The 57,671-nt window shown below is 58.0% G+C and carries 48 protein-coding genes, 1 pseudogene and 2 riboswitches (2 of these 51 cut by a window edge); of the genes and pseudogenes, 20 read left to right on the top strand and 29 right to left on the bottom strand.

Going from position 1 to position 57,671, the window contains the following annotated elements; genetic code table 11:
* Positions 1 to 437: the 3' end of a sugar phosphate isomerase/epimerase family protein gene (locus ACQZ45_RS21425; protein ID WP_142851292.1), read on the top strand. 463 nt of this gene lie to the left of the window's left edge; the window shows 437 of its 900 coding nt (coding positions 464-900); its start codon lies beyond the left edge, outside the window; the stop codon is at positions 435 to 437.
* A 282-nt stretch (positions 438 to 719) separates the two neighbouring features.
* Here ACQZ45_RS21425 and ACQZ45_RS21420 read toward each other — a convergent pair whose 3' ends face one another.
* From ACQZ45_RS21420 to ACQZ45_RS21385, 8 genes are all read right to left on the bottom strand, one after another.
* On the bottom strand, positions 720 to 950 hold the full coding sequence (locus ACQZ45_RS21420) for a BrnA antitoxin family protein (protein ID WP_060643007.1): 231 nt from the start codon (positions 948 to 950) through the stop codon (positions 720 to 722).
* A 295-nt stretch (positions 951 to 1,245) separates the two neighbouring features.
* Positions 1,246 to 3,003 (bottom strand): gamma-glutamyltransferase, encoded by a 1,758-nt coding sequence (gene ggt / locus ACQZ45_RS21415; RefSeq protein WP_142851291.1) that lies wholly within the window; start codon positions 3,001 to 3,003, stop codon positions 1,246 to 1,248.
* Positions 3,004 to 3,527: 524 nt separating this feature from the next.
* Positions 3,528 to 4,253, bottom strand: a complete 726-nt coding sequence (locus tag ACQZ45_RS21410; RefSeq protein ID WP_142851290.1) for an ABC transporter ATP-binding protein — start codon at positions 4,251 to 4,253, stop codon at positions 3,528 to 3,530.
* Positions 4,254 to 4,364: 111 nt separating this feature from the next.
* Positions 4,365 to 6,344 (bottom strand): Fe(3+)-hydroxamate ABC transporter permease FhuB, encoded by a 1,980-nt coding sequence (gene fhuB / locus ACQZ45_RS21405; protein WP_142851289.1) that lies wholly within the window; start codon positions 6,342 to 6,344, stop codon positions 4,365 to 4,367.
* A complete protein-coding gene (locus tag ACQZ45_RS21400; protein ID WP_236735669.1) occupies positions 6,341 to 7,105 on the bottom strand; it encodes an ABC transporter substrate-binding protein in 765 nt (254 codons plus the stop codon). Before ACQZ45_RS21400 ends, fhuB begins: the two co-directional genes overlap by 4 nt.
* 127 nt (positions 7,106 to 7,232) lie before the next feature.
* A complete protein-coding gene (locus tag ACQZ45_RS21395; RefSeq protein ID WP_309582992.1) occupies positions 7,233 to 9,707 on the bottom strand; it encodes a TonB-dependent siderophore receptor in 2,475 nt (824 codons plus the stop codon).
* A 101-nt stretch (positions 9,708 to 9,808) separates the two neighbouring features.
* Entirely contained in the window at positions 9,809 to 10,750 is a 942-nt protein-coding gene (locus ACQZ45_RS21390; protein ID WP_142851288.1) for a FecR family protein, read from the bottom strand.
* 32 nt (positions 10,751 to 10,782) lie between these two features.
* A complete protein-coding gene (locus tag ACQZ45_RS21385; protein ID WP_003517117.1) occupies positions 10,783 to 11,295 on the bottom strand; it encodes an RNA polymerase sigma factor in 513 nt (170 codons plus the stop codon).
* A gap of 614 nt (positions 11,296 to 11,909) precedes the next feature.
* Here ACQZ45_RS21385 and ACQZ45_RS21380 point away from each other — a divergent pair.
* From ACQZ45_RS21380 to ACQZ45_RS21355, 6 genes and pseudogenes are all read left to right on the top strand, one after another.
* The gene (locus ACQZ45_RS21380) at positions 11,910 to 13,364 is read left to right on the top strand and encodes an HlyD family secretion protein (protein ID WP_448742539.1); all 1,455 of its coding nucleotides are present in this window, start codon (positions 11,910 to 11,912) and stop codon (positions 13,362 to 13,364) included.
* Positions 13,365 to 13,502: 138 nt separating this feature from the next.
* A complete protein-coding gene (locus ACQZ45_RS21375; RefSeq protein WP_142851286.1) occupies positions 13,503 to 15,470 on the top strand; it encodes a glycosyltransferase family 2 protein in 1,968 nt (655 codons plus the stop codon).
* 92 nt (positions 15,471 to 15,562) lie between these two features.
* Entirely contained in the window at positions 15,563 to 16,843 is a 1,281-nt protein-coding gene (locus ACQZ45_RS21370; RefSeq protein ID WP_142851285.1) for a hypothetical protein, read from the top strand.
* Between the two features lie 786 nt (positions 16,844 to 17,629).
* Positions 17,630 to 17,842: riboswitch (cobalamin riboswitch) on the top strand.
* A 103-nt stretch (positions 17,843 to 17,945) separates the two neighbouring features.
* Positions 17,946 to 18,923 carry a DUF1852 domain-containing protein gene (locus ACQZ45_RS21365; protein ID WP_113292207.1) on the top strand — a complete coding sequence of 326 codons (978 nt, stop codon included), beginning with the start codon at positions 17,946 to 17,948 and terminating at the stop codon, positions 18,921 to 18,923.
* Positions 18,924 to 18,947: 24 nt separating this feature from the next.
* On the top strand, positions 18,948 to 19,976 hold the full coding sequence (locus tag ACQZ45_RS21360; protein WP_142851284.1) for a methionine synthase: 1,029 nt from the start codon (positions 18,948 to 18,950) through the stop codon (positions 19,974 to 19,976).
* A gap of 663 nt (positions 19,977 to 20,639) precedes the next feature.
* Positions 20,640 to 21,195, top strand: a pseudogene (locus ACQZ45_RS21355) (peroxiredoxin).
* On the opposite strand, the gene ACQZ45_RS21350 reads toward ACQZ45_RS21355, so the two are convergent.
* From ACQZ45_RS21350 to ACQZ45_RS21330, 5 genes are all read right to left on the bottom strand, one after another.
* Complete coding sequence (locus ACQZ45_RS21350) at positions 21,185 to 21,970, bottom strand: SDR family oxidoreductase (protein ID WP_065687618.1); 786 nt, start codon at positions 21,968 to 21,970, stop codon at positions 21,185 to 21,187. The pseudogene ACQZ45_RS21355 and the gene ACQZ45_RS21350 overlap by 11 nt on opposite strands.
* A 29-nt stretch (positions 21,971 to 21,999) precedes the next feature.
* Positions 22,000 to 22,953, bottom strand: coding sequence for a sugar-binding transcriptional regulator (locus ACQZ45_RS21345; protein ID WP_003517093.1), 954 nt, complete (start codon positions 22,951 to 22,953; stop codon positions 22,000 to 22,002).
* A gap of 20 nt (positions 22,954 to 22,973) precedes the next feature.
* Complete coding sequence (locus ACQZ45_RS21340; RefSeq protein WP_127966290.1) at positions 22,974 to 24,443, bottom strand: FGGY family carbohydrate kinase; 1,470 nt, start codon at positions 24,441 to 24,443, stop codon at positions 22,974 to 22,976.
* 115 nt (positions 24,444 to 24,558) lie between these two features.
* Complete coding sequence (locus tag ACQZ45_RS21335) at positions 24,559 to 25,515, bottom strand: transketolase family protein (RefSeq protein WP_127966291.1); 957 nt, start codon at positions 25,513 to 25,515, stop codon at positions 24,559 to 24,561.
* Positions 25,515 to 26,324, bottom strand: a complete 810-nt coding sequence (locus ACQZ45_RS21330; protein ID WP_065704009.1) for a transketolase — start codon at positions 26,322 to 26,324, stop codon at positions 25,515 to 25,517. Before ACQZ45_RS21330 ends, ACQZ45_RS21335 begins: the two co-directional genes overlap by 1 nt.
* Before the next feature lie 438 nt (positions 26,325 to 26,762).
* On the opposite strand from ACQZ45_RS21330, the gene ACQZ45_RS21325 reads away from it, so the two are divergent.
* The 4 genes from ACQZ45_RS21325 to ACQZ45_RS21310 all read left to right on the top strand — a co-directional run bounded on the left by ACQZ45_RS21325 (position 26,763) and on the right by ACQZ45_RS21310 (position 31,207).
* Positions 26,763 to 27,743 carry an ABC transporter permease gene (locus tag ACQZ45_RS21325; protein ID WP_003517084.1) on the top strand — a complete coding sequence of 327 codons (981 nt, stop codon included), beginning with the start codon at positions 26,763 to 26,765 and terminating at the stop codon, positions 27,741 to 27,743.
* A gap of 132 nt (positions 27,744 to 27,875) precedes the next feature.
* Complete coding sequence (locus ACQZ45_RS21320; RefSeq protein WP_003517083.1) at positions 27,876 to 28,805, top strand: sugar ABC transporter substrate-binding protein; 930 nt, start codon at positions 27,876 to 27,878, stop codon at positions 28,803 to 28,805.
* A 120-nt stretch (positions 28,806 to 28,925) separates the two neighbouring features.
* A complete protein-coding gene (locus tag ACQZ45_RS21315; RefSeq protein WP_013637524.1) occupies positions 28,926 to 30,404 on the top strand; it encodes a sugar ABC transporter ATP-binding protein in 1,479 nt (492 codons plus the stop codon).
* 14 nt (positions 30,405 to 30,418) lie between these two features.
* The gene (locus tag ACQZ45_RS21310; protein ID WP_003517081.1) at positions 30,419 to 31,207 is read left to right on the top strand and encodes an SDR family oxidoreductase; all 789 of its coding nucleotides are present in this window, start codon (positions 30,419 to 30,421) and stop codon (positions 31,205 to 31,207) included.
* Between the two features lie 121 nt (positions 31,208 to 31,328).
* Here the strand turns inward: ACQZ45_RS21310 and ribB are convergent, their stop codons facing one another.
* The 5 genes from ribB to ACQZ45_RS21285 form a co-directional block, all read right to left on the bottom strand.
* Positions 31,329 to 31,970, bottom strand: coding sequence for a 3,4-dihydroxy-2-butanone-4-phosphate synthase (gene ribB, locus ACQZ45_RS21305; RefSeq protein WP_013637525.1), 642 nt, complete (start codon positions 31,968 to 31,970; stop codon positions 31,329 to 31,331).
* A gap of 119 nt (positions 31,971 to 32,089) precedes the next feature.
* Positions 32,090 to 32,239: riboswitch (FMN riboswitch) on the bottom strand.
* Positions 32,240 to 32,387: 148 nt separating this feature from the next.
* Positions 32,388 to 34,493 (bottom strand): ATP-binding protein, encoded by a 2,106-nt coding sequence (locus tag ACQZ45_RS21300; protein ID WP_448742538.1) that lies wholly within the window; start codon positions 34,491 to 34,493, stop codon positions 32,388 to 32,390.
* Complete coding sequence (locus tag ACQZ45_RS21295; RefSeq protein ID WP_003517052.1) at positions 34,435 to 35,943, bottom strand: ATPase domain-containing protein; 1,509 nt, start codon at positions 35,941 to 35,943, stop codon at positions 34,435 to 34,437. The genes ACQZ45_RS21300 and ACQZ45_RS21295 overlap by 59 nt, the downstream gene beginning before the upstream one ends.
* A gap of 589 nt (positions 35,944 to 36,532) precedes the next feature.
* Entirely contained in the window at positions 36,533 to 37,282 is a 750-nt protein-coding gene (locus tag ACQZ45_RS21290) for a pirin family protein (protein ID WP_111783808.1), read from the bottom strand.
* A 67-nt stretch (positions 37,283 to 37,349) separates the two neighbouring features.
* Entirely contained in the window at positions 37,350 to 37,925 is a 576-nt protein-coding gene (locus ACQZ45_RS21285; protein ID WP_025591641.1) for an isochorismatase family protein, read from the bottom strand.
* A gap of 138 nt (positions 37,926 to 38,063) precedes the next feature.
* Here ACQZ45_RS21285 and ACQZ45_RS21280 point away from each other — a divergent pair, with 138 nt between their 5' ends.
* A complete protein-coding gene (locus ACQZ45_RS21280) occupies positions 38,064 to 38,945 on the top strand; it encodes a LysR family transcriptional regulator (RefSeq protein WP_111783809.1) in 882 nt (293 codons plus the stop codon).
* Between the two features lie 13 nt (positions 38,946 to 38,958).
* Here ACQZ45_RS21280 and ACQZ45_RS21275 read toward each other — a convergent pair whose 3' ends face one another.
* Positions 38,959 to 39,288 carry a winged helix-turn-helix transcriptional regulator gene (locus tag ACQZ45_RS21275; protein WP_111783810.1) on the bottom strand — a complete coding sequence of 110 codons (330 nt, stop codon included), beginning with the start codon at positions 39,286 to 39,288 and terminating at the stop codon, positions 38,959 to 38,961.
* A gap of 108 nt (positions 39,289 to 39,396) precedes the next feature.
* Between ACQZ45_RS21275 and ACQZ45_RS21270 the strand changes: the two genes are divergently transcribed.
* Complete coding sequence (locus ACQZ45_RS21270) at positions 39,397 to 40,383, top strand: NADPH:quinone reductase (protein ID WP_111783811.1); 987 nt, start codon at positions 39,397 to 39,399, stop codon at positions 40,381 to 40,383.
* 19 nt (positions 40,384 to 40,402) lie between these two features.
* Here the strand turns inward: ACQZ45_RS21270 and ACQZ45_RS21265 are convergent, their stop codons facing one another.
* From ACQZ45_RS21265 to ACQZ45_RS21235, 7 genes are all read right to left on the bottom strand, one after another.
* A complete protein-coding gene (locus ACQZ45_RS21265; RefSeq protein WP_003517041.1) occupies positions 40,403 to 41,293 on the bottom strand; it encodes a LysR family transcriptional regulator in 891 nt (296 codons plus the stop codon).
* A gap of 77 nt (positions 41,294 to 41,370) precedes the next feature.
* Positions 41,371 to 41,646: a hypothetical protein gene (locus tag ACQZ45_RS21260; RefSeq protein WP_111783812.1), complete on the bottom strand. Its 276-nt coding sequence runs from the start codon at positions 41,644 to 41,646 to the stop codon at positions 41,371 to 41,373.
* Between the two features lie 61 nt (positions 41,647 to 41,707).
* A complete protein-coding gene (locus ACQZ45_RS21255; RefSeq protein WP_142851283.1) occupies positions 41,708 to 42,172 on the bottom strand; it encodes a nuclear transport factor 2 family protein in 465 nt (154 codons plus the stop codon).
* Between the two features lie 67 nt (positions 42,173 to 42,239).
* Positions 42,240 to 42,788, bottom strand: coding sequence for a carboxymuconolactone decarboxylase family protein (locus ACQZ45_RS21250; RefSeq protein ID WP_142851282.1), 549 nt, complete (start codon positions 42,786 to 42,788; stop codon positions 42,240 to 42,242).
* Positions 42,789 to 42,911: 123 nt separating this feature from the next.
* Positions 42,912 to 44,972: a 2Fe-2S iron-sulfur cluster-binding protein gene (locus tag ACQZ45_RS21245; protein ID WP_448742537.1), complete on the bottom strand. Its 2,061-nt coding sequence runs from the start codon at positions 44,970 to 44,972 to the stop codon at positions 42,912 to 42,914.
* Positions 44,973 to 45,026: 54 nt separating this feature from the next.
* Complete coding sequence (locus ACQZ45_RS21240) at positions 45,027 to 45,638, bottom strand: glutathione S-transferase family protein (protein ID WP_065687675.1); 612 nt, start codon at positions 45,636 to 45,638, stop codon at positions 45,027 to 45,029.
* Positions 45,639 to 45,833: 195 nt separating this feature from the next.
* Complete coding sequence (locus ACQZ45_RS21235; RefSeq protein WP_121557760.1) at positions 45,834 to 47,249, bottom strand: aldehyde dehydrogenase family protein; 1,416 nt, start codon at positions 47,247 to 47,249, stop codon at positions 45,834 to 45,836.
* 98 nt (positions 47,250 to 47,347) lie between these two features.
* On the opposite strand from ACQZ45_RS21235, the gene ACQZ45_RS21230 reads away from it, so the two are divergent.
* The 3 genes from ACQZ45_RS21230 to ACQZ45_RS21220 all read left to right on the top strand — a co-directional run bounded on the left by ACQZ45_RS21230 (position 47,348) and on the right by ACQZ45_RS21220 (position 50,908).
* Positions 47,348 to 48,247 carry a LysR family transcriptional regulator gene (locus ACQZ45_RS21230; protein ID WP_003517025.1) on the top strand — a complete coding sequence of 300 codons (900 nt, stop codon included), beginning with the start codon at positions 47,348 to 47,350 and terminating at the stop codon, positions 48,245 to 48,247.
* A 351-nt stretch (positions 48,248 to 48,598) separates the two neighbouring features.
* Entirely contained in the window at positions 48,599 to 49,966 is a 1,368-nt protein-coding gene (locus tag ACQZ45_RS21225; RefSeq protein ID WP_448742536.1) for an enoyl ACP reductase FabMG family protein, read from the top strand.
* 318 nt (positions 49,967 to 50,284) lie between these two features.
* Complete coding sequence (locus ACQZ45_RS21220; RefSeq protein WP_025591660.1) at positions 50,285 to 50,908, top strand: pyridoxamine 5'-phosphate oxidase family protein; 624 nt, start codon at positions 50,285 to 50,287, stop codon at positions 50,906 to 50,908.
* A gap of 394 nt (positions 50,909 to 51,302) precedes the next feature.
* Here the strand turns inward: ACQZ45_RS21220 and ACQZ45_RS21215 are convergent, their stop codons facing one another.
* The 3 genes from ACQZ45_RS21215 to ACQZ45_RS21205 form a co-directional block, all read right to left on the bottom strand.
* A complete protein-coding gene (locus tag ACQZ45_RS21215) occupies positions 51,303 to 51,662 on the bottom strand; it encodes a hypothetical protein (RefSeq protein ID WP_013637537.1) in 360 nt (119 codons plus the stop codon).
* Positions 51,663 to 51,756: 94 nt separating this feature from the next.
* Positions 51,757 to 52,380: a hypothetical protein gene (locus tag ACQZ45_RS21210; protein WP_035200805.1), complete on the bottom strand. Its 624-nt coding sequence runs from the start codon at positions 52,378 to 52,380 to the stop codon at positions 51,757 to 51,759.
* A 295-nt stretch (positions 52,381 to 52,675) separates the two neighbouring features.
* Positions 52,676 to 53,404 (bottom strand): DeoR/GlpR family DNA-binding transcription regulator, encoded by a 729-nt coding sequence (locus tag ACQZ45_RS21205; RefSeq protein WP_013637539.1) that lies wholly within the window; start codon positions 53,402 to 53,404, stop codon positions 52,676 to 52,678.
* 338 nt (positions 53,405 to 53,742) lie between these two features.
* Here ACQZ45_RS21205 and ACQZ45_RS21200 point away from each other — a divergent pair, with 338 nt between their 5' ends.
* The 4 genes from ACQZ45_RS21200 to ACQZ45_RS21185 all read left to right on the top strand — a co-directional run.
* Positions 53,743 to 54,789, top strand: a complete 1,047-nt coding sequence (locus ACQZ45_RS21200; RefSeq protein ID WP_003517012.1) for an autoinducer 2 ABC transporter substrate-binding protein — start codon at positions 53,743 to 53,745, stop codon at positions 54,787 to 54,789.
* A 71-nt stretch (positions 54,790 to 54,860) separates the two neighbouring features.
* On the top strand, positions 54,861 to 56,360 hold the full coding sequence (locus ACQZ45_RS21195; protein ID WP_003517010.1) for a sugar ABC transporter ATP-binding protein: 1,500 nt from the start codon (positions 54,861 to 54,863) through the stop codon (positions 56,358 to 56,360).
* A gap of 13 nt (positions 56,361 to 56,373) precedes the next feature.
* The gene (locus ACQZ45_RS21190; protein WP_003517007.1) at positions 56,374 to 57,351 is read left to right on the top strand and encodes an ABC transporter permease; all 978 of its coding nucleotides are present in this window, start codon (positions 56,374 to 56,376) and stop codon (positions 57,349 to 57,351) included.
* Between the two features lie 14 nt (positions 57,352 to 57,365).
* Positions 57,366 to 57,671, top strand: the start of a protein-coding gene (locus ACQZ45_RS21185; protein WP_013637542.1) for an ABC transporter permease. The gene runs 693 nt beyond the window's last position; the window shows 306 of its 999 coding nt (coding positions 1-306); the start codon lies at positions 57,366 to 57,368; its stop codon lies beyond the right edge, outside the window.

Here is a 57,671-nt window from a genome sequence, read left to right as displayed (position 1 = left end):
TCGAAGCGCATCCAGAGGACTGGATTGAGGAAATCGCCCCTGCCATCGATATCATCAAGACGATCAATTCAAAGGCTGTAAAGGCATCGTTCATCGCGCCCCATACCTTCTTCTACGGTCCCGACATGGTTGCTAACCTGCGAGCGACCAAGGGGCTTCTTGCACATGTGCGCCTCGCAGACACCTATGACCATAACAAGTCTTCGCAACTGCGCTACATTGTAAATCCGCCTGGAGCGAAGGTGCGCGTCCATCAACACACCGACTTCGGCCAAGGTGAGATCAACTGGGAATTATTCTTCTCAACTCTTGCCGACATGAAATTCGACGGTGTCCTTTCAAATTGCGTTTTCGCTTGGGAGGACCGAGCCGAAGACAGTGCCCGTTTCATGCTTCGTGAGACACAGATGTATGTGAACAAGTACTGGCCAAAGTAACTCCTCCTCAATCGCGGAGTGGTCGAAAAGGCCCTGCGATATGACCAGGCTTTTGTGGCTCGACCAGATCAACCGGCCTTTCGATGCTATCCCACAGTCGCGGGATCGTTCACTGGGCCACCTCTGGTACGAGCGCCTTCAACGCGGAGAAGGCCTTCTCGATTCGACAGAGGTCCGGGCTGACTGTGAATGGCGCATGATTGCGCCACGCTTGCCCAACGAGCCGCGAGGCCGAGAAGCGGCAGCTATTGGCGGGGCATGGGGTCGGGACTCTTAAAGAGCTTATTTGGACGCATTCATTGCGGCTCGCAAGGTATCGTTGATGCGCTCCTGCCAGCCCGGACCGTCGGCTTGAAAATGCGCGAGCACATCGCTGTCGATTTTCAATGATACAAGCTCTTTGGTGTTAGGAATTGCAGGCCGTTCAACGGCTGGCGCTGCGACCTTCTTTGCCGGTTTGAACAGCGCCTCGGCGGCGTCTTTCGGATTGGACGGTCGTCGGGGTGTTGCCATGGTCATATATCCTCTTGTGTCGTGCGCTCGAACAGCGCAGCCTGTCAGTTTCTGTTTGCAGGCTGTATGTCAAACACAGCGGTGGTCGCAACCCACGTGTAGTGGTTAGCCGGAAGAACGTAATTGCTGCCGATAAACCGTCAGCCTCCCCCGCGCAATCTGGAAGAGATCGTGCACCGTTGTCCACAATTGCATCAGGAGGCCGCAGGTTCTTGTCAAGGTGTTAGCGCTCCTTGGCGAGATACACACCCTTCGTGTTGACCTATTCTCATGCCCTTTCCGCTGGCGCAGCGTTTCACTTCCCTGCCGCCACTCCCTCGCGTCGTGGATCCGCGCTGCCGATCAAACCTTCGGCGGTTATCTCGATGGCATGCAAACCGGAATTCATCTCGCCCGGTTTTACCTCGTAACCCAGCGCCTTCAGTGGCCCTGCCAGACCTTCCGCGCTTGTACCGGCCTCGATGTCGTAGGTGCCGAAGCGGTTGATGAGATGCGGCTGGGAGACGATCGCCTCTACAGGCATGCCCCAATCGATATAGGCGATCAGCGCCTGCGCTACGTAGCCGATGATCTGGCTGCCGCCCGGCGAACCGATGGCGAGCAGCGGTTTGCCATCCTTCATCACGATCGTCGGGGCCATGGAGGAGCGCGGTCGTTTGCCTGGCTCAACGCGGTTGGCGATCGGCAGACCGCCATCATGGGTCTTGAAGGAAAAGTCCGTCAACTCATTATTGAGCAGGAAGCCGTTCGTCATCAGACGCGAGCCGAAGCCGCTTTCGATCGTTGTCGTCATCGAGACCACGTTGCCGTCCTTGTCGACGATGACAAAATGGCTTGTGGAGGGCAACTCGATCGCCGCATCCCGGCCGAAAAGAAGCGCGTGGTCCCATTCCGGCTCGCCGGCCTTGACGGCATCGTTGGTCAACGCCTTATCGCCGTCGAGCAGCTTTGCCCTCTCGCCCAAATAGGTCTTGTCCAACAGGCCCTTGATCGGCAGCGGCAAGAAATCGGTGTCAGCGACGTAACGCTCGCGGTCGGCGAAGGCGAGACGCTGGGCGTCGCCGATAATGCGCCAACTGTCGACATTTTTTGGCCCAAGCGCCTTGAGATCAAAATTCTCCACCAGACCAAGAATCTGGCCGATGGCGATTCCGCCCGACGACGGCGGCCCCATGCCGCAAACGTCAAGAGCACGATAGACAAAGCAGACCGGCTCGCGCTCGACGACCCGATAGTTGGAAAGATCGGCCAGCGACAGCACGCCGGGATTGTCGGCCGCCTCGCGCACAGTCTTGACGATCGCCTCGGCAATTCGCCCTTTGTAAAAGGCATCGGCGCCGCCTTTGGCCAGCGCCGCAAGCGTCTCGGCATAGGCCGGGTTCTTCAAAGGAGCGCCGGCCTGCAGGGCGGCCCCGGAGGTGTCAAAGAAATAGGACCGGGATTCTGTATATTTCTTCAACCGGTCTCCCTCGGATGCGATCAGGGAGGCAAGACGCGGCGACACCTTAAAGCCCTCGGTAGCCAGCGTTTCCGCCGGCTTCAGCAGGCTTGCCCATTCGGCCTTTCCATAGCGTTTGTGGGCTTCCTCCAGAAGTCGCACCGTTCCCGGCGTGCCAACAGAGCGGCCGCCGACCACTCCGTCCATGAATTTTAGCGGTTGACCTTTGTCATCCAGGAATAGCTTCGGTGTGGCTTCCATCGGCGCCGTCTCGCGGCCGTCAAACGTGGTCAACTTGCCGCTTTTTGCGTCGTAATAGACGAGGAAGGCACCCCCACCGAGACCGGAACTCTGCGGTTCAACGAGGCCGAGCATTGCCTGCACCGCCACCATTGCATCGATGGCGTTGCCGCCCCTGGCGATCACATCACGCCCTGCCTCAGTCGCCAGCGGATTGGCCGCCGCTACCATGAAGCTCTTTGACTCGATGCGTTTGGCAGTAGCAATATCGGTCGCTTTTTCGGGCGCCACCGTGTCGGACGCCTGCTGCGCGGAGGCGACTGCAGTGGAAAGCATCAAGGCGAGAAATGCCTCACCGAGAAATTTCATTTTCATCAGCCAAATCCTCCAGCGACGTACAACTCGTTAATGTAGCAGGGCATTCAACTGAGCCAGCAGGCAGGCCGAACCTGTATTAACCACGGCACGGACCATTTTCAGAACTCTCCCTTGACTGCCGCAAAGCTTCGGTCTTCACCGGTATTTCAGCCCCGTCCGTTGGCTCGCTCCGCTGTTAAGCGTCTGTCTGGCGCGCCGCTCTTTTTCGGCACTATGGTGGCTGTCTCGCCGCATGTCCATCATGTCGAAGGGTCGACCTATCGTTGGAAAACGGAAATCTGCTCATTTCCCATCCGACAAGCCTTTCGAGTTGGTATATGGCGGCGGACTTCTCTGCCTTCTTTAGGAAACCGGAAGGCAGGCTCATATTATTTTTTCCGACAGTATAGATGGGCAGTTTGGTGTTCATCCAGGCCACGAGCTGGAGCTAATGACATGGGACGGAACGCAAGGGCAGTAAATGCAGGCGCTGTTGTCTCCACGCATCTGCCTTAATAACGGCGTCGCCGGTTCTGATCCTTTCAACTGCGTGGATATGCTAGCGGTAGACCGCTATCAGGATGGCGCATAACGCCCATTCGCGTCTCGTAGATTGCTTGCAGTTGATCCGGGGCCACGATGTCCTTTGGTCCTCCACGTGCAATGAGTTTTCCACAATGAAGTGCCAGGATTTCGTCACAAAAGCGAGCAGCCATGTTCACGTCGTGGAGCACGACGATGGCCCCAAGTCCACGCTCGTCAACGAGCCGGCGAATAAGCGTGAGAATGTCGATCTGGTGGGCGATATCAAGGGCCGAGGTCGGCTCATCAAGGAGGAGACAATCGGGGTTTTGCGCAACGAGCATCGCGAGCCAGACCCGCTGCCGCTCCCCACCTGAAAGCGTATCGATGAAGCGGGCGCGATAACGCGCAACGTCTGTCAGCCTCATCGCTTCCGCCACCCTCGTCTTGTCCTCGGGGCCAAACCGGCCAAGAGCGCCGTGCCATGGATATCGCCCGAGCGCGACTAGCTCACTGACAAGCATACCTGCAGTATCGGGCGCCTGCTGGGGCAAATAGGCCACCTTACGAGCGAACGGCCTGCTGCCCCATTCATGCAAGTCTTTTCCATCAAAGGAAATCTTGCCAGCACTCAGTGGATTTTGGCGGGCCAGGAGCTTGATCAATGTCGACTTGCCAGAGCCATTGTGCCCGATCAGGCCGATAATTCGCCGTGCTGGCAAACTTATTGTCAGTGGTTCGAGCAAAACCCGAGTTCCGACGGAGAAACTGGCCCGCTCCAACTCAAAAAGGGGTATCCTCGAGATGGTTCTCGTTCTGCTGTGTTCGGATATCTGAACCAAGGCTGTTACCTCATTTTAGAACCTGGGGCTTTGTCTGCCCCGCGAGCGGATCACCCACAGAAAGTATGGCCCCCCGATAAAGGCGGCGATGACGCCTGCCGGAATCTCATAGGGAAAGTCGGCAGCCCGTCCCAACCAGTCGGCTGAGATCATCAGCGTTGCGCCGACCGCGCTCGCCGTGAGAAGCGTCAGGATTTGGCCGCGTGCCCCGGCCGCTCGGGCGATGTGCGGTGCCATCATGCCGACGAAGCTTAACGGGCCAACAATCACGGTCGCAGCTCCCGTCAGGACAGCAATGAACATTAAAAGCACGAGGCGGGATCGCGCCGGATTGAGTCCAAGAGAGCGTGCAGTGCTGTCCCCAAGCGCCAAGACCTCTAGCGGGCGGCGCAAGAGTGGCGAGATGGCCAGCCCGATCAAAACCAAGGCTGCAGCGATGCTCGCGACGAAGCCGGTTGCACGAAAGGTAGGGCCCATGGTCCACGCCAGAATGTAACTTGCGCGCGGATCGCCACTGGCAACAATGAGCGAAATTATCGCAGTCGCGAGCGCACTGATGGCTATGCCAGACAGAAGAACAGGTCCAGGCGCATAGCTTTTCCCTTTTGCCACAAGCAGAATGATCGCAAACGCGGCGACTGCACCGGTTATGCCGCCGGCAAGCGGCAAAATAGGCGACGCCATTCCTCCGACGAAGAAAGCTGCGATAATCCCCAGTCCGGCTCCGGCACTGATGCCGAGCCCTTCCGGGCTCGCTATGGGATTACGCGTGATCGTTTGTGTGAGGGAACCCGCAATGGCCAGCATTGCGCCGGCACTTGCCGAGGTCAGGACCCTTGGCCATCGACCGGCAAACAACACGGATGTTTCCAGCCCGCCAGCTATGAAGCTCTCGGTCAGCGAGAACAATGCGATAACGGCAGCAATGGCAAGACAACCTGGCAGCAAAAAGCTGCCTGCCAGAGGGTTCTCTCTTTGGTTCAGGGCATTGCTGTTAAGCTGGTCAATGGAGTGGGGCACATGTTTGATGAGCACCAACATCACTATGGCGCCGATGATTGCGGTGGCGGTACCCGTTGGCACCTCACCGACGACGGGCGCTCCAGCAAGCACGAGACTGTCAGCGAGCAGCAGGAGGCCGGCACCAAGCAGTCCTCCCCACAGCAGTCGTTGGCGGAGCGTTCGAGCGCCAACTATTCGGGCGAGGTTGGTGGCTGCAAGGCCGACGAACGCGATGACGCCGACGCGGGCTACAACAACAGCCGACAGTACGGTTGCGATAAACAGTACCACCGCGCGCAACCCGCCCGGGGACAGTCCGAGGCTGCGGGCATGGCTTTCATCAAGACCGATAACTGAAAGCGGTCGAAAGAACAGCAACAGCAGCGGTATCAGCACGATCATGCGCAAGGCCAATGCGGTCGCGTTGGAATAGTCATTCTGGATGAGTGAACCACTTCCCCAGATGAACACCCCGCGCAGATATTCGTGGTGAAACAAGGCTAGTATGACGGAGGCCGAGCCGGCGGAAAAGCTGATCACCATCCCGCAGAGAAGGAGTGTCATCGGTGCGAAGTTTGAAGCTTTTCCCAGTCCCGCAACGAGTGTTACGGCGACGAGGCCGCCTACAAGCCCGGCTATCTCGCGCTCGCCTGCCGTAACTGCAACTGTAGAAAGGGAAAGAAGGGTGATCGCCAACTGAGCGCCAGAAAGTATCCCGAGCGTCGAGGGTTCTGCCAGAGGGTTTTTCAGGAGCTGCTGGAATATTACACCCGTGAAAGCAAGCGCACCACCAGCCAGCAGAGCGACGAGGAACCGTGGGACAATCGAGAAATAGACATAGATCTGGCCGAACGAAGCTGGATCCGGCTGCCATAAGGCCGCTGGAATGTCGGAGATCGCCATATAGTGACCAACGGCAAAGGCGTGGAGCGCGATCGCTGCCAGTGTGATGGTAAAGGCGAGGCGCGGTGGGGTGATGAAACGGTTTCTCATGCGATGCCGAGACTCTGCCGCAGGACTTCGGCAAACCGCATTGCTGATGGAAACGCGCCAAATACCCACGTGGGTGGAATCATCGATACACGACCATTCCGTACGGCCGGCAAGGCGTTCCATAGTGCGCTTTGCAAAAAAAGGCCCGGTGGACCCGGCTCGATGATGACCAGTCTTGCTTCAGGATAGCGCGCGATCGCCTCCAATCCCGCCGTTGCAAAGCCCCAGTTATTGGTCTTGCCATCCCATGCGTTGGCAATGCCGATCCGTTTCAGGACATCATCGAACAAGCCACCTGCGCCGTAGATATCGATAAGCCTGTCATCCGTAAACTTGATGATCAAAAGGGCGCGCCCGTCGTAGTCTTTTGCGTTGTGAGCTATCGCGTCCAGTCTCGAATAGGACAGTTCCAAATAGTCTGTCGCACGCTCTTCCCTGCCAATGCGACGTGCAATCTCCTTGAGGGCGTGTTCTGCGGCAAGCAATGGTTGCCGGGCGGGGCCGTAAAGCGGTAGCGCAAGGGTTGGAGCAATCGCGCCGAGACGTTCAGCAGAGATACCATATCCGGCTTGAGACACGATCAGCTCGGGTTTCAGCGCTCGTAGCAGTTCAACGTTCGGCCATGATCTCAGGCCAAGGTCGATCGTGTCTGTCGAAAGTGCAGGTGTTACAACGCGGTCACCGTAAAGAGGGGCTTCGGCAACAGCAAATGGCTTGAAGTCCAGAGCGAGAAGGCTTTCTGCCCAGCCCCAGTCCAACACGGCGAGCCGATGCGTTTCCGTGCTTGCTGTTGCCACTGCTGGCAGGAAAACGGAAGCCAACCCGGCGGTGAATTGCCGCCGCGTCAGCCTGTAATCACGATTTGGGTAACGAGCGTCAGACACAATCCTACCAGCTATACTTGAGAGTAGCGTAGACGGTGCGACCCTCGCCCCAATAGCATCCCGTTGCAGCAATGCAGGTCGAGACATACTTGCGGTCGAATATGTTGCTGACATTCAGCGACGCCTTCAAACCTTCCAGCTTCGGGTCTGCCTTGCCGAAATCGTAGCGAACCGCAGCATCAAATACGGTGTATGAGGGGATGTCGAATTTGTTGGCATTGTCGCCAAAAGTCTGACCGGTGTAACGAGCGCCACCGCCAAAGCTCAGACCATCCCAGATGGTCGATGTCTGCAGAGTGTAGTCCAGCCAAAGCGATGCCTGCTGGCGTGGGACGAAGGCAAAGCGATTGCCCTCGTTGCTGATACCGGCAGCATTTGGATTGGCTTTGGTGATCTCGCTGTCGGTGTATGCATAAGATGCCAAGACAGAGAACGCGTCTGTGATTTCCGCCTTGCCCTCAAGTTCGACACCGCGCATCCTGACTTGGCCCGTCTGCACACTGTAGTTCGTGAATCCGGGGGTCGTATCTGGCGACAGGACATTGTCCTGCGTGAGGTGATAGGCAGAAAGGGTGACGAAGCTGTTGCTACCGTTGGGCTGGTACTTGACCCCAACCTCGAACTGTTCACCGGTAGTAGGCTCGAAGGCGTTACCCAAACGGTCGGTGCCGCTGGCCGGATTGAAGGAGGTTGAGTAGCCGGCGTATGTCGACAAACCGTTGTCAAAATTATAGACGAGGCCGGCCCTCCAGGTAAACTTGCCGTCTCTCTGATCGACCTGATTGTCAGCGACGCTCGTCCGGGTCCTCGTATCTGTATTTGCCCAGTCGTAGCGGCCACCGAGCGAGAACACGAAATTGTTCCACTCCATCTGATCCTGAGCGTAGAGCCCGATCTGGCTGCGGTCCTGATCGATCCGTGTTGCGATCGGCGGGCGCGTGATCGCCGTTGCGCCGTAGACGGGGTCAAGTCCATTGAAGGGAGTGAAAATTGGGGAAAGCGCCGACTCTTCGTAGCGGCTGCTTTCGTAGGAATAGTCGAGGCCGAACAATGCGGTATGAGCGACGTCCCCCGTTTGGAAATTTCCGATCGCTTGATTGTCGACGGTGACGGCGCGGGCACTTTCGGGAAACGCCCAGGCATATCGGTAGAAGGCCGTGGGATTGCAGGCTGCCGGGCAATAGGGCTGAACGCGCTGAGTATCTGTTCCGATATAGGAGTAGCGAAGGTTCTGTCTGATGGTCCAGGTGTCATCGACTTCGTGTTCAAACTCGTAACCGACAGATGCCTGGTCGCTCTTGTAGCGGTCGTAACCAGGTTCGCCTGGGAATGCACTGCGGGGCAATTCCGGATACATGCGGGTATAGAGTGTGCCGTTCGCGGGAAGCGCCGGCGCTCCGCCGCCGCCGGGAGAGTTGATGTGCTGATAGCTACCGTAAACCGTCAGTGATGTTCCCTCATCCGCCTTGAAAGTGAATGAAGGCGCAATATATCCCTTCTTCTCGCGGACATAGTCATACTGGGTATCGGTCAACCGGCCGACGCCGACGATGCGGTAGAGGAAGCTGTCATCGTCACCAGCGCCACCGCTGAGATCGAACGCTGTCTGTGTACGCTTATCGGTGCCGAACTGCATCTCCACTTCATTAAGAGCAGTTGCGCTCGGCCGTTTTGATACCATGTTGATCAGACCGCCGGGATCGCCCTGGCCATAGAGGACCGATGCCGGACCCTTGAGGACTTCGGCGCGCTCGAGGCTGAACGGTTCGACACGTGGCTGGGCGTAGCCGCGCGATCCAAACGGTAGGCGCAGGCCATCCAGATATCGACTTGGTCGAAATCCACGTATCGTAAACCAGTCATAGCGCGAATCGTCGCCATATTGGCTGATGACGCCTGGCGTATAGCGAAGAGCCTGGGTCAGCGTGGTCGAACCTTGAGCAGCAATCTGGTCTTTCGTTACAACATTGACGGCCTGTGGAGTGTCTTTGAGTGAGGTGCCCGTCTTCGTCGCTGTGGCGCTCTGTGTGGCGACAAACCCGTCTACAGGCCCACGAGCGTTCTCTCCCTGCACAACGATGGGCTCAAGGATTGTCGCGCCAACCGCACTGGCGCTTGACGAGGAGTTTTGCGGGTTGATCAAAAGGACCGTATTTGCGGTCGTAAATCGGAAGGTCAGGCCTGTGCCCGCGAGAAGACGTCTGAGCGCGCCCTCAGCCGAGAGATTTCCGGCTGTACCGACGCTGCGCAGGTTTGCCGGCAGAGGACCGTCAAAAGCGACATCGATACCGGTCACCGATGAGAAGCGCACCAGCGCAGCCGACAGAGACTGACCGGAGATCGCAAATTCGTAGCTCTTGGCGGTCTGAGCAACTGCTCCTGTTGACAAGACGACGGTGGTGAAACTGGCGCAGGCGGCCAACAACATTATACGGTACAGTCTCATGCGAAAGCCGCCGGCTTGGTTTTTCTGTGTCACTCGTTTTGCCCCCTGCAAACGGACCAATACCCGAGCATTTTCGGGCTTCTGAACAGGGGACGTTTCAGCTTGGAAAAAACCTCGGTCGATTTTTTGATTTTTTATTGCGGATAGATCAACGTCAGCAAAGGCGAGTAGCTCGCAATACGGATAGGCAGGCCGTGCTCCAGACTTTCCAGTATCCGACCGGCCCTGCGCACGTCCACGATGATGCTGATCGGCCGGCGGGCCAGGGCTCTGTCCATGACAATCATCTTGCCGTAGCGCCATTTTGACAGGGCAGCAACGACATCCTCGAACGGAGCCGAGATGAAAACGAGCCTTCCGCTTCGCCACGAAAGTCTCGTCTCAATATCCGTCTGTGATGGCACCGACAGTTTGTCATTGGCGAAGAGCACGGACTGTCCCTCCTGGACGATCCGCTCTTGGCTCAACGATGAGACCTTTACCGTGTGTTCTGCAACCGCGACGACGATACCTTCCTCATGCATCCCAACGGAAAACTGAGTGCCAAGCGCTAAAGCTCTAAGGTCTCTACAATCAACAGAGAACGGTCGAGAAGCGTCCCGCGCGACCGTGAAAAACGCTTCGCCTTGTTGTAAAATGACGTGTCGCTGGCCCGCCGTGAAATTTAACGATATGGCGCTCGCCGTCGACAGTTCGGCAACCGATCCGTCGGGCAAGGAAAAGCGCGCGGTCTCTCCGACACCCGTCCGGTAATCTGTTTGCTGCCTTAAATATGCGTGCGTCCCAAGCCCGGCGGCGGTCAGGATAGCAAGTGCACCGCCGGATTTGAGGATTTTTCGCCGTCTGACAGATGCAGGGCTTGATACCTCTGGCAGGGCCGAGGCTCCAAGCCACAAACGTTCCAGTTCGGCATAGGCTCTCGCATGGGCCGGGCTTTGTTCGAGCCAAACCCTGAAATTGGCACGGTCGAGTGGTGTCGCGCTGTCATCGAGAAGCAGCGCGAACCATTCGGCTGCACGGCGTGATATCTCTGGATCATTGTCAGGACAGTGCTCCTGAAGGGAAAAATCCTGCATCCGCCGCCTCATTCTTAGCCGCCATGCGACTTTTAGCGCTCGTAGTTGACCTCTGCACGCAACCGCTCAAGCGCCACGACCATGTGACCAAAGACCGTTTTGGGCGATATTCCCAGTCGTTCGCCAATCTCGACATATGTCAGGCCGTCAATACGAGCGAGGATAAAAACCTGCTGGGCGCGTGCAGGCATGTGTTCCAGTGCGGCCTGAACGCGAAGCAGTTCCTGACGGCTGATGGTAGCTGCTTCCGCAGATGGTGCGGGATCACGAATGGATTCAAGGCCTTCGATCCCGTCGACAAAGGGGGCGATCTTGCGGCGGCGTTCGTGATCAAGCGCAAGATTGCGGCCGGTAATCATGAAATAGGCTGCCAGGTCGACAACATCACGTAACAGGCCCGGCCGTTCCCAAAAGCGAAGAAAAGTATCCTGAAGGAGATCGGCAGTTGTCGCCGGGCAATGGACCCGACGGTAGATGACGCGCATCAGACGAGAGCGTACGCCCATAAAGGTCTCGAGGATTTCAGGGTGTTTTGCGCTTTCCATGAAAACGCTGCTACCATTGGCTCGGAATCAAATCAAGATAAGATGAAATTTGCAATCAAGTTTTTACGCCGCCAAGCGCTTGCGTATTGCAGCTGATTTGATCGGCTCGCCATTGATGCTTGTGATGCCCAGCAGCAATCTGCTCTTCGCAGAGCCTTCGCCGTACCCGGCGAAGGCGGAACCGACGCCATGCCGAATGTCACAGTTTGGCGTGTTGCCAGGACCAGATCTTGTTCCGACCCCTTTTGGGCTACCGCGAATACTGACCTGTGGACGCCGGCCTATCGAAAGTTGGATATGGGAAACCAGACTCGTGCCGCTGTCTTGGGCAAGCGGATGCTTCTATAGGTTGCAACCTGGGCGGCCGGGTGAGAGCCCGCATAATAACCAGATGCCATTTAAAAGGCACAGCTGATACGAAACGATTGAAATTTAGCTCTGTAGTTTTTCGTGGACGAGTTTTTGCGATTTCAACGCTGGCAGATGCCTATGATTTAGGCGATATCGAAAAATTTATTAATGCAATCTTAACGATGTTGCGTCGCAAAAAAACTTAGTGAACTATTTTAATACTGCGGGAGGAAAGGCTGTTCAACAAAACAGGAGTTGATATCATGCTGTTCCGCAATAGAGACAAAGAAGTGCGCCAAAGTGCGTCGGTGAAGCTGGCCTCCTATACTGTCCTTGGCGTTGTCGCCACGGTGTTTTCATCTTCTGTGTTTCCGCCAGTCTTCACATCCCAGACGAACCGCGCCCTCATCAATGCACCAGTCATTCCGCTGACGACACCGATCAGCGGTTTGGTAAAGATATCCGACAAGAACGGTAAGGCTGCTATTGAAAATGACAAGGTCGACAATACCACGCTCATCGGCCTGAAGGTGCAATTGGCAGCACTCGATAATGAACTTCGCCAGAAGAACGGAATTATTGGCGACTATGCCAGCCGCATCGACGATTTGAACAGGGATCTTGCCAGTCAGCAGGCGGCGTTACTGCAAAGAACCGAGTCTGACCTTCAGGCAGCCAATGCAGCCTTGCAGATGGTGACCTATTCGACCCGAATTGCAAAAGCGGAAGCCACGCGAAAACAGAAGCTGATGGCGAAGGGGATGTATTCTGGAATCGGAGAGGATATAGCGGACACAATACAACTTGAAGATACAAAGCTGCAAGCTGCCAAAGTCGCCGTTGACAAACTCACCAAGGAAATGAACTTCGCGCGCCAAGGCATCTATATCGGCTCCGATTTGCAATCGCTGCAAAATCTTCAGCAGGAAATTCGCACACGGTCCGCAGATCTGCTGCAGATCCGGATGCAGATGACCACCATGCAGACGCGCAAAAGCGAGCTCGAAACGCTGGCATCGGCGGAGAGCGCACGTATTGAAAGACTGACCCGCGCCGAACTTTCCATTCCACCGGGCACGACGCTCTACAAGCCCGTGGCTGCGACCGGCCGTGAAGTGGTTGCAGGCGACACGCTGGCGGAGGCGCTTGACTGCCGCAACGCTTTCGTCGTGGCGATTTTTTCAGAGCGTCAGGCACAGGCGCTTTCCGTCGGTTCTCGGGTGAAGGTGAGTTCCGATGCCTGGGCGGAAGAATCCGATGGGGTGGTGGAGCGCCTGGTGCCACGTACTACCGAACGTGTCGACCTCGATTATGCCGTGCCCTTTCCACCAACAGAGCGGCGAGAGCTTTACGCCTATATTCGCATGGACGGCAAGGCACAGGAAAAATTGACCGAGAACGGCGCCTGTTCGGTCGGCACGTGGGTGAGTGTGAGCCTGCCGCGCGAGTGGCTCGGCAAAACCCGGAACTATGTGCATGAAGCATCAGCCAGCCTGTTCCAGTTTGCAAAGACCTCCGTCAGCGAATTGCCGGATGTCAGGCAGGCCGCATGGGCACTGATCGAAACGTCGCGTGATACGCTATCCGCACACACTGGTATCGAGTGGCCACAACAGCGGCCGGACGTGCCTGGCCGGGCACATCAGCCCGATATCATCACCCAGCACCCTTTCGGCAATACGGATGCCACCGGAAAGGCACCGCGCACCCAATCCTGACACCCGCATGGATTGGACGGGCCCCTGCGGGAGTGCGATGCAAACCCGCAGGGCGACCCACCACCTGTTTAAGACACTCGAAGCAACCTCATTCACGCGCGGCGTGCCGCGCGCCTGACCAACCATGAGGATAAGTCGATGTATTTCAGCCCTGATGGCGATGTTCAGTCGGTACTCTACGTCAATCTTGTCATCGCCCTTTGCGCGATCCTGTTTACCATACTGGCCGACCCGCGCAGGGTCCTGGACCGGTTGGCCTTCAGTGCGATTATGCTGCTGTCTCTTGGCCTTTACATATTTTGGCGCGCCACCGATACGCTGCCACCCTTCGAGCTTTCTCTGGAGACTGCCTGGAATTACATTTATTTCACCTTCGAGCTGATCTCCGTTCTTTACGCCATCGGCTCGATCCTGATCCTGACGAGGCGGACGGACTGGACTTTCCTGGCTGATAGAGGGGAAGCCGCGATTGCAACTAATCCCGATGCGCCACTCGTTGACGTCTTTATCTGCACCTACAACGAACCTTTGAACGTCCTTGAGAAGTCGGTTATCGCGGCCCAGGCCATGCAATATCCGCAGCTGCGTGTTTTTGTCTGCGACGACACGCGCAGGCCGGAAGTGCGGGACTATTGCGAGGCGGTCGGCGTCAATTATGTTACGCGCCCGGACAATAGACATGCCAAGGCGGGAAATCTGAACAATGCACTTGAACACACCAACGCGCTGCCACAGGTTTCCGATTTCATCATGGTTCTGGATGCGGACTTCGCGCCACAGGCCAACTTCCTTCGTCGCGTAACCGGTCTTTTCGCCGATCCCAAGGTGGCAGTTGTGCAGACACCGCAATTTTACTTTAATTGCGACCCAATCCAACACAACCTCGGCATCCGCAATTCCTTCGTCGATGATCAACGTGTATTCTTTGATGTATTCCAGCCGGCCAAGGACGCGGTCGGTTGCGCTTTCTGCGTCGGGACGAGTTTTGTCGTGCGGCGTGCGGCGGTCAACGAGCTCGGCGGGTTTCCGCATGATGCACTTTCCGAAGATATGCTGCTGACCTACCGCCTGATGGAGCGAGGTTACGTCACACGCTGGCTCAACGAAAAACTCAGTGTCGGTCTATCGGCTGAGGGCCTGCCAGAATATATCACGCAACGCACGCGGTGGTGCCTGGGCACCATTCAGATCGGCCTTCTGCGGACGGGACCATTGTGGCGCGGCAAGTTCACGCTGACACAAAGGCTGCATTATCTGCACGGGCTGTTTTGCTGGCTGTCGAAGCCTTTCATCCTCTGCCTGTTGCTGGCACCATCGATCTACTGGCTCACAGGCGTTTCCGCCCTCCAGGCCGACGAGCTGATGTTCATGAAATTTGGACTGTCGTCACTGGCTTTGTTTTGGGCCTACTCCACCTGGATATCGGGAAAACGCACCCTACCGCTGTTCACCGAAGTGACGCATGCGCTGACCGCTGTTCCCATCACCATCACCTTGTTTCAGGCTATGCGCAAACCCTTCGGACGTCCCTTTAAAGTCACGGAGAAAGGTGGTGACCGGTCACAGGTGCGCATTCACGGGCCCACAGCGCTATTTTTCGCAATCGTCACCGTCACCTCCGCGGTTTCAGTTCTGCTCGCCGTTTACGCATGGGACGCCCCTGTAGAATTTTCGGCGCGAGATTGTCTCAACCTCATCTGGTCGGCCGTCGCCATGGTGATTGCCTTCACCAGCCTCATCTGCTGCATTGAATTACCACGTGTCGACAAGGAGGAGCCGATCGGGGTGGATTTGGAAGGCCGATTGCGGTGCGCAAGCGAGGTGAAGGCGGTACGGATCGTGGCGCTTTCGACCGAAACCGCGACCCTCGAAGACTGCAACCGGTCTTACGCCGAGGCAGAGTGCCTGTATGTGCCCGAGGTGGGCTGGGTGCAGATCGATGCAACGAAAGTCTCGCAAACGCCCGGCAAATTCACTCTCACCCCTAGTGCCGACCAGCATCGTGCAATCTTGAGGCTGCTTTTCCGCAATGCGCCCGAAAATGTCGCGGAACAGGGCGACCTCCTGAAGTCCATGCAGATGTTACTCGCAAGGGCCTTCAGCTAAGACAATTCGCGCCAAACCCGGGACCGTGCTCGACGTAAACCGCAAGCTAGAGGCGGGGTTATTTGGAAAAGCGCCCACCAAACGGAAAACTCATGTCTGTCAAATCGATCATCGCGACAGTTCTCATGACCTGCTTCACAACAGGAGTGGTCGCTGGTGGCGATGGGCGCACCGGTTCCGGATCAGTTCGCGACCGCCTTGCTGTTAGCTTGTGTGCGGGTCTCGTTGGGAAGATGGACGAATCCACCACCCCCTTCGTATTTCGGAGCTTTGAGCCTGCACCCGGCGGCAAAGCGCTTGATTCCGCTCTTTCAAATGCGGGTTTCACCTATGACAATGCCCTGGCGACGATTGCCCTTTTTTCCTGTGGCAACGATACCGAGGCAAAAAGGGTTGCCGATGCGCTGCTGCTCGCCGTCAACAACGATCGCTATTACAGCGATGGCCGCCTGCGCAACGCCTACCGTTCCGGCCCCGTTGCGAACGAAAATGATGCTATGCTTTTGCCCGGTTTCTGGAGTGAGGCCAGCAAGACGTGGGTCGAGGATGACTATCAGGTCGGCAGCGCAACGGGCAACCTGGCCTGGGCGGCACTTGCGCTTCTCACTGCCAGTGAACGATTAAGCAATCCGTCCTATGTGCAGGCAGCGACCAAACTCATGCGCTGGATCGATGCGCATACGGCGGGCGTCCGCGATATCGGCTACACAGGTGGCACATTCGGTCATGAGCCTGCACCGGCCAAACTCGAGTGGAAATCGACGGAACATAATCTCGATGTGTATGCCGTTGCGGGTTGGCTCGCCGAAATTGAGGGAGCGCGCGCCTGGCAGGCGATGCGGGACAAAACACGCAAATTTCTTGATGCGATGTGGAATGAGCAGCAGGGACGGTTTTACGTCGGCAGCCTACCCGGAAGCGACACACCCAACTCGAGCCAGTCCGGAATAGATTCCGAGCTCTGGCCCATTCTCGCGGTGCCGGAGTTTCGGGGCCGCGGTGGGCGTGTTCTGCATTGGGTTGATCGGCATTATGCGGTTGCGGGAGGTTTTGATTTTAACGACGATCGGGATGGTGTGTGGCTGGAAGGTACGGCCCAGGCCGCGCTGGCATTTCAGCAGGCCGGCGATGCCGACCGGGCCGAGGCGCTGCTTGCCACCATTGCCGCACAAATATCTCCCGATAACCTGATCTACGCGACAGTCGGGGACGAACTGACGACCGGGCTGATGATCGGGCCGACCTCGACATTTGCCGACTTCAAATATTTCAGGTTGCCGCATGTCGGGGCTACTGCCTGGGCAATCCTTGCAGCGAAAGGCTGGAACCCTTTTCTTAGAAAAAGCGGTTGTATTCGTCTTTGTGAGGGATAACTGTCCGTCTCGGCGGCAGCAGGAGGATATTGCTCCAGGCCGTTGCGCCGGAGATTGAAAACTGGGACGCATGACGCTGCTGAAAGCGGCGAAAAGCGTAAAACCGCAACGTTGACTGCCGACTAGCAGTTCCAGTGATTCAAGCCTGACGGTACGATTAACGAAGCCGAATACCGCCCACTGCCAGACCTGTCAGATGCCCGGTGCGGATCGGAACTTCCTGTGCACCTTCAACGACATGGGGCGGTTCGAAGGCCCGAGCACAAATTCGGCGGTGCTGTTGCGGATACGCGCCCGTGATGTTATCGGCCCGCAATTTAAGGGTGCTTGCCTTCGCTCATTCGTTATTTAATTCAAGCGCCGATCCCTTTATTAGCGCTGCGCCGGCACAGTAGGGCATGTCCGAACAGCATCCCAACCTCCGGCGAGGCCGCTTCAATTAAACGCCTGTGGCCGGCGAAATCATGCGCGCCTTCTAGCTGCCCCAATTGCCTCCTGAACCGTCGATCGACGTACTGGCTCTTCTGCAGCGACTAAGTCTGGCGGAACGCGCTCTGGGCGCCTGGACGGTATCACCAGGCTGCTCCCGCACTAGGAACTACTCGTGGTGTGGTCTGATCCTTTCAACTGCGTGGAGCGAGATGTTTGCCACGGCCAGGTCCGCGTATGTGAGAATCGCCTGACAACGCCGAATGCAACCTACTCGGCCGGAACCGACAATGGAAACGTAGACTTAAGGACATAAAGATATCGTTATATGATGTTGACCGATGACGTGGCTTACAATATGGTCGACACGCCTAAGGTTCCCCAGTCGTTGCACGCAACGTGCCGGGGCTAAGAGGGAAGTCGGTGCTCCGTGTCATGCGGAAAAGCCGACGCTGCCCCCGCAACTGTAAGCGGCGAGCTGAAGTCCAATATGTCACTGGTTTACCCCGGGAAGACGGACGGAAGTGATGATCCGTGAGCCAGGAGACCTGCCTTTGGTGAAATAACGTCCACGGGCGGGGTGTCCCAGTGTGCCGTAGCAAAGGCTGCATTGTCGCGGCCCGTCTTGCTATGCGTCCGCAGACCCATGCCCCCAACTTTATAGGGGCACAACATGTCTCAGACCTGCATTTTTACAATCACGAGCGTACCCTTCGATGAGGACTATCGTCCTTCAGAACATACGCGCATCACCACCAATTTTGCCAATCTGGCCAGGGGTGAAAAGCGGCAGGAAAACCTGCGCAATGTCATGCGCATGATCGACAGCCGCTTCAACGCCCTCGCTCACTGGGATAATCCCAAATCGGACCGATACTCGGTCGAGTTGGAGATCATTTCGGTCGATATGAGCTTCGATGTCGCAGGTGAAAAATTTCCCCTCATCGAGATACTGAAGACGACGATCATCGATCACAAAACCAGTGAACGTATCGACGGCATTGTGGGGAATAACTTCTCCTCCTATGTGCGAGACTACGACTTCAGCATTGTGCTGCCGGAGCATAACAAGAGCGTTCCTGCCTTCAGCATTCCGGCCGACTTCGGCGACCTGCATGGAAACCTGTTCAAGTCTTTTCTGCGGTCGGATGCCTACCGCTCGTACTTTCGCAAGCCGCCGGTCATTTGCATCAGCGCCTCGACCAGCAAGACCTATTACCGGACCGAAAATCATCACCCCGTCATGGGCGTCGAATACCGGCAGAATGGGTTCTCGTCCACCGACCAGTATTTCGGGAAAATGGGATTGCAGGTTCGCTACTTCATGCCTGCAGGCAGCGTTGCGCCGTTGGCCTTCTACTTTGTTGGGGACTTGCTGGGCGACTACTCCAATATTGAGCTAATCGGCGTCATCAGCACGATGGAAACGTTTCAGAGAATTTATCGCCCCGAAATCTACAATGCGAACGCAGCAGCCGGGACATTTTACCAGCCCAACCTGAAGCACCAGGACTATTCGCTGACCAGGGTCATTTACGATCGCGACGAACGAAATCGCTTGGCGGTGGATCAGGGTAAGTTCACCGAAAAACACTTCATCAAGCCATACCGCGCCGTCCTTGAGCAATTGTTTGCTCACCGCCCCGCTTGAGCATCACTTAGAAGAGGTCCCACCGTGAAGAAACTTCTCCCCACATCGACCGCTGGCAGCCTGCCGAAACCCTCCTGGCTTGCGCAGCCCGAAAAACTGTGGTCGCCCTGGAAGCTGGAGGGCGAGGAATTACTGGAAGGCAAGAGAGATGCCCTGCGCCTTTCACTGGACGATCAGCAACAGGCCGGCATCGACATCGTCAGTGATGGCGAGCAAACACGCCAACATTTCGTCACGACTTTCATCGAGCACCTCGACGGGGTCGATTTTGCAAAACGCGAGACAGTCAGAATTCGCGATCGCTACGATGCGAGTGTCCCGACAGTCGTCGGCGCCGTGTCTCGCCAGAAGTCCGTGTTCGTCGAAGACGCCAAGTTTTTGCGCCAGCAGACCAAACAACCCATCAAATGGGCGTTGCCGGGTCCGATGACGATGATCGATACTCTCTTTGACGGCCATTATAAGAGCCGTGAAAAGCTTGCCTGGGAATTTGCCGTGATACTCAACGAGGAAGCAAAGGAATTGGAGGCTGCCGGCGTCGATATCATCCAGTTCGACGAACCTGCCTTCAACGTTTTCTTTGACGATGTGAATGACTGGGGTGTCGCCACTTTGGACAGGGCAATTGAAGGGCTGAAGTGCGAGACCGCCGTCCATATCTGCTACGGTTACGGCATAAAGGCCAATACGGATTGGAAAAAGACACTCGGGTCAGAATGGCGGCAGTATGAGGAAACTCTCCCCAAGCTGCAGAAATCCGGCATCGGTATGATCTCCCTCGAATGCCACAATTCTCATGTCCCCATGGATCTTCTGGACCTTGTTCGAGGTAAGAAAGTGATGGTTGGGGCCATCGATGTGGCAAGCGATACCATCGAAACCCCGGAGGAAGTCGCTGCAACGCTGCGCAAGGCGCTTAAGTTTGTCGACGCAGATAAACTTTGCCCCTGCACCAATTGCGGCATGGCCCCCGTGTCTCGTCGTGTGGCAAGAGACAAGCTGAATTCCTTGAGCGCAGGAGCTGAGATCGTCCGAAGAGAGCTCACTGTTTAGTTTTTTGATAGTCTGAACCTGCGGATGGCAGCCGTTCGCCGCCACCGCGCCCATCGCGACAAACGCTGGGAGACTTACGAATGGCTATAAGGTCACGGCGCGGATCATCCTGACAGCTTCGACGGATGTCCGCCTCTTGGCGCAAAGCTGCCAAGACCGCCTGTTCTCTAAAAATCGGCCCTGTTTCTGCTGAGTGTCTGCGCCAAACGTCTCGGTTGGAAGACATTTATTCCAACGCCACCGACGTCTTCGTGACTTTCACCAAACAGAACAACTTCCCAGACGCCGAAAATCTCGGGAGCACGACGGCCGCTAAGATCGCCGAAAAAAGTGGGTCTCAGTCAGCAGGACGTATTTGCCGAGAGCAGCAATTGCCTTGTGGAAATGGGGAAAGTGGTGGCCACCCGGTAGCAGCGATCCCAAGACAAAGAAGCCGTTGCCCCAGAACATCGCTTCAGCGAAAATTCCAAAACGATACTATCGGCCAGAGACTTGGCAATCAGTGACTTTGTCAAATCGAATGAAGGTGTGGCGTTCGTATTCCATCAAGGCTGAATGCGCGAATCGCTACGGCAGCTTTGCACCTGCGCACTAGACATTGCGGTAGTATGAAAATCGGCTAACTTCGCAACGTCGACAGACAGGAAGAGCAACGAGGTGGCAATGATTGAACCCGGCGGGGATGAGCAATTAGTTACCCCACGTGACGACGGAGCAGCCAGGCATTTACCCGGGATGGAGTTGCCTAGCATTGGTTTGGTTGCGACGGATGGCACGGTAGTCGATCTGCGTGAGCCGGGGTTAACCGTGGTCTATGCTTACCCCCCGGACAAGCCCGCCCGGAGGCAAGGCTATTGACGGATGGGACGCAATACCCGGCGCGAGGGGATGTACACCACAGTCCTGTGCCTTCCGTGATCATTTCGCTGAACTGAAGGCATTGGGAGCAACGCGTCTGTTTGGCCTTTCTACGCAGACCACGGAGTATCAGCGAGAGGCAGCAGAGCGGCTTCACCTGCCGTTTCCTCTGATTTCCGATCATTCACTCCTTCTGGTGTCAGCCCTTCGCCTTCCAACTTTCCAGGCTGGAGGCCTGACACTGCTCAAGAGGCTCACGATGATTATCGAAACGGGCGTTATCAAGCATGTCTTTTACCCGGTCCATCCGCCAGAGAAGAACGCAGATGCCGTCATCGATTGGTTGAGTGCTACGACATGATCAGCCCGCCATCGACATTAATTGTCTGGCCGGTGATGTAGGCCGCATCCTCGGAGGCGAGAAACGCCACCAAGGCTGCCACTTCGGCTGGTGTTCCTGCGCGGCGCATAGGAATGTTGCGCACCCATTCGGCCATGAGTTCGCCGGGCTTATAGTCACCGAGCATCTGGCCCCAGACTCGATCGTTATAATCCCACATTTCGGTGTGGATGATGCCGGGGCAAATGGCGTTGACGGTGATGCCTTCGGGCGCCAGTTCCTTGGCCAGACTTTGCGTCAGGCCTACGACGCCGAATTTTGAAGCGGCGTAATGGGGGGTATAGATAAAACCCTGACGGGCCTGGCCGGAGGCGGTGTTAACCAGGCGGCCCTTGGTGCCACTTGCGCGGAAGCGGCGGATCGCCTCCTGGCAGCACAGAAACGCGCCCTTGGTGTTGACATCGAGGTTGAAGTCCCACTGTTCCTGCGTCAGCTCCTCGATCTTCGAAATGGTGATGACGCCGGCGTTCTGGACCGAGATGGAAAGCGGACCGATTGCCTCTTCGGCTGTGCCATAGGCCTCGCGCACCGCCGCCGCATCCCGCACATCGAGGATCACGCCATGGGTGACGGAGCCGGTTTCGTCCGCCAGCTTTTTGGCGGCATCATTGGTGTCCTTGTCGACAGAGGCGATGGCGACTTTCGCGCCTTCCTCGGCAAAACGGCGGGCGATGCCGTAACCGATGCCCTTGTTGCCTCCAGTCACGAATACGGATTGACCTTCAAAGCGCCTCATGTCTCCTCCTTATGGGATAACGGCTATGTTTATGTGCCGACCAGTCGTTCGGCGGTGAATTTGTCGGTGACGAGAACATCGATCACGCCGGTTCTGAGCGCGCCGGCGATCGCCTCGGTCTTTTTCGAGCCGCCGGCGAGTGCAATGACTCGGTCGACATTGGCAAGGTTCTCCAGCGGAAGGCCTATGACCCGGTCATCGAGCGGTGTCTTGACGGGCTTGCCGTCCTTGTCGAAAAACCTGAGCGAAATATCGCCCACGGCGCCCGCCTGTGCGAGATCGGCAAGCTCCTTGGCGGAAAAGATATTGCCCGAGCGGGCAAGAAGCTCCGATGGCTCGACGGCACCGACACCGACGATGGCGAGCGTGATCGAACCGAAAAGATCGATGGTTTCGCGCACGAAGGGATCGGCCAGCATCAAAAGCTTGGCCTCGCGAGAGGTGGCGACGCCGGGGACCGGCAGCAATTTCGGTTCGGCCTCCGTTAACCGCGCCAGCCGGGTGGTGATCTGGGTCGCGTGCGTCTGCACGGAAGGATCGCCCATGCCGCCCAGCGTCTGGACGATGTAACGCGCTTTGGCGCCCTTCAGCGGATGGATGTTTTCCACCATCTTGAAGATCGTCTGGCTCCAGCTGGAAACGCCGATGATCTCGTTTTGCGACAGCGTCACCTCGAGAAAATGCGCGGCAGCCTCGCCGATGCGGGCCATGATCGCGCCGTCGCGATCCTCGCTGCAATCGACGACAATGGCTTCCGGCAGATCGAAGCGTTCGCGAAGCTGTGCTTCAAGATCGCTATAGGTACCGGGCGGCGGAATGATGCTGGTGCGCACGATACCTTCCGTTTCGGCACGCTTCAGCATGCGCGAGACGGTGGCCTGCGAAAGATTGAGATGTTCGGCAATCTCCGCCTGCCGCCTGTGCTCGCTGAAATACATCTGCGCCACGCGGGATATCATCCGAAGTTCGTTGATCCTGCCCATAAGCCCTCCAGGGTGAATTTTTATTCACCCTTACCCGACGTCACAGGTAACGTCGAGCGCGCAATCGCGTCGCGCCAGACGGCAAGCCGTTGCCTGCCGTCACCGGACGAAGGCGCGATGGCGTTGCCGTGACTGTTGAGCGCGGCGATGGCGTCGAGATCACTCCATAGACCGAGTGCGAGGCCGGCAAGATAGGCCGCGCCAAGCGCGGAGGCTTCCGGCGCGTCACGCTGGATGACGGGGTGGTCCAGCATGTCGGCGACGCATTGCATGAGGAAACGGTTCTGGCTCGGCCCGCCATCCACGAACAGCTGTCCGAAGCCGGAGGGCGACTGCGCGCGCATGGTCGAGAAGACGTCATAAACCTGAAAGGCGATGGAATCGGTAACGGCGCGGGCCATCTGCGCGCGACTTGTGCTGAAATTGATCTGCGAAAATAGCGCGCGGCAATCTGAATCCCAATAGGGCGCGCCAAGGCCGACAAAGGCCGGGACGAAACCGGGGCCATCTGGTTCAGCGGTTGCGGCAAGCTCCACAAGAGATGCGACATCTGGCAGGCCGAGAATGTCCGTCATCCACGGCAGGGAGGCGGCAGACACAAGAATATTGCCCTCGAAGGCGAAAGTCGGCTTGCCGTTAATCCTCCAGGCAACTGTCGTGGTGATGCCGCGCTCTGGCGCGATGAAATCCGGCAGGGTCGTCATCACCGATGAGCCGGTGCCGAACGTCACCTTGCCGTCACCGGGATTGAAGGCGCCGTGGCCGAAGAGGGCGGCGTGGCTGTCGCCGACGGCAGCCAGAATAGGCGTGCCGTCCTTGATGCCGGGAACACCTGATGTCACGCCGAAGTCGCCGCTGCTGTCGCGCGGGTCGGGCAGGGCGTTGATGTCGATGCCAAAAAGGTCACAAAGCTCTTCGCTCCACACCTGCCGGTTGAGATCGAGCACCTGGCTTCGGGCCGCGTTGGAGGCGTCGCAGGCATGCACCTTGCCGCCGGTCAGGCAGTGGATCAGCCAGCTATCGATGGTGCCGAGGCGAAGGCTGCGGCCCTTCGGCGCACGCTCCAACAGCCAGCGCATCTTGGCGCCGGGAAACATCGGGTCAATAGGCAGGCCGGTCAGCGCCATGACACGTTCGGAATGGCCCTTGCCGATGAGATCGGTGCATTCCTGCGCGGTGCGACGGCATTGCCAGCTCAAGACCGGGCCGAGCGGCTCGCCGGTTTCACCGTCCCAGATCGTCACCGATTCGCGCTGGTTGGAAATGGCGATGGCTTCAATGCTGACGGCAGAGGGTGCCGAAGACAGGCAGGCGGAAATCGCTTCGCGCACCGAGGCCCAGATACGGTTCGGATCCTGCTCCACCCAGCCGGGCTGCGGATAGGTGATGCCGACCGGCGATGAACCGCGCGCCAGCAATTCTCCTGTTTCAGAAACGAGAATGGCCTTGGAATTGGTGGTGCCCTGATCGATGGACAGAATGGCGCGCATCACTTGAGTTCTTTCGTCGGCAGTTTTTTCGTTTCAGCCTTGCGGTGATTAAACGACGATATTGCAAAGGGTGTCGCCGCGCATCCGAAGACACGCGACGACCCTGGGAGGAGACTTACTTTCTCTTGAGCAGCGCTGCTGCAGCCTCCGCGATGGCCGCGGGTGCCATGCCAAACTCATCGAGCAGCCATTCTGCCGAGCCGGTATGGGCAAAGACGCCCGGAACGCCGAGGCGCTTCATCGGCACGGGGGCATGATCGACAACAACTTCGGCGATGGCAGAGCCGAGACCGCCGAAGATCGAATGTTCTTCAGCCGTCAGGATTGCGCCGGTTTCCTTCGCTGCGGCAATGATGGCCGCCTCGTCGATCGGGCGCACGGTCGCCATGTTAAGCACACGCGCCTTGATGCCACGGCCGGCCAGAATATCGGCGGCCTTGACGATGCGGTGTGTCAGCGTGCCATTGGCGATCATCGTTATGTCGGAGCCTTCGCGCAGCAGGTTGGCGCGGCCGAGTTCAAAGACGTGGCCATCAGGCAGAAGGTCGGGCACGCCGACGCGCGACAGGCGAAGGAAGCAGGGGCCGGCATAGTCCGCAGCCCATTTGACGGCGGCGGCCGTTTCGATGCGGTCGCAGGGGGCAATGACCGGCAGGTTCGGCAGAACGCGGGTCCAGGCGAAATCCTCGATCGAGTGATGTGTCGGACCCAGTTCGCCATAGGCCATGCCCGAGGAGATGCCGATGAGCTTCACATTGGCGTTGGAATAGGCGAGGTCTGCCTTGATCTGTTCCAGCGCGCGACCGGTCAGAAAGCAGGATGCGCCGCAGACGAAGGGAAGCTGGCCGCCATTGGCAAGGCCGGCGCCGACGCCCACCATGTTCTGTTCGGCAATGCCGACATTGACGAGGCGCTCGGGGAACTTCGACTTGAAGCCGCCGAGCTTCGAGGAGCCGACCGAATCGTTGCAAACGGCCACGACCCTGTCGTTTGCAGCGGCCAGCGCTTCCAGCGTTTCGGCGAAGGCGTCGCGGCAATCATAGAGTTTGGCGGCGGTTACGGGCGCGTTCATTACAATGCCTCCGAAAGTTCTTTGACGGCAATTTCGTATTGTTCCTTGCTTGGAACCTTGTGGTGCCAGTCGACGCGGTCCTGCATGAACGAAATGCCGTGACCCTTATTGGTGTGCGCGACGATGCAATGCGGGCGCTCGCTGCGATGTTCGAGCGCCGGAACGATCTCTTCCATCGCGTTGCCGTTGATTTCGCTCACCTCCCAGCCGAATGCTTCAAGCTTCGGGCGAAGCGGCGCGACATCGTTGGTTTCCGAGATCGCAGCACCCTGCTGGAAACGGTTATGGTCGATGATAAGCGTCAGATTGTTAAGCTCGAACTGCGCGGCGGACATGATGGCTTCCCAGTTGGAGCCCTCCTGCATCTCGCCATCGCCGGTCATGACATAGGTATGGTAATCCGCTCCCGAAAGCTTGGCCGCCTTGGCCATTCCGACGGCAACTGGAAGCCCGTGGCCAAGCGGGCCGGTATTGGTCTCGACCCCAGGTACCTTGTTACAGTTGGGGTGGCCATTGAGGCGGGAATTGGGTTGCAGGAAGGTCGAGATTTCCTCTTCCGGGATAAAGCCACGTTTGGCGAGCGTCACATAAAGCGCGCAGGCGGTGTGGCCTTTCGACAGCACGAAACGGTCGCGGGCAGGGTTCTTCGGTTCGTCCGGCCAGATGCGCAATACGCGGAAATAAAGGGCGGTCATGATGTCGATCGCCGACATTTCTCCGCCGATATGGCCGGCACCCGCTTCGAAAACAGCCTGGACGTCGCGAAGGCGAATCTGGCGCGCAATGCGCTCTAGCTCTGTGGGCTGCATGGGATCCTCTTCAAAACATGCGTGTGAATATTTATACAGCTGTTTATATAATTGCAGACGTGGCGTTTCTGTCAAGCCGGAATTGTGAATTGTCCTGTTTCAATCCGTGCCGATTATTTCTATCGCTTCATTTTCACCAATGATGAAGCGTACCTCCCCGCCTCATTCCTGGGTCCGTCAAAGGAACCTGCTCAGCCCAAGTCCTTGGGCTGAAAGGGCTCTCCTTGCTACGCAGACGCGCTTGCGCTGGATTCCCGCGATGTGAGCCGGAACGGGATGGGAGGCGCTCGTGCGCAGCCATCCCATCACCCGCAAGGCTCGCCCCGGCCTCCAAGCCTATTGACAAGTTTCTCTCAACTGGCTTATGCATGTTTCACCGAGCATGAATAATTATTCTAATCGGTTTAAAAAAATGCAAGATAGCCACTTGGAGGAGCCATGTCCGTGCTTGAACGCAATGAGGGGGTTACGCACACCAGAAGCCCGCTTGCCTGGCTAAGCGGTGCGACCGGACCTCTTTTGGGCCTGCTGCTGCTGTGTGTCTTCCTGACCTTCACCAGCGAAAATTTTCTGTCGCTTCGAAACGGTCTCAACATCCTCGACCAGATCACCGTGCTCGGCATCATGGCCGTTGGCATGACCTTCGTCATTCTGCTCGGCGGCATCGATCTGTCCGTCGGTTCGGTGCTGGCGCTGTCTATGATGATCATGGGCTGGACAGCCAATGTCGCGGGCATGCCCATGGGCATGGCCATCATGCTGGCGCTCATCGCATCCGCAGCCTGCGGCCTTGTCGTCGGCGTTCTCGTCACCGCCTTCCGAGTTCCGGCCTTCATCGCGACGCTTGCCATGATGTCGGTGGCGCGCGGCCTTGCCAATATGATCACGGACGGTCAGCAGATCGTCGGTTTCCCTGACTGGTTCATGATGCTGGCCATCGACCGCCATTTCGGCGTACTGACGGCGACCGTGCTGCTGATGCTGGTCGTTGTTCTGGTGTCGTTTCTTTTCCTGCGCTTCCGCTCCGAAGGCCGCACCGTCTATGCGGTTGGCGGCAACCCGGAAGTGGCGCGACTTGCCGGCATCAACGTCGCCTTGGTGACGATCTGCGTCTATGTTGCCTGTGCGGTTCTTGCCGGTCTGGCGGGTATCGTTCTTGCAGCCCGTCTCGACTCGGTGCAGCCCTCCAGCGGTTTTGGCTACGAGCTGGATACGATCGCGGCTGTCGTCATCGGCGGGACCTCGCTTTCGGGCGGTGCCGGCGGCATCGGCGGAACGCTGATCGGCGTGCTCATCATCGGTGTGCTGCGCAACGGCCTCAACCTGCTCAATGTTTCTCCCTTTCTGCAACAGGTCATCATCGGTGTGGTTATCGTGCTGGCCGTGGGCGCTGAAACATTGCGCCGGCGCAGAAGCTGAATTTGCCTGCGGAGGGCGATGAGCCGTCCGCGCAATAGACGACCCTCCCGGTATGGGAGGCGTGAAAAGCGGCCAAAGGGGAGGAGGTTTGATCTGCCCGAAGGTCAAAAATCAACAAATGGAGGAATAATCATGAAATTTTCACGCATTCTGCTGACATCCGCCGCCCTTCTGGCCCTGTCGCTCGGTTCAGCCAACGCCGCCGAAGTCAAGAAGATCGGCCTTGCCGTTGCCAATCTTCAGGCGAACTTCTTCAACCAGATCAAGCAGGCCGTCGAAGCCGAAGCCAAGACGCGCGGCATCACCGTTGTCACCGTCGATGCCAAGGGCGACGGTCCGACGCAGGTCAACCAGATCCAGGATCTCCTGACGCAGAACATCGACGCGCTGATCTATATTCCCGCTGGTGCCGCTGCGGCGACCGTTCCGGTCAAGCTTGCCAAGGCGGCCGGTGTGCCTGTCATCAACATCGACCGCAATGCCGACGGCGCACCGGGCGATACCTTCCTCGCCACCGATTCCGTCGCTTCCGCCAAGTCGGTCTGCGACTACATCATCAAGCAGGCAGGCGGCTCGGGCAAGATGGTCATCATTCATGGCCAGAAGGGCACGACACCGGAAGTCGACCGCACCAAGGGCTGCATGGAATCGGTCAAGGCCAATTCCGGCGTGAAGATCGTTGCCGAACAGTGGTCCAACATGTGGAGCCAGGATGAAGGCTTCCAGATCATGCAGAACATGCTGCAGGCCAATCCGGACGTTTCCATCGTCTTTGCCCAGGCAGACGGTCTGGCGCTCGGCGCGGCACAGGCGATCAAGGTCGCCAACCCCTCGCAGAAGATCGTCGTTGGCGGCTTCGATGGCGACACGGCAGCGCTTGAGGCGCTGAAGAACGGCGTCTTTGACGTGACAGCGACGCAGCAGACCCAGAAGATGGGCCGCACGGCTGTCGAGATGGCCGTCAAGATCGTCGGCGGCGAGAAGGTTCCGGCCGTGCAACTCTCCGAGGCGACGCTGACGACGAAGGAAAACGTCGACGGCTTCATTGCCAACCATCCCTGATGCATCCGCCCCCGCGCACTCCAGCCGGATGCGCGGGGGCGTCATCTGTTCGTTTTCAGGCAATTCGGACGCAAAGCCGTGGCGCATCGCTGCCACGCGTGTTTCCCAGGAGGTCCCGTCATGCGCGAGCCGGTTCTTTCGCTCCGTGGCATCAGCAAACGTTACGGCCCGCTCGAGGTTCTGAAAAGCGTCGATCTCGACGTCTATCCGGGTGAAGTCGTGGCGTTGCTGGGTGAAAACGGGGCGGGCAAGTCCACCCTGTCAGGCATCATCGCCGGTTCCCGCGAGCCGTCAGAAGGAAAGATGACCTGGCTTGGCCAGCCCTATACGCCCGCTTCGCCGCGTGAGGCGATAGACAAGGGCATTGTACTCATCCATCAGGAGCTGAAGCTTCTGCCGGAGCTTTCCATCGCCGAAAACGTCTTTATCGGCCGCTGGCCGATGAAGAACGGCATCGTCGACCGCGCCGAAATGGTGCGAAGGGCGCAGCAGCAGCTGGCGCGTCTCAATCTGCATATTCCCGCAACCCGCAAGGTTTCGGGCCTTTCGACCGCGAACCAGCAGCTGATCGAAATCGCCAAGGCGCTGGCGCTCGATGCCAAGCTGCTGATCCTCGACGAGCCGACGGCGGCCCTTGGCGGTGCGGAAACCCAGGCCCTGTTCGAGCAGGTTCGCAAGCTGCGCGCAGAGGGCGTAGGCATCATCTATATTTCCCACCGCATGGAAGAGATCAAGCAGATCACCGACCGCATCGTCGTGCTGCGCGACGGTGAGCGGGTGCATGAATTTGAAGACAGCGCGACACCGGTGCGCACCATCGTCGAAAGCATGGTTGGCCGGTCGTTGGAACGCCTGTTCCCGGCGCTGCCCGAACCGCAGGAAAAAACGGTGCTGGAGGTCAAGGGGCTGACTGGCACGGGCAATTCTTTCCGCGACATCAGTTTCGGCGTCCGTGCAGGCGAAATTCTTGGAATTGCCGGGCTGATCGGCGCGGGGCGTACCGAACTGGTGCGTGCCATTTCCGGTGCCGATCCGACCAGTGCGGGCGAGGTTTTGCTCGATGGACAGGTACTGACGCTGAAAAGCCCGGCGGATGCGATTGCGAAGGGCATCGTCATGGTGCCGGAAGACCGCAAGCTTCAAGGGCTGGTTGTCGAGCATGAGATCGGTGAGAACCTGATCTACGCCAATCTCGACCGTGTCGGCACCGGCTGGATAACGCCTAGCATCAAGCGTGCTTTTACGAAGGAGGCAATTGCCAAATTCGGCGTGAAGGGCCGCAGCGAACAGCCTGCCTCGGATCTCTCCGGCGGCAACCAGCAGAAGGTCGTCATCGCCAAATGGCTTGCACGTAACCCGCGCGTGGTTGTGCTGGACGAGCCGACGCGCGGCATCGATGTCGGCGCGCGGGCTGGCATTTACGATATTATCGTCGGTCTGGCCAAAAGCGGCGTTGCCGTCATCGTCGTCAGTTCCGATCTCGAAGAGGTGCTGGGCGTTTCAAACCGTATCCTCGTTCTTGCACAGGGAAAACAGGCCGGAATCCTCAATCGCGACGAGGCCAACGACGTCTCGGTCATGGAACTGGCAACCATCTGAAGAAGGAAATAGAGATGTCCACCATCACGCTCAACGCGCCGAAACTTTTCGATCTTTCCGGCCAGGTGGCGTTCGTCACCGGTGCCGGTTCCGGCATCGGCCAGCGGATCGCCATGGGGCTTGCCCAGTCCGGTGCCGATGTCGCGCTGCTTGACCGCCGCACCGATGACGGCCTGGCGCAGACGGCCGATTTCATTGCCAGGGCTGGTCGCAAGTCGATCCAGATCGCCGCCGATGTTACCAGCAAGCAGGCGCTGAGCGAAGCGGTAGCACGCACGCAGGCCGAACTCGGTGCTCTCTCGCTTGCCGTCAATGCCGCCGGCATCGCGAACGCCAATCCTGCCGAGGAAATGGAGGAAAGCCAGTTCCAGACGATGATGGACATCAACCTGAAGGGTGTGTTCCTCTCCTGCCAGGCGCAAGCCAATGCCATGCTGAAGAACGGTCGCGGTGCAATCGTCAACATTGCCTCCATGTCCGGCGTCATCGTCAATCGCGGCCTGATGCAGTGCCACTACAATGCATCGAAGGCTGGCGTCATCCACATGTCCAAATCCATGGCGATGGAATGGGTGGGGCGCGGCATCCGCGTCAACACCATCTCGCCGGGTTACACCGCGACGCCGATGAACACGCGGCCGGAAATGGTGCACCAGACGAAACTGTTCGAAGAGCAGACCCCGATGCAGCGCATGGCGGGCGTCGATGAAATGGTCGGCCCGGCGATCTTCCTGCTGTCAGATGCGGCGAGCTTCGTGACGGGCGTGGACCTTTTGGTAGATGGCGGGTTCTGCTGCTGGTAGGGTTTGCGCGGCAGCGCCGCTCGGATCGATGACCACGTGCAAGAGGCAAGGTGGTCTGCCTTTTGATTTTACGCCCGGCTTTCGCCGGGCGTTTTTTATTCACCGCACAGGCGCGTGAAGACTAGGCAACCTGCTTCTGCGCCACTTCCTCGACAACCTCGCCCTTCAGATAGGCAACGAGGTCCTTGATCGTCACGACGAGCAGGCCGTGGCGTTCGGCGAAGATTTCCAGCTGGGGTAGGCGGGCCATGGTGCCGTCGTCATTGGCGACTTCGCAGATGGTGCCGCAGGGGTACTTGCCGGCCAGGCGGCACAGATCGACGGCGGCTTCCGTGTGGCCGGTGCGGCCGAGCACGCCTGCAGGGTTGGCGCGTAGCGGGAAGATATGGCCGGGGCGGGCGAAATCTTCGGGACGCGAGCCTTCCGATACCAGCGCACGCACGGTTTTTGCCCGGTCTGCAGCGGAAATGCCTGTCGTGGTGCCGGGAATATAGTCCACGGAGACGGTGAAGGCTGTCTTGAGGGATTCGGTATTGCGCGACACCATCAGCGGAATGTCGAGCGCGTCGAGGCGCTCTCCCGGCATGGCGACGCAGATCAGCCCGCGCGCATGGTTCATCATGAATGCGATCTGCTGCGGGGTTATGCTGTCGGACGCGGCGATGATATCGCCTTCGTTTTCGCGGTCTTCGTCGTCAACGACAATTACCATCTCGCCACGGGATATGGCTTCGATTGCGTCTTCAATTTTAGCAATGGTCATTTTCTTTCAAGCCTTTCAAGGGTTATGCCGTTTTGCGGCATTTTCGCGCTTCAAGAAGCGCCAAATATCCCTTGGGCGAACAATGCAATGCGAAGCCCGCTGCATGCGGGCGTCTTTTGCCTTGTCCTCTTCCATCCGGACTATACCGTCGGCTCCGGCCTCCCACCGGATCTGCTGACCTTCCGGCTTTGGAGACCGGAAGCGCTCGCGGGCTCCGGGAAAATCCCGATACCGCCGGTGGGGAATTGCACCCCGCCCTGAGAACATTGCCAACATAAGTTATCAAATGGGGAGGACGCAAGCGGCAATATTTTGCCAGGCTCCGCGCGCGCGAAACGGATATCCCGATTATATTCGAGACCGGGTATTTCATTTCGGAATAAGAATTGTCTGGGGTAAGAGACCAGAAGGCGGCGTTTACGTCGGATCGTTAAACAGCTTATGAAGCTCCCGCTCCAGCTGATCCTGCGTATAAGGCTTGCCAAGCCGTGCAACGTCAAGATCAACTCCAGGCGGCAGTTCTGCATAGCCCGAGGCGATGAGTATCGGAAGCTTTGGGACAATATGGCGCACTGCAATCGCCAGATCTCCGCCGGTCATGCCGGGCATTGAATAGTCGGTGATCAGGAGGTCAAAGCCGGTTCCGTCTCCCAGATGTTCCAGTGCCTCTTTCCCCGAATGCGCTTCAACGACATCGTGACCGAGGTCCATCAGCATATCGGCTGAGCTCATCGCTATGAGAGGGTCGTCATCCACCAGCAGTATTCGTTTCGGTCCTGATGCGCTCGCGGTCGGGCCAGCCGAGACCTCAATCGCTGCGGAGTCATTTGTGATTTCGGATGTCGAGATTGGGATCCACAGTTCCGCCCTTGTGCCCTTACCCAGTTCGCTTGTCAGCTTGAGGTCGCCTTTCAACTGGGACGCCAGGCCATGGATCATGGAAAGACCAAGTCCGGTGCCTTTTCCAAGTTCCTTGGTCGAAAAAAACGGCTCGATAGCCTTTTGCAGTGTGTCACGATCCATTCCGTGGCCCTGGTCGACGACCGAGAGGGCGACGTAATTGCCTGCCGCAAGCTCACCGGCCTGGACGTTCTGATGGACATGGTCCAGCCCGATAACGATCTCGCCTCCGTCAGGCATGGCATCACGGGCATTGACAACGAGATTGAGGAGCGCGAGCTCGACCTGGTTGGCGTCGGCCGAGACCAGAGGAAGGTGATCTGGCACGTCAGTTTTGATCACCACAGTCGAGCCGACGGACCTTTTCAGAAGGTCTTCCATTCCGGTAACCAGCGCTCGCATATCGACCGGGTCAATGCGTAGGTCCTGCCTGCGCGAGAAAGCGAGAAGCCGTTGGGTGAGGGAAGCGCCACGTTTTGCGCCCTGTTGGGCACCCTCGATGAGGCGGATTGCCCTTGCGTCATTGCCAACGCACTTTCGCAGCAACTCAAGATTACCGAGGACGGCCATCAGGAGGTTGTTGAAATCGTGCGCCACGCCGCCGGTGAGTTGGCCGATCGCTTCCATCTTCTGGGACTGGCGCAAGTGTTGCTCAGCTCGTTCTCGTTGGCTTACCTCTTCCATGACAGTAGCATATGCTTCTTCCAGTTCACGCGTTCGCTCCGCGACGCGCTCTTCCAGAACCTCATTCAACTGCCGTTGATGCTCTTCCGCTTTCAGACGTGAGGTTATGTCGGCCGATACGCCAACAAGCTTGATGGCCTTGCCAGTGCGGTCCCTGTAGAGCTGGGCACGGATCTCCACCCAGTGGGTAGACCCGTCATTCCAGACCGTTCGGTATTCTATCGCGTAGTCGGCGCCCGTTTCGATCGTTGCACGAACAGCCAACTGCATGCGCTCGAAGTCATCAGGATGGACCGATGCTAAGAGGTCCGCATAGGAAAACTCTTCGTCGGGACCGCGGCCAAAGATTAATCGACATGTTGCCGAAGTGGTCAGTTCATTGGTTGCAAGATCGAGCTCCCACGCGCCAAGTCGGCCGGCGGCAAGGGCCGTCTGGAGGCGACGCTCGCCTTCATCTAGTGCTTCCATTCTGGCCCGGGCATCGAACTGCCGCCGGCGACCGCGCATGGCCGACCGGGCAACGCTTATGAAAGTCGTCGCATGAAAAGGTCGCTCGACAAAGCTCACATTTCCCAGAACCTCAGAGAGCCTCGCCGCAGTCGGGTTGCGTTCAGGTCCTCCGCCGCGGTTTGTCAGGATAATGAATGGCAAATCAGACCAACTGGGCTGCGCTGCGATCCAAGCAAAAATCCCTTTCAGGTCCGCTGAACGAAATGCCTCCTCGGTCACCACAGCGAAGGCGATGTTGTCCCCCAGACCTGCGACAAACGACGCAATGTCAGCCACGGTGGTGGAAGATACACCAGCTTCCTTCAGGAGTGACGCTGCAATTTGCGCATCGCGGCCGATCGGAGCATAGACAAGTGCGCGTGTGTCGCCGTTAGGAATTCTTGCTACCCTCCCCGTTGAGAGGAAGAAGCGGGTGTTGATCGCCGACAAAGTTTGGAACGCCGCGAAGGATGCCCTGGAAGTCGGAAAGTGGTTCTCCGAGGGTCAGTCCGTTGCCGGATATTCTGAACTCACGGATCGTGTCTTCGTGAGGGCCTGTGCGCTTCTTGATCACTGATACGGCGCGACGCACTTTTCCGAGCGCCTCGAAATATCTCAGAAGGATGACGCTATCTGCCAGATAAGTGACATCGACGGGCGATTTCATGTCCCCGACGAGGCCATGCTGGGCGACCGTCAGGAATGTGTTGGCTCCCTGCCTGTTGAGGTACTGTAGCAGTTCGTGCATGTGCAAGATGAGAGCATTCTCTTCCGGCATGGAAGCCTGGTAGCCATTGATGCTGTCGATCACCACTGTCTTGGCATCGAAAGTTGATACCCGGTCGCGCACACGCTGTGCAAATTCCCCCGGTGATAGTTCGGCGGCATCGAGTTGCTCGATGTGGACGTGCCCATCTGCCTGCAGCTTCTCCAAGTCGATACCCATTGATCTGGTGCGTGCGTAAAGGAGACCAAGTTCCTCATCGAAAATGAAGACCGCAGCCTTTTCCCCACGCTCGACTGCGGCGTTGACGAACTGCAGAGCAAACAGGCTCTTTCCGGTTCCAGCAGGGCCGATGAGGAGAGTGCTTGATCCACGCTCCACGCCCCCACCGAGAAGGCCGTCGAATTGGGAAAGACCGCTCGACAGGGTCGTTCGTTCGAATTCGGTTCTGTGCTCAATCGCGCGAAGGCGCGGAAAAACTGCAACGCCACCAGTCTTGATAGTGAAATCATGATAGCCGCCGCGAAACGACTGACCGCGATACTTGATCACTCTCAACCGACGCCGCTCGGAGCCGTAATCGGGAGCAAGCTGTTCGAGATGAATGACACCGTGGACTACGCTATGGACCGTCTTGTCAAAATTTTCCGACGTCATGTCATCAAGCAGCAGCACCGTTGCATCGGAGCGAGCGAAGAAGTGTTTCAATGCGAGGATTTGTCTGCGGTATCGCAACGAACTCTGCGCTAGAAGGCGAATTTCAGAGAGGCTATCAATTACGACGCGCTGGGGTTTGATCCGCTCAAAGGCTTGGAAAATCAGTTTTGTCGTTTCACCCAACTCGAGATCTGAGGAGTAGAGCAGGCTTTGCTGTTGCTCGGCGTCGAGAAGGCTTTCCGGGGGGACGAGTTCAAATATCTCGATCCCGCTACCAATCTCCATGCCATGCGATCTGGCGCAATCGCGCAATTCTTCGTCCGTTTCCGACAGGCTGATGTAAAGGCAGCGCTCGCCGCGTATTTCTCCTTCAATAAGGAACTGCAAAGCAATCGTTGTTTTGCCCGTCCCTGGAGAGCCCTCAAGTAAAAAGACATGCCTGCGCGTAAAGCCACCGGAAAGAACATCATCCAGTCCCTTGACGCCAGTTTCTGCTTTTTGACTTAAAACCTGATGCATGTTTCCTCCGGACTTTCTAAAACATCTAGGGCGCGACCTCAGGAGAATCAAGGGCGTAGCGGCGGGAGTGTCTGAGCCCGGACTGCCAATGGCGCCCGCCTCAGCGCCGCAGCGCGCAGCGTTTGGCGACGGTTGGCACCGTAATTTGTAGAGGCCTGAAGCTGACTTCGCCGGGTACGCGTGGCTCTTTCGGGAGTAATCTGCGGAGGTCAGGTCACAAACAGCATAATCTCGATTGCGTCCCCGGGGAAGAAGGTTCTTCTTCCGAAGACTGGATCAACCTTAAGCACTGAAGCAAACCCTCCTCAGTTGCGTGTTTTCAATGGCACGCGCTTTGTGTCCACTCGGACGCCACGGTCTTCGTGATCCGCACCAGCGATCGCTATGAAGATTGGGATGGTAGCGACGATTAGCCAGAACTGCTCTTCCGTTCATCGAGGGTGGCCACGGAAGGCGCTGGCGATGGTGCCGACCTAGTGGTGCCCTTTGCTATGCATAAAAACACCATCGGTGGGTGACACCGAAACGTTGGAAGAGACTTGGCGCGAGAAAGCCCCTGGTTCACGTTTGCGCCGCTCGAAGAACGACTTCAGCGGCCCCGTTTCTGGTTGCCGCTGAACATGCCGCCACGATATACCTGGACGTCAGTATCGAACGAGAACAAGACGATATCGGTGTCGGTCAATGCCGTTGGATGTTGTTCGAACGAGGTCACGAACACGCTCTCTCCGTCGGAGACCGTCTCGTTTCCAAATCGAATTTTCCCCTTGAAGACAAAGAGCAGGCAAGCCAACCCGGAGTTATCAGGGGTTGGCAATCTCAGCGTCGTGCCTGCGCTGAGGCGCACGTCAAAGACCCAGACATCGGATCTTACCGTCAATGGCGCTTTTCGTGGCCCTGCAATCAGTCTCCAGCTATCGTCACTGAATTCATCGACGAAATCATGAAACTGCACCATTGGCTCAAGATTTTGAGCGTTAGGACGCAGGAAAATCTGTAGGGCCCGGACGGGTGTTTCCCCAAGCATAAGCTCTTCATGCTGGAAGTGATGGCCGGCGTTCATCATCATGAAACGTGTCTTGTCGAGCTTTTTCTCGTTTCCGACGGTGTCTCGGTGGAGCATCTCGCCGCCGCGCATGTAGGTCAGTATTTCGTCGTCCTTGTGCGGATGCATGCCTATGAGATGACCCGGCTGAACCTGGGCGCGGTCAATCCTGCCGATGGGTCCGATCCCGCTGTCGTCGGTTGTCAGTGACAGCCCCGGATACATGATCTCGACGCCGAAGCCCCGGCCGATATTGCCGCGCATACGTCCTGCAGGGATTTTGGTGATGGTCATTGGACTGTTTCCTTCGATCTCGGGCGCGGGCGACAGTCGCCCGCGCCGAACACAGCGACTTGCGTTGTCAGTGGTAGTTCAGGATGCCGACGAGCTTCTGGCCGAGCGGGCTCGTCCAGTCGACGGCGAGTTCCGAGATGATCTGGTCGACAGTGGTGATAATTGCGCCTGCCTTTTCCATGCGCCTCAGGGCGATATCGTCGCCGTATTTGGTGTAAGAGGCGGATGCGTCCGCCGAGACCTGCACCTCGTAACCTTCATCAAGCATCTGAAGGACCGGAAAGGTGACGCAGATTTCCGTGGTCACGCCTGCAACGAACAGCTTCTTGCGGCCGATCGCCTTGACGGCCTGGTTGAAGCCGTTGTGGTGCATGGCGTTGACGATACCCGGGCGCTTGATGCGGGCTTCGAACGCCTCGGGCAGGATTTCCTTGAGTTCCGGAATCAGCGGCCCCTGGATTTGTTCTTCCATGCTGGACGTCAGGATGGTCGGGATGTTGGCGGCTTTGGCGATCCGGGCAAGCTTGAGTGCGTTCTGCTTGACCAGGTTGATGTCGTGGGAGTGGGTCCAGGCCATCGTGCCGATCTGATGGTCGATCAGCAGCATGGCGGAATTCTCGGGAGTAAAAACGTCCTTATGCATTGTCGTATTCCTTTTTGCGTTGTCGGCGGCTGTCGGGTTGGATTTGGGTCCGCTCGATGAGTGGAATTTAGCGTTGCGATAGACGGCACGGTAGCTCTAGGATGAGCCACTCTGTGGAACGGAAAATGGAACGCAATAATGGTCAGCTTCGAAGATATGCAGACTTTCGTTGAGGTTGCCGATGGCGGCGGGATCACGGTTGCGGCGCGACGTCTCGGATTGCCGAAATCCATCGTCAGCCGTCGCCTCGTTCGTCTCGAGAGCGAGCTGGGCGTCCAGCTCCTCGCCCGGACCACACGAGGTGCGTCGCTGACGGAGGCTGGAGCGTCGTTTCGCGAGCATGCCGCGCGCATGTGCCTGGAAATGGAGGTTGCGCGTGAGGAGATGGCGCCGACCGGGGAGCTTCGGGGACGGCTGCGCGTCGCCGTTCCGTCATCCTTCGGTCCGCGGCATTTTGCGCCAGCGCTCGCCGAACTGGCCCGCCAGCATCCGCTCTTGCAGCTCCATGCGCACTACAGCGACCGTTACGTCGATCTGGTGGCGGAAGGCTTTGATTGCGGGATACGTGTCGGTTATCTGCAGGACTCGAACCTGACGGCAAGGAGGATCGGTGCATTCGCGGCTGGATTGTTTGCCAACCCCGAATACCTCCGGAACCATGGCGTCCCGCGAAAGCCTTCCGATCTGCTTGACCATCAGGCGATCCTGCAGGGTACCGAGAGCTGGAAGGTGTCCGATGGCAGCCGAACCATCGTCATCAATGCGCAGGGAAGGTTCAAGGCGGATAGTGCCCTTGGCATTGCCGAAGGAACGGCAGCCGGACTGGGCATCGCTGCACTGCCGGTTGTGATCGCGGAAAGCTATGTTGCCGCAGGGACCCTTGTGCCGATTATGTCGGACTACGGCCTGCCGGAGATCGGCGTTTACATCGTGCGTCCGCCAGGATCGCACGTGTCCCGGAAGGTCAGGGTGCTAATCGACTTCTTGGTGCAGCGCTTCGCGGCAAAGCCCGGTCCCTGACGCGGACGACCGGTCATGCCTTCGTGGATTGACAGCGACCCTGGAAGGAAACTCCCCAGTCGCGCATCGCCATCAGCACGGGGGCCAGCGTTTTTCCGAATTCGGTGAGGGAATATTCGACGCGCGGAGGGACCTCGGCGAAGACCTTGCGGCTCACGATCCCGTCGGCCTCGAGTTCGCGGAGCTGCATCGTGAGCGAGCGCTGGCTCGGATCGCCGACCAGGCGGCGCAGCTCTCCAAACCGGTATGGACCGTCGAGTAGACGATAGATGATCATCGGCTTCCACTTGCCGCCCGTGACATCGACGGTAACTTCTACCGGGCATTTTGGGCCAACAGCCATTCAGTTCTCCATTAGTGTACTTTTTATTCCTATAGGCAAAACTGTTGCCTACTTGCAAGTTTGCCTGTGTCACGCCCAGATGGAAGCCACATTTAGGAGAGGTGTGTTATGCGAGCTGCGTTCTACGAACGGCAAGGAACTGCGAGAGAAGTCTTGACCGTTGGCGAGCTTCCCGATCCCCAGCCCGGGGCGGGGGAAGTCCGGGTCAGGGTCATGGTCTCGGGCATCAATCCTTCGGACATCAAGACGCGTGTCGGCTTCGGCGGTAAGGCCATGCCATTTCCCAGAATCGTTCCGCATCAGGACGGGTCGGGCGTCATCGACAGTGTCGGCCCCGGCGTGTCGCAGGAACGTATAGGCGAGCGGGTGTGGGTTTACATGGCCCAGACGGGGAGGGCGTTCGGGACGGCTGCGGAATTCGTCGTGGTGCCGTCGAGGCAGGCAGTCAGGCTGGCCGACAACGTGCCCTTCGGGGTCGGTGCGTCGTTCGGCGTCCCCGCGATGACGGCGCATCGATGCCTGTTTGCCGATACAGACCTGCGAGGTAAGCGGGTTCTCGTGCAGGGTGGCGCCGGTGCGGTCGGTAACGCCGCCATTCTTCTTGCAAAGTGGGCAGGGGCGTGGGTGGCGGCAACGGTGAGCCGCGACGAACAGGCAGACGTTGCCCGCGCAGCCGGAGCCGATCTCGTCGTCAACAGGCATGCCGGTGATGTTGCTGTGAAAATAAGGTCAGCGACCGATGGTCACGGCGTCGACCGTATTGTCGACGTGGACATTTCCGCCAACATCGACACGGCAATCGCCTGCCTTGCGCGTGACGGGGGCGTGTCGGCTTACTCCACGGGATCGCCGCAAGCCATGCTCTCGATCCCGTTCTTTCCGGCGCTCGTTGGTGGTTTTTCTTTCCGTTTCGTCTACGTCTATACGATGCCGGAAACAGCGATGCGCGATGCCGCCGAGGAAGTCTCGGCCTGCGCGGCTTCGGGAGCCTACGTTCCCAAGATCGCCGTAACGCTTGGGCTTGATCAGATTGCCGAGGCCCATGAACTGCAGGAAAGCGGCAAGGCCATCGGCAAGATTCTGATTGGTTTTTGATCTGCCCGCTGCGCCCGGATCAGTTCAGGAGACGGTTCTCACGCAGGCGGGCAACTGCCATGTCAACGAAAGCCCGCACTTTTGCGGGTGCATTCCGACCCTCTGGATGCATGATGTGGATAGGCAGGGGCGGCTCTTCAAACTCGCTGAGCACGATCTGAAGGTCGCCCGCCATAAGGTCAGGGCCAATCTGGTAGTTCAGCACGCGCGTCAGTCCCCAGCCCTCGCGTGCGGAGGTTATGGCCGCTTCGTTGGTGTTGCATTGAAGAGCAGCGTCTATCGTCACGCGGAAATCATCGGAAAAGCGCCATTCAGGGGAGGCCCAGGCGCTGGTGGACGCCGCGATGCGATGATCCCTGAGGTCGGATGGCGTTGTCGGAATGCCATGTCGGTCAAAGTATGCCGGTGAACCACATACCACACGCCTGACGCTCCCGACCTTTATGGCGGAGAGGCCGGAGTCGGGGAGGTGACCTATGCGGACAGCGACATCGATGCCTTCATCGACAATATTGACAGGCCGGTCGATAAACAGGGTTCGCGCCTTCATGGTCGGAAATGCGTCCAGAAAGCCCGTCACGACGGGCAGCACATACATCTGCCCGAACATGACCGAAGCAGTTACGGACAGGGTGCCTGTCGGTGTAGCGTAGGAGCCTCCCGCTGCCGCCTCTGCTTCAGCAATGTCTGACAAAATCTTGCGGCAGTCCTCGAAATACCGGGCACCCGCCTCGGTCATTTTTACCGAACGGGTCGTTCGCACGAACAGGCGTGCTCCGATGATATCTTCCAGGGCTGCAACAGACCGTGTGACGGCAGGAGCACTCATGTGCATCTGGCGGGCGGTATCTGCGAAACTTTCGGTCTCCGCTACTTTCACGAAAATCCGCATTGCCTGCCAACGATCCATCCGGTCCCCCATGCCCTCGATACGGTGTCCATAGTAGAATCCTGGACGACAAGACCGCAAGCCGTCCGCGGCATGGATTAGCTGCCAGCGACCTGTTGGTTGGCAGCAGCAAGGTGCTCGATTTCGACGCAGCTTCGCTCACAAAGGCCAGCGGCGCTTGCACGTGCACGCGTGTGCTCATTGACCGCGAGTGCAAACGCTATGGCCCTCGCTATTTTCAGATCGAAGCTCAGGCCACGGCGTGCCAGATCGATTTCCGCACCCGTCAGCCCAAGCGCACGGCTATCGTCTTCCTGCTTGCGCTTCCGCGACAGGTCGCCGCTCGATGCGGTAAGAGCGAGTTCAACGGACACTCGAACTCGCTCGTTGAGTTTGAACGACGGCATTGACGAGGCCAACGGACCGACGCCCGGCTCAAAAGCCGAAGTCGCTGAGACCGGGATGGTCGTCAGGCCTTCGGCCGAGCGGCCAGTGAAACCTGCGGTCGGCTTCAGCGATCGGGTGTTCGTTGATGCTGGCGTGACGCGCCCGCATCAGGCCGTCTTCGGCAAACTCCCAATTCTCGTTCCCGTAGGCCCGGAACCACTGGCCGCTCTCATCATGATATTCGTAGGCGTAGCGCACCGCGATCCTGTTGCCCGTGAATGCCCAGAGTTCCTTGATCAGGCGGTAGTCGAGTTCCCTGTTCCACTTGCGGCCCAGAAAGGCCTCGGCTTCATCGCGGCTCGTTACGAATTCGGCACGGTTGCGCCAGCGAGTATCCACCGTGTAGGCGAGCGCTACCCTGGCAGGATCGCGGCTGTTCCAGCCATCTTCCGCAAGGCGGACCTTTTCGATGGCGCTCTGTTCAGTGAAAGGGGGAAGCGGGGGACGGGACATTGTGATGGCTCCAGGTTTCGTAAGGGGAGGGAAGGATGACGGCTCTCGCGTCACCCCGTCCTGAATGTCATGCCGCAAGACGATCGATACGCGGGAAATCGATCTCGGTATCGAGGGCTTCGTTGACGTAGTTTGTAAAGGTATTAAGCGCGACATGCGCAATGATCTCGACGATTTCCGCGTCGCTGTAGCCGGCGTCCCAAACTTTTACGATTTCCCCAGGTGCCACCGAGCCACGCGCGGTCGTCAGGGCGCGGGCGAATTCGACGGCTGCCGCAGCCTTGGCGTCGTTCGATGTTCCGCGGCGGTTCGAAGCGATCTCCGCTTCATCGAGCTTGGCGAACTTCGCTCCGGTGAAGGTGTGCGCCGAAAGGCAGTAGTCACAACCGTTGGCTTCGGCCATAGCCAGGGCGATCCTTTCCCGAGTGGCGGGTGCAAGCTTGCCCTTGCCGAGCGCACCCTGCAACGAGGCGAGGCCGTTGAGGGCCGCTGGGCTGTTGGAGACGAGGCGGAAGATATTCGGCACGGAGCCGATCTGCTTCTGGATGGTCTCCAGGATCGGCCGTGAGGCTTCGGGCGCCTCCTCAATCGTGGCGGGGGTAGGAATGCGTGACATGGTATTCTCCTTTAATGGTTTTGAGAGACGTCGCTCTCTGATCCTCAAGATGATTGGTAACCGGTTGTTGTTGAACGTCGAAAAGCAGGAAGGGACTGTTGCGTCAGGCGTAGTAATGTTGGTTTAGACGGCGATCTGGATGCCGCCTTCCTGGCTCGCTGGAATGGCACAGCAAAGGAGGATCTCGTCATCGTCAACCTTCGCTGTCGGCTCCTTCAGGTACGTCACAGCGCCTTTGACGAGTTTTGTTTTGCACGTACCGCAATTGCCTTCGCGGCAACTGAACTCGGGCTGAAGACCGCGTGCTTCTGCAAGTTCCAGCAGCGTTCCGGAGCCGGGTGCCCAGCGGGCCTCCTTCAGCGAGTTCGTGAATATGACAGGCACCGGCTTGTCGGATGGCAGCGCACGCAAAGGGGTGGCCCTGGCATCTTTGGTGTCTACAGACCGAACCAGCGACGAGGGCCCGAACGCTTCCGCGTGGATACGATCGTCTGCAATGTTGTAGCCGCGTAAACCGTCATAGAGCGCCTGCGTAAACTCCGGCGGACCACACAGATAGAAGTCGTAGTCGTTGAACGGCAGATGCTTGGTGAGCATAGCCATGTCGATACGGCCGGCAGTATCGTAGTCGGAGCCCTCTGTGGCATCGCCGATGTCGCTGAGAACTCGCACTAACCGGACCACGCCCTTGGCCGCAGCCACGAGTTCGGCGATCTCCTTGTCGAAAGGTCGCTCGGCTTTCGTGCGGGCAGCGTGGAACAACGTGATCGGCCGGATGCGCTGTTTGCGAATTCCCTCGTAGACGACATGACGGAGCATGGCGAGCAGCGGCGTGATGCCGACACCACCGGCAAGGAGCACTGCAGGGCGCGTGGCACGGGCGTCAACACCGAACGCCCCTGCGGGGGGCCGCGCCTCAATCACGTCGCCAACGGAGATGCTGTCGTGCAGAAACTGCGACACGAGCCCATCGCGTTTGACACTGATGCGGTAGATGCCATCGGACGGTGCGACAGACAGGGTGTAGGTCCTGACAACAGGCCGCTCGCTTCCCGGCAGCACCAGCCGGATCGGGAGGTGCTGCCCGGCAGCATGCGGCAGCAACCCCGCGCCGTCGCTTGGCTGGAGATGGATCGAGCGGATCGTCGTGCTTTCCTCGACGATCCTGGTGACCGTCATCGGCCGCCACGTGTCTGAAAGTCCGGTGGCACGCATCCGGTCTGCTGCCTGCGCCCAGTTCCCGGTCATCAGAGAATTCGGCGACCATCCATCCTTCTGGAATGCCCAGCGGAGTGCGAGTGCATTCGGTCTCCGGACGATCCGGGTTGGCCTGAACGTCCAGAGCCGTTCCGCGCCCTGGAAGGCCGCAATCTCGGGTGATTCCAGGATGACGTCGGCTTCGCCTGTCATCTGCAGCACATCGCCCGTCGCGAAGTCTACGAAGAGCAGACCTGCTTTCTTGTTCAGCAGAATATTCCCCAGTGTCGAGAAGAAAAGGTTTCCGTCGAAATCGGGAATTGTCAGAACGTCATCATCGCCAACGCGGACGAAGCCGGCATTCCCGCCGCGATGCGAAACGTCAACCTGGCGCCTGTCTTCGCGGTCGACATAGGAGGCAACGAAGAACGCGTCCGCAGTCTTGATCGTGGAGCGAGCAAGGTCGTCAAGCTCGGACAGGTCTTCAGGCTGGTTCTGGCTTGGTTGGCCGGGTGCCCTCTCGAATTGGAAATCCCGCAATTGTATGTAGCGCGGGCAGTTGCCGAAGCTCTGATCCACATCGATCCGATAACCGTTCGCTGCGGTGGAGACAAAGCCGTTCATGCGATTGCGGCGACGCGTGTGCATCTCGATGCCGAGCAGGCCGATCGGTTTGCCGTCCGCCATTCCTTCGCTGGCGGGGTCGCTTGGCTCCAAGGTAGAGCGGATATCGAGCGTGGTCGGCGTAGGAGAGGACATGAAGCCGGGTCGGCCCTCGACAAAAGTGGCCCATGCGTCATCGTGGCCATCCACACTGCCAAGGACGATGAACGGGAGCTGGGCATAGAAGTCCCGATGCTGATCCGGCATGAAATCGCGAACGACCCGCTGGCCGACGACCTCCATACGCTCGGCGACACCGACTTTTTCCTGGATGAACTTCTCGCCTTCGTGCCATGTCGGCAGTTTTGTCAAAGTGTCGGTCATGTCAGCTCTCCTAAGAAGGGATCGGGCACGCTTCGGCGCGCACCCGAATGCGGATCAGGCGGCAAGGCCAACCGGAGTCCCGATAAAGTCCACGAAGCCCGGAAGCGCTTCGATACGACGAAGCAGCCTGTTGACCGCAGGATAAGTGGAGAGATCCACGTTGCCTTCAGGGGCGCGGGCCACGTAGCTGTAGATTGCGACGTCAGCGATCGTCGGGCGTTCGCCAACCAGCCATTCTCGGTCGGAAAGCTGAGTTTCGAGTTTTCCAAGGACCGCATGGGCGCGACTAATGACTTCTTCCGGATTGAACTTGGCACCAAAGACGGTGACCAGGCGGGCCGCCGCCGGACCATAAGCGATCTCACCGGCAGCTACCGACAACCAGCGTTGGACCGCTGCGGCGCTCTTCAGGTCATCGGGCAGCCAGTCCGTCCGTCCGGTTTTCTTGGCAAGGTAGACCAGGATCGCGTTGGAATCCGATACGTATTCGCCGTCGTCGTCGAGAACCGGAACCTGGCCAAACGGGTTCATCTTGAGGAAATCGGGCGTCTTGTGCGCGCCGGACATGAGGTCCACCTCAACCAGCTCATGCGGCAGGTTGATCAGTGAAAGGAACAGACGGGCCCGATGCGAGTGGCCCGACAAAGGATGATGATAGAGTTTCATTGTGCGCTCCTGCGAGTATCGTTCGGGTCAATTCCCGATCCGCACCTGCAGATTGCTATTATTACGTGGTGATGAGAACGATCGTGCTTCACACTTCATCATTACACCAGGTGCAACAATGGCCACCCAACAGGGCTCGCTCGACGGTATGTGGCATCAGGCCACGCAGCCAAGAAGTTGCGTGGCCTTTAGATGTCACGACAGTACGGCACGGGGTTCGAGAAAGGCCTCGAGCCCAAAGACGCCGAATTCCCGCCCGAAGCCGGATTGCTTGAATCCGCCGAATGGTGCCATTGGGTCATGCGGCGCATCGTTGATGAACACGCGGCCTGCCTCGATCTGGTTTGCGACGCGTTTTGCCCGCGCGACGTCGGAAGAAAAGACGTGCGCCTGCAGGCCGTAATCGGTGTCGTTCGCGATCGTGATGGCGTCTTCCTCGTCGCGGTAGGAGATCAGCGATAGCACGGGGCCGAATATCTCCTCGCGCGCGATGCGCATGTCGTTGCGAACGCCGGTAAAGATGGTGGGCTTGACGAACCAGCCGCGCTGCAGCCCTTCCGGACGACCTTCGCCGCCTGCCAGCAGTCTGGCGCCTTCCTCCTGTCCCAGGCGAATATAGCTTTGCACGCGATCCCACTGCTTCTGGCTGACCATCGGACCAACCTGAACCTGGTCGTCGGCCGGTTCTCCCGACCGGAAGTCTTTGATCGTGTGGCTGAGCCGTTCCTCGATTTCACCGAACCTGCTTTCTGGAGCAAGAATGCGGGTTCCGGCAATGCAGGCCTGACCGCTGTTGCGGAACCCTGCCACCAGCACCTGCGGGATGGCGACCTCAAGATCGGCATCGTCCAGAATGATGCTGGGGCTTTTGCCGCCAAGTTCCATTGTGACGCGCTTCATAGTGGCCGCTGCTGCCTGAACAATGCCGCGACCTGTGGCAGTGGAACCGGTGAAGGTGATCTTGGACACGTCGCGGTGAGCAGTCAGTGCCGCACCAACGACGCCTCCATACCCGGTGACGATATTGAAAATGCCATCGGGAAGACCGGCCGCGTGCAGGCATTCAGTGATCACCTGCGTCTGCAGGGCGCTCATCTCCGAAGGTTTGATCACCATCGTTGCTCCGGCTGCAATGGCGGCGGAGAGCTTGCCGCAGATAAAACTGTAATTGCTGTTCCAGGGGGTGATCGCCACAGCAACACCCGAGGGTCGCATCTCGACATCGGCGCTGCCCATGCGGCGTTGGAACTCGTAGTCCTTCAGCGTTCTTGCCATGTCGAGAAAGACGCTACCTGCGCGTGACGCTGAAAAGCCGATGAAGCCCGATGGCGCACCGTATTCTTCACGCATGGCGGACGCCAGATCGTCGGTTCGGGCGGACACCGCGGCATGCAGCCGGTTCAGCATGTCGATCCGCTCTTTTCTGGTCGTATTCGAAAAGGCTGGGAAAGCGCGTTTGGCGGCAGCAACTGCGCGGTCGGCGTCCCGCTCATCTGCGAGCCGCACGCTGCCGATCTGGTCCTCGGTTGCCGGATTGAAAAGCGGCGCCCATTGATCGCCGTGCGGCGTGACAAACGCCCCGTTGATATAGATCCGATCGATGATGTGCATGTTTCTTCTACTGTGATGGCTTCACAGCAAAAATGGCATGCGGTAAGTGTTGCGTGTAGTAGGACAAAATCGGACAGCCTGATGAACTGGATTGCGCAATGAGGGCAAGCCTGATCGAGCTTGAAGCGGTTGCCGGCGTCGCGCGTCACGGTGGATTCCGGGCTGCCGCGCGCGAACTCGGTATGTCGTCATCGGCTTTGAGCCATGCGATCGCCGCACTTGAGGAGCGCCTTGCCGTCAGGCTTTTCAACCGCACCACGCGTAGCGTGTCCTTGTCTGCAGCCGGTGAGCAATTCCTATCTGAAATCGCACCTGCCCTGCAGACGCTCGAGAAGGCGATCGAAAATGTCGGTGAACATTCAGATCGGCCCTCCGGGAGACTCCGGCTGAATATGGCGCCGGGCGCGGCGCGCATTCTGCTGCAGCCGCTCATCCTCGAGTACAGCCGTCGATACCCGGATGTCGACATCGAGATAGTGACCGAAAATGCGCTCGTGGATGTGATCGGCAAAGGTTTCGATGCGGGCATTCGTCTCGCCGAGGCTATCTCGCCCGACATGGTGGCCGTACCGATCATTCCGAAAATGCGGTCTTTCGTCGTCGGCTCGCCGCGCTACTTCGACGGCCGTTCAAAGCTTGTCGTCCCCGCCGATCTCGCCCGGCACGTCTGTATCCAGATGCGCATGACGAGCGGGAGACTCTATCGCTGGGAGTTTGAGAAGCATGGGGAAACACACTTGATCGATGTCAGCGGCCATCTGACATTTGATGGGTCTGACCTTATTCTGGAGGCCGCTCTTGCCGGATTTGGGCTCGCCTATCTGGGTGAACATGCACTTGCGCCCCATATTGCCTCAGGCGATCTCATTCCTGTTTTGGAAGACTGGTCTCCCGAATATCCGGGACTTAGCCTTTATTTCTCGCAACGGCGACACATGCCAGCCAAACTGCGTGCCTTCATCGAGTTGATCCGAGAGCGTTCGACTGGCGACAATTGATAACGAGGATGCCTATCTTTGTCGTAAGCCTGGTCGTTGGTGCATATTTTGTCGATACCGGTCTTCTTGCAAGCTTGCGAGAAGGCAGTCTGAACAGGTCTTCGACGCGACAAGATTCGGCGTGGTGCGCCACCGGAGAGGCGCGATGTTTCCAGCGAGCTCTTTTTTGGTATCGGCGCGCCGATCCCCCGGCCTCGGCATCCCCTGTATTGTAGGGCGAACAGAGACCGACTTCACGTTTTGAAATGAACGGTCACCGAAAATGAGTTCCCATTCCGTGCCAATGCGGTCATGTCTTTGCAAAACTTGCACGAGCCAGTGTTCGATGACAAACTTTAAAGAGTTGACAGCATGGAAAATCCGGTTGCATTGAATCGCCTTTCTGAAAACACGGTGTTCCGTAAAGGCGACGTTTTCGTACTCTTCGGCGAACTGTTCGGCCGCGGATACGCCACCGGCTTGCTCGACGAAGCGAGACGGGCTGGAATGGAGATTGTGGGGATCACCGTCGGGCGGCGTGACGAGAACAACACGCTGCGGCCGCTCGACGCCGATGAACTGTCTTCGGCGGAGGCCCAGCTGGGCGGCAGGATCATCAACACACCTCTTATGGCGGGTTTCGATCGCGATGCGCCCGCAGACGGGCCGACTCCCACCGATCTCCTGGCAAAAATGACGCTTGAGAGCTGGGAGCACGACAAGCTCGACTGGGACTATGTCAGGCAATGCCGCGACATTGCCAATGCGCGTTTTACGGAATCGCTTTCGAAAGTCATGACCGTTCTCGACGGTATGATCGCCGATGGCCGCAATGTTTTCTTCGCCCACACAATGGCAGGCGGCATCCCGAAGGCGAAGGTGTTCCTGGTTATCGCTAATCGGATCTACAAGGGAACCGGAACCCGCCACATGTCCTCGCAGACCCTGCTCGACAGTGACATGGGAAAACTCATCCTGCAGAATTTTGACGACGTCTCCGCAAACACCTTTCGCCATCTCATCGATTTCAGTGCGGCGATCCGCGAGCGCGTTGAAGCTTCAGGCGGTCAAGTGCGATATACGGCCTATGGTTATCACGGATCGGCGGTCCTCATCGACGGAAGTTATCGTTGGCAGACCTACACCAACTACACCCAGGGTTACGCGAAGATGCGGCTCGAAGGCATTGCAGAGGAAGCCTGGGCTAAAGGGATCAAGGCAACAGTTTATAATTGCCCCGAAATCCGGACCAATTCGTCCGACGTGTTCACCGGTATCGAGCTGCCCCTGATACCGCTGCTGCTTGCCTTGAAGAAAGAAAACGGCGGCCAATGGGCAGATGACCAGTGGCAGGCCTGCCAGCAGCTGCTGGTAGATGGCCTAACGATGGAAGACGTCTTCGGCAAGATCGCCGCCATGCAGGCCAGCGATGTCATGCGTCCGTTCTATGACTTTTCGGCATGGCCCATGGCAAACAGCCAGGCGCAGGCTGATCTCACCATCGGCACGTCCAACGAAATCACCCAGATGCATCGGGATAGCAAGGTGATGATCAGCGATCTGTTGAGCAGTCTCGTTGTGACGGCAACAGGGCAGCTAATCTTCGGTGAATCTTCCGAACCCTCCGGTCCAGTTCTGTGGCTCAACCATGACATTGTGGCTCGGCGACTTAACGCTTCCCACCCGCATTCGAAGTCTTCCGCGCCGCTAATGGGATCCGCGCAGCCTGAGATGGCGTGAAGGCTTCCCAGCCTGGCCTGGAGACCGGGTGCTTTAGCCATGAACGATCCAGAACCAGATGGGAGGACTGGTCCCTGGTGGTAAGAAACAACTACCCCGATGCCGAGCTTTATGTTGATCGTCTCTCCCGGGCCTTGGTCGGATCGTCGCTGATCGCGGCGAGATGCGTTGGCAAGTTGCAGGCTAGGGCTTGCAGGACTAACGTATACGCCAGGTCTGAAGGGTATAGCAGCGCAAAAAAATCGGGCTTGCTATAAGACAACTTAGGCTCACACCGGGAGACAGCGGTGCGAGCCTGCGTTAACAGGGGATTGAGACATGCCATATCATTTCCTTGAAGTCGCCGTGACGCCAAGCGTCAGAGCCGCTCAGTCTGCCATGGGCGTGGACCAGATCTGGTTGGGTAATGATAGCCGTCCCTCCGATACCCTCACAGAAGACGAGATCGCTTTCATCGCCGCACGTGACAGCTTCTATATGGCATCAGTCTCTGAAACGGGCTGGCCCTACGTTCAACATCGTGGAGGCAAAGCCGGTTTTCTCAAAGTCGTTGATCAACGAACTCTGGCCTTTGCCGATTATCGCGGCAACCGACAGTACATCAGCACCGGCAATCTGGCTGCCAACGACCGGGCCTGTCTTTTTCTGATGGATTACGCGCGAAGGGCGAGGCTTAAAATCTATGTTCATGTAGATCGGCTGACACTTGATGCCGACCCGACGCTCAACGATCTGGTATCCGACTCCACATATAAAGGCCGCGCGGAGGGGATTTTCAGGCTTCGGCTTGAAGCGTACGACTGGAACTGTCCCCAGCATATTACTCCGCGCTACACCCAACAGCAGGTCGAGCAGGCAGTCGCTCCCCTTCGTGAAAAACTGCTGCAATTAGAAACCGAAAACGCAGCCTTGCGAGCACAGTTGGGAGGACTTCAAACATGAATGAAGTTCTACGACCACTATGTCCCCCGTTCAGCGTGGTGGAGAAAGTGCTGCTTGCCGTTTGTTAGGATATCTGGCAGGCGCGTTCTTGGCCGCTCCTTTGAGCGCGCGCAACACCTGCAGTGATCAGCCGCATGGGGTACCAACGGTCTACCGGAAATAATTGTCAGCTTTCGGGCTTCCAGTTTGCGGTGAGGCCGTGACAACGCTTCCGACCGCCTTGTGTCGATTGCGGTAATTGTGGAAGAACGGCCAAGAATGTTGGCCGAGCCGCTGCCTTGAGGCTTGTGCCAATGCGTATCGGAGCAAGCCATCAGGCAAGCACAAAAAGTGAGAGAAAATGTTCCGTTTTTCAGTGATAGTGGCTGCGTGCTTGAGTATCAGCGGATGCGGACTAACCAAGGTACCTGATTTTGTGCATGATCGCGACGTGAGCAAGCTGGATGCGGTAGGTGTCAGCCTGGAAGCCGCAAGAGCGATGGCGACGCGAAACGGCTTCCGATGCAACCAAAGCCTTGATCGAAACCGCACAGTCGTGGCCAAAGACAACGTCCAACGCAAGACCGATATCCTTGAGTGCCATAAAACCTCCTTTGATCTGGTCTGCCCGCAGCGACGATACGTGGTTTTCAATGCCGATCCGCAGAGCGGCATAGTTTACAGCGTGGGCCGGCGTATAACCCAACATTCCTGTTTCTAAACCGATGAACTTAAAATGCTCCGGCGTTGAACCTGCCGACGAATGTTCTTTCACGGCAAAGATCGCCGCTGGAACATTGACCCTGCCGATGAAATGTCAGGCCAAGTGCTGTGATCGCGCGTGATACCAAGAGTGCTGGCATAAGTGCTTAACGAAGCAGTCCGTCCACGTCGAACTCCTCCCAGCCGCCGAGCTTCGAGGCCGGATCATCGGAAGACGTCGTTGGCCGCTTCGCAACCTTCTTCTTGAGCGACCGCGTCAGCTTCGCCTGATATGCCGCGCGCCGCCTCTTTTCGGCTTTCGCCTCTGCATCCTCCACCCGCCATTCGTCCACAACGCCACGGTCGAGAAGGTCTTCGACCACCTTGGGGTCAAAGACATGGAACGTGATCTGACGGGCGCGGCCATTCAGTCTGACCGTTCGCGTCCCCGCGCTCGGCAGGCGACCGTCGGCAAGCCAACGATGCCGCTCGCTCGTCTTGATAGTCAGGATGTCCTCGATTTCGCGCGGGATTACCGGCAGTGCAGCGGCCTCCGTCACCACTTTTGTGACGATGGTCGCTGCTGCATTGAAGGCGGTCTTTTCACTGGCCGTCATCGCCAGGGTGAGGTCGACTCCTTCGAGCGAGATCAACTTTTTTGCATGAGCGGGCAGCCTTGCCTGTATTTCTTGAAGGACGCCTTTGGCGCGAACGGCCGACCCCATTGTCACGGTAGCCGGCAGGGTCCATGTTCTGATCAGTTCGATGTGATGTTTTTCATGCTTCGGCATGTCGCACAGATGGTGTTTGAGCGCGTTCAAGTCAAACAGCTAATTGATGGCACTCGTTCACTCGGCCAACTCGCTACGAGGCATGGAAGACACGTCTGATGAACATCAGCCGATCTTTCCTCTCCCTTCGTATTGCTGAAATCTTCCATCAGGATACGCAGGAATGGTGTAGCAGCAGGGGCGTTTCTGCCGGCTTTCTGGCCGGACTGCGGTGATGTTCGCCCTGGTGGGGCGAAAGATATCGCTGAGCTCTCTCTCCCGAGGCTTATTTGGGAGCCCTCGTTGTCGGTTTGTCTCAAGCCCAGGGTGAAGGCTGATCTGCAATAACTGAGTTGAAGTCGCCTATGGCAGCGTAGCGCGCGGCTCGCACCTTTCTGAATTTGCTGCTGTCCACCACCAGATGCTTTTGAACCGAGCGTTGCATAACCATCTGCTTGATCGGCACTTCATGAAAATGTGAGCAGGTGACGCCATGCTGTTCGTCCACGCCACCGGCAGACAAAAATGCCTTGTTGATATTGATGCGCTTCAGCACCTCGATACCCTCATCACCCGAAAACGAAGCCGCTTCCGGATGATAGACCCCCCCGAGCATGATCAGGCGGACATCGGTTCTGCTCGCCAGCTCCTCTGCAACATTGAGGGAATAGCAGATGACCGTGACATGGGCGTTTGCCGGAATTTGCCGCGCCAGATGCGGCATCGTCGTTCCGCAATCGATGAATACAGTGTCATATGGTTCGATTAGAGCTGCCGCCTGCGTGCAGGCGCGCGCCTTGGCAGTTGCATGGCTGTCCTTCTCCTGCTCGAGCACATAGTCGCTGCTGATGGCGCCATCCTGAACCGGAATGATGTAGCCGCCAAGACAGCTAAGCCGCTGACCGTCGGCGGCAATGTCGCGGCGAATGGTAATTTCGGATACGCCAAGCCGGGACGCTGCGTCCCGCAGCCTCAGGACACCCGTTTCCTGAACCAGCCCGGCCAGTGCGTCCAACCTGGCATTGTGTGCACTTATTCTGCTCACCTTATCTCCGCTTTCGGTTTGTCCCTGCGCTTCATATTTCGGTGTTAGTTTCCTTGCAATCGCCCCTCTCTACGCTTGACAGAAGAACAACAAACATGAAACGATCGAAACATAATGATCGGATTGTATCATAATAGTTCGCATTATCGGGAGAGGAAGACAACAGGTTTCTGGGTCACATCGTGGTCCATCTACCGGGGCGTGGGAAGCCTTTTCCGGGAGAATGAGGAGGCGTCGGACGCGTGAGGAGCGGATACCGGCGTTAGGGATCGACCATTGTCGGGTGCTGCGACTGGAATAGGTCCGGCACAGTGCAGTTTCAAAGGGAGGAGTTATCCGTGAACAAGATTTTCGCAACCATCGCGCTTGCTGCCACGCTTTCGGCGTCGGCTGTCTTTGCGCAGAGCGCCGTCGATACATCGAAGGTCAATAAGGAATTGATCACCGCGGCGAGTGGCAAGAAATACACCATTGCGACCGTCGTGAAGGTGGATGGCATCGCGTGGTTTGACCGCATGCGCGATGGCGTCGAGCAGTTCAAGGGCGATACCGGAAACGATGTCTGGATGGTTGGCCCAAGTCAGGCCGATGCCGCCGCCCAGGTACAGATTGTTGAAAATCTCATCGCGCAGGGCGTTGACGCCATCGCCATCGTGCCGTTCTCGGTGGAAGCGGTGGAACCGGTGCTCAAGAAAGCCCGCGATCGCGGCATTGTCGTCATCAGCCATGAGGCTTCCAATATCCAGAACGTCGATTTCGACATCGAAGCCTTCGACAACAAGGCCTATGGCGCGAACCTGATGAAGGAGCTCGGCAAATCCATGGGCGGCAAGGGCAAATATGTCGCCACCGTTGGCAGTCTGACGTCCAAGTCGCAGATGGAATGGATAGATGGCGCCGTCGAGTACCAGAAGGCCAACTTCCCGGAAATGTCGCAGGCGACCGAGCGGCTGGAAACCTATGACGACGCCAATACCGACTATACCAAACTCAAGGAAGCGATGACCGCCTATCCTGATATCACCGGTATTCTCGGCGCGCCGATGCCGACATCGGCAGGCGCGGGTCGCCTGATCGCCGAAGGCGGTCTGTCGGGCAAGGTCTTCTTCTCGGGCACGGGCCTGGTTTCCGTTGCCGGCGAATACATCAAGAACGATAACATCCAGTACATTCAGTTCTGGGATCCGGCCGTTGCCGGTTATGCCATGAACATGCTGGCTGTCGCGGTTCTCGAGAAGAAGAACGAGCAGATCAAGGCCGGCCTGAATATGGGCCTGCCCGGTTACGAAAGCCTGCTGGTTCCTGACGCCTCCAAGCCACATCTGCTCTATGGCGCAGGTTGGGTCGGCGTGACCAAAGAAAACATGGACAAGTACGACTTCTGATCCGAACCACGGAGGGAGGGGCAACCCTCTCTCCTTACACCCCGTGTTTTCCAGCCTTGCACGAGGCCATTATGACTGAAAATCTGATCGAGCTGCGCCATATCGGCAAGCGGTTTGGCGGCGTGAAGGCGCTCGACGACGTGTCGCTGAGCATTCGCCCGGGAGAAATCCATTGCCTTGCCGGTGAAAACGGTTCCGGTAAATCCACCGTCATCAAAATCATGTCCGGGGTTTACACGCCCGAGGACGGCGAGATTCTGATCGACGGGAAGCCTGTTGGCAAACTCGATCCGGTAAAATCCGTTCACCACGGTATTCAGGTGATCTATCAGGATTTTTCGCTGTTCGGTAACCTGACGGTCGCCGAAAACCTGGCGATCAATACATTCTTGATGGAAGGCCGCAAGACGGTCGACTGGCGACAGGTTCGTCAGCTGGCTCAAAAGGCGTTGGACCGCCTCGGCGTGAGCATCGATCTTGATGCGGATGTCGAAAGCCTGCCCACGTCGGGCAAGCAGATCGTGGCGATCGCCCGCGCTCTCATGGCCGATGCGCGCCTGATCATCATGGATGAGCCGACGACGGCGCTAACGCGCCACGAGGTCGATGCCCTGTTCAAGATCGTGCGCGATATTCAGGCGCAGGGCATTGCCGTTCTCTTTGTCAGCCACAAGATGCGCGAGATGCTCGAAATCAGCGAGCGCCTGACCGTTTTCCGCAACGGCAAGAAGGTTGCCGAAGGACCGATTGCCGAATTCGACGAGCCGGCAATCACACGCGCGATGACGGGGCAGGAACTGACCGCCCACAGCTACCAGTGGGCTCCTCGGGAGGGCGCCGACATGCCGGTGCTGGAAGTGCGCAATCTCTCGGTTCCGGGTTCGGTGGAAAATGCCGACCTGACGCTGAGGCCGGGCGAAATCGTCGGTATTTCGGGCTTGATCGGTTCGGGTCGCACCGAACTTGCACTGGCGCTGTTTGGCATGCGCCCTGACTTTACAGGTTCAGTGCGCCTTGCAGGCCGCGAGGTTCACCCGAGGACCGTTCAGGAAGGTATTGCCTGCGGTGTCGCCTATGTGCCGGAGGACCGCCTGACCGAGGGGCTATTCCTGACACAATCGATCGAGCGCAATATCATTGTCACGTCGATTGAGAAATTCGTCCGCGGTCTTTTCATCAATCGTAAAAAGGCCGACGAAACGACCCGCGATATGTTCTCGGCCATGCAGATCGTGGCGCCGGGACCGCACACGCCGGTCAACCATCTGTCCGGCGGCAACGCACAGCGCGTGGTTCTGGCTCGCTGGCTGCTGACGGGCGCCAAAGTGCTGATCCTGAACGGCCCGACCGTCGGTGTCGATGTTGGTTCCAAAGCACAGATTCATAACATCATCCGCAAACTGGCCGAAAAGGAAGGCCTGTCCGTGCTGATGATTTCCGACGATGTCCCGGAACTGGTGCAGAACTGCAATCGCGTGGTGGTTATGCACCGCGGCCGTTTCGTTGATGAATTGTCCGGAGAAGGCATGACCGAAGACGCCGTTAATGACCGGCTCAAGACGCTGAATTGAGGGGCCGCAAAACATGAAATTCTTCAGAAGCACAGAATTTATTATCGCGGGCGTCTTGCTGGCGGCCATGGTCATTATTGGTACTATCAACCCCGCATTCTGGTCGCTGGACAACATTTTCGGGCTGCTGCGTTCCAATGTCGTGATCGGCATTATGGCGCTCGGCGTCCTGCTGGTGATGATTTCCGGCGGTATCGATGTTTCGTTCACGGCCTTTGCCATTGCAGCGATGTATCTGACTGTGCGCGCCATGGTCTATCTGGGTTATGACGGCGTGCTCGTTCCCTTCGTTGCGGCAACGCTGATTGGGCTGGCTCTTGGTGCGTTCAACGGTTTCATTATCCACCGTTTTAGGATGATCCCGCTGATCGTGACGCTTGGAACCGGATCGATCGTGCGTGGTCTGGTTCTAGGCCTCGTCGGCACCAGCATCGTCAACATCAACAAGATGCCAAAGGAACTGATCGGGTTCGGCAAAACCGACGTCATCTCGCTGACGTCGGCCACGGGATCGACTTTCGGCCTGACCGCGATGTTTGTGGTCTATATGGGTCTGGCATTGGTTATCCACCTCGTCCTCACCTACACCATGATCGGGCGCAGTGTTTATGCCTATGGCGGCTCGCCCGAAGCGGCCAAGCGCGTTGGCTTCAATACGGGTGCGACGATCTTCTTTGTCTATTGCGTTGCCGGTGCGCTGGCAGGTTTCTCAGGGCTGCTGCACTCATCGATGATCTGGCTTGCCAACCCGCGTGACTTTGTCGGTCTCGAACTCGACGTGATAGCGGCCGTGGTTCTGGGCGGGGCATCGATCTTTGGCGGACGCGGCACGGTTCTCGGCACGTTGATGGGCGTGTTCATGCTGGTGATGGTCAAAAACTCACTGATCATCATGAAGGTGGACACCACCTGGCAGCGCGTCGTTGTCGGCCTGATCATCATCGTCGCCACCGCCATCACCGCATGGCGCGATCGCAAAAGCATAGCGTAACGGGAGAGCGCATCATGAAAAATTCGTTCGATATGCGCCGGCTTCTCGGCAACGACAACAACATCCTTCAGCTCCTTGTGATCACCGTCATCGTCTTCGCGCTGATGACCTGGATGAACCCCGGCAAGTTCCTGAATTATTACAACTTCGAGTCCATCAGCTATATCATGCCCGAACTGGGGATCCTCTCCATCGCCATGATGATCGCCATGCTGACCGGCGGCATCGATCTTTCCGTGGTGGGGATTGCCAATCTGGCGGGTATCATCGCAGGCGTCTATTTCCATTCCACCATGGTTCAGGCAGGGCAATCCTCTACG

Source organism: Agrobacterium sp. 16-2014-1-2a (genome assembly GCF_053522705.1).
The sequence above is the reverse complement of the archived record's forward strand: the minus strand, read 5'-3'. Positions and strand labels throughout refer to the sequence as shown.

Excerpts from the sequence above, each read along its gene's own strand:
- ACQZ45_RS21420 (WP_060643007.1), bottom strand. The coding sequence starts at position 950 with ATGGCAACACCCCGACGACCGTCCAATCCGAAAGACGCCGCCGAGGCG.
- ggt (WP_142851291.1), bottom strand. The coding sequence starts at position 3,003 with ATGAAAATGAAATTTCTCGGTGAGGCATTTCTCGCCTTGATGCTTTCC.
- fhuB (WP_142851289.1), bottom strand. The coding sequence starts at position 6,344 with ATGAGAAACCGTTTCATCACCCCACCGCGCCTCGCCTTTACCATCACA.
- ACQZ45_RS21390 (WP_142851288.1), bottom strand. The coding sequence starts at position 10,750 with ATGCAGGATTTTTCCCTTCAGGAGCACTGTCCTGACAATGATCCAGAG.
- ACQZ45_RS21385 (WP_003517117.1), bottom strand. The coding sequence starts at position 11,295 with ATGGAAAGCGCAAAACACCCTGAAATCCTCGAGACCTTTATGGGCGTA.
- ACQZ45_RS21380 (WP_448742539.1), top strand. The coding sequence starts at position 11,910 with ATGCTGTTCCGCAATAGAGACAAAGAAGTGCGCCAAAGTGCGTCGGTG.
- ACQZ45_RS21375 (WP_142851286.1), top strand. The coding sequence starts at position 13,503 with ATGTATTTCAGCCCTGATGGCGATGTTCAGTCGGTACTCTACGTCAAT.
- ACQZ45_RS21370 (WP_142851285.1), top strand. The coding sequence starts at position 15,563 with ATGTCTGTCAAATCGATCATCGCGACAGTTCTCATGACCTGCTTCACA.
- ACQZ45_RS21365 (WP_113292207.1), top strand. The coding sequence starts at position 17,946 with ATGTCTCAGACCTGCATTTTTACAATCACGAGCGTACCCTTCGATGAG.
- ACQZ45_RS21350 (WP_065687618.1), bottom strand. The coding sequence starts at position 21,970 with ATGAGGCGCTTTGAAGGTCAATCCGTATTCGTGACTGGAGGCAACAAG.
- ACQZ45_RS21345 (WP_003517093.1), bottom strand. The coding sequence starts at position 22,953 with ATGGGCAGGATCAACGAACTTCGGATGATATCCCGCGTGGCGCAGATG.
- ACQZ45_RS21340 (WP_127966290.1), bottom strand. The coding sequence starts at position 24,443 with ATGCGCGCCATTCTGTCCATCGATCAGGGCACCACCAATTCCAAGGCC.
- ACQZ45_RS21335 (WP_127966291.1), bottom strand. The coding sequence starts at position 25,515 with ATGAACGCGCCCGTAACCGCCGCCAAACTCTATGATTGCCGCGACGCC.
- ACQZ45_RS21330 (WP_065704009.1), bottom strand. The coding sequence starts at position 26,324 with ATGCAGCCCACAGAGCTAGAGCGCATTGCGCGCCAGATTCGCCTTCGC.
- ACQZ45_RS21325 (WP_003517084.1), top strand. The coding sequence starts at position 26,763 with ATGTCCGTGCTTGAACGCAATGAGGGGGTTACGCACACCAGAAGCCCG.
- ACQZ45_RS21320 (WP_003517083.1), top strand. The coding sequence starts at position 27,876 with ATGAAATTTTCACGCATTCTGCTGACATCCGCCGCCCTTCTGGCCCTG.
- ACQZ45_RS21315 (WP_013637524.1), top strand. The coding sequence starts at position 28,926 with ATGCGCGAGCCGGTTCTTTCGCTCCGTGGCATCAGCAAACGTTACGGC.
- ACQZ45_RS21310 (WP_003517081.1), top strand. The coding sequence starts at position 30,419 with ATGTCCACCATCACGCTCAACGCGCCGAAACTTTTCGATCTTTCCGGC.
- ribB (WP_013637525.1), bottom strand. The coding sequence starts at position 31,970 with ATGACCATTGCTAAAATTGAAGACGCAATCGAAGCCATATCCCGTGGC.
- ACQZ45_RS21295 (WP_003517052.1), bottom strand. The coding sequence starts at position 35,943 with ATGCATCAGGTTTTAAGTCAAAAAGCAGAAACTGGCGTCAAGGGACTG.
- ACQZ45_RS21290 (WP_111783808.1), bottom strand. The coding sequence starts at position 37,282 with ATGACCATCACCAAAATCCCTGCAGGACGTATGCGCGGCAATATCGGC.
- ACQZ45_RS21285 (WP_025591641.1), bottom strand. The coding sequence starts at position 37,925 with ATGCATAAGGACGTTTTTACTCCCGAGAATTCCGCCATGCTGCTGATC.
- ACQZ45_RS21280 (WP_111783809.1), top strand. The coding sequence starts at position 38,064 with ATGGTCAGCTTCGAAGATATGCAGACTTTCGTTGAGGTTGCCGATGGC.
- ACQZ45_RS21275 (WP_111783810.1), bottom strand. The coding sequence starts at position 39,288 with ATGGCTGTTGGCCCAAAATGCCCGGTAGAAGTTACCGTCGATGTCACG.
- ACQZ45_RS21270 (WP_111783811.1), top strand. The coding sequence starts at position 39,397 with ATGCGAGCTGCGTTCTACGAACGGCAAGGAACTGCGAGAGAAGTCTTG.
- ACQZ45_RS21265 (WP_003517041.1), bottom strand. The coding sequence starts at position 41,293 with ATGGATCGTTGGCAGGCAATGCGGATTTTCGTGAAAGTAGCGGAGACC.
- ACQZ45_RS21255 (WP_142851283.1), bottom strand. The coding sequence starts at position 42,172 with ATGTCCCGTCCCCCGCTTCCCCCTTTCACTGAACAGAGCGCCATCGAA.
- ACQZ45_RS21250 (WP_142851282.1), bottom strand. The coding sequence starts at position 42,788 with ATGTCACGCATTCCTACCCCCGCCACGATTGAGGAGGCGCCCGAAGCC.
- ACQZ45_RS21245 (WP_448742537.1), bottom strand. The coding sequence starts at position 44,972 with ATGACCGACACTTTGACAAAACTGCCGACATGGCACGAAGGCGAGAAG.
- ACQZ45_RS21240 (WP_065687675.1), bottom strand. The coding sequence starts at position 45,638 with ATGAAACTCTATCATCATCCTTTGTCGGGCCACTCGCATCGGGCCCGT.
- ACQZ45_RS21235 (WP_121557760.1), bottom strand. The coding sequence starts at position 47,249 with ATGCACATCATCGATCGGATCTATATCAACGGGGCGTTTGTCACGCCG.
- ACQZ45_RS21230 (WP_003517025.1), top strand. The coding sequence starts at position 47,348 with ATGAGGGCAAGCCTGATCGAGCTTGAAGCGGTTGCCGGCGTCGCGCGT.
- ACQZ45_RS21225 (WP_448742536.1), top strand. The coding sequence starts at position 48,599 with ATGGAAAATCCGGTTGCATTGAATCGCCTTTCTGAAAACACGGTGTTC.
- ACQZ45_RS21220 (WP_025591660.1), top strand. The coding sequence starts at position 50,285 with ATGCCATATCATTTCCTTGAAGTCGCCGTGACGCCAAGCGTCAGAGCC.
- ACQZ45_RS21210 (WP_035200805.1), bottom strand. The coding sequence starts at position 52,380 with ATGCCGAAGCATGAAAAACATCACATCGAACTGATCAGAACATGGACC.
- ACQZ45_RS21195 (WP_003517010.1), top strand. The coding sequence starts at position 54,861 with ATGACTGAAAATCTGATCGAGCTGCGCCATATCGGCAAGCGGTTTGGC.
- ACQZ45_RS21190 (WP_003517007.1), top strand. The coding sequence starts at position 56,374 with ATGAAATTCTTCAGAAGCACAGAATTTATTATCGCGGGCGTCTTGCTG.